The 57,671-nt window shown below is 73.9% G+C and carries 44 protein-coding genes (1 of these 44 cut by a window edge); 29 read left to right on the forward strand and 15 right to left on the reverse strand.

The window, feature by feature from the left end; genetic code table 11:
* Positions 1-168: 168 nt before the first annotated feature.
* From QE401_RS21010 to QE401_RS21025, 4 genes are all read left to right on the forward strand, one after another.
* Positions 169-1,086: a LysR family transcriptional regulator gene (locus tag QE401_RS21010; protein ID WP_307140046.1), complete on the forward strand. Its 918-nt coding sequence runs from the start codon at positions 169-171 to the stop codon at positions 1,084-1,086.
* Between the two features lie 202 nt (positions 1,087-1,288).
* Complete coding sequence (locus tag QE401_RS21015) at positions 1,289-2,680, forward strand: NHLP bacteriocin system secretion protein (RefSeq protein ID WP_307140047.1); 1,392 nt, start codon at positions 1,289-1,291, stop codon at positions 2,678-2,680.
* A complete protein-coding gene (locus tag QE401_RS21020; protein WP_307140048.1) occupies positions 2,677-4,845 on the forward strand; it encodes a cysteine peptidase family C39 domain-containing protein in 2,169 nt (722 codons plus the stop codon). Before QE401_RS21015 ends, QE401_RS21020 begins: the two co-directional genes overlap by 4 nt.
* The gene (locus tag QE401_RS21025; RefSeq protein WP_307140049.1) at positions 4,842-7,646 is read left to right on the forward strand and encodes an ATP-binding cassette domain-containing protein; all 2,805 of its coding nucleotides are present in this window, start codon (positions 4,842-4,844) and stop codon (positions 7,644-7,646) included. The genes QE401_RS21020 and QE401_RS21025 overlap by 4 nt, the downstream gene beginning before the upstream one ends.
* Before the next feature lie 28 nt (positions 7,647-7,674).
* On the opposite strand, the gene QE401_RS21030 is transcribed toward QE401_RS21025, so the two are convergent.
* A complete protein-coding gene (locus tag QE401_RS21030) occupies positions 7,675-8,112 on the reverse strand; it encodes a hypothetical protein (protein WP_307140050.1) in 438 nt (145 codons plus the stop codon).
* A 97-nt stretch (positions 8,113-8,209) separates the two neighbouring features.
* A complete protein-coding gene (locus QE401_RS21035) occupies positions 8,210-8,917 on the reverse strand; it encodes a hypothetical protein (RefSeq protein ID WP_307140051.1) in 708 nt (235 codons plus the stop codon).
* Between the two features lie 232 nt (positions 8,918-9,149).
* Between QE401_RS21035 and QE401_RS21040 the strand changes: the two genes are divergently transcribed.
* The 4 genes from QE401_RS21040 to QE401_RS21055 all read left to right on the forward strand — a co-directional run bounded on the left by QE401_RS21040 (position 9,150) and on the right by QE401_RS21055 (position 14,095).
* Entirely contained in the window at positions 9,150-10,115 is a 966-nt protein-coding gene (locus QE401_RS21040) for a LysR family transcriptional regulator (protein WP_307140052.1), read from the forward strand.
* Between the two features lie 232 nt (positions 10,116-10,347).
* Positions 10,348-10,890, forward strand: a complete 543-nt coding sequence (locus tag QE401_RS21045; protein WP_307140053.1) for a 2Fe-2S iron-sulfur cluster-binding protein — start codon at positions 10,348-10,350, stop codon at positions 10,888-10,890.
* Positions 10,887-11,876 (forward strand): FAD binding domain-containing protein, encoded by a 990-nt coding sequence (locus QE401_RS21050; RefSeq protein WP_307140054.1) that lies wholly within the window; start codon positions 10,887-10,889, stop codon positions 11,874-11,876. Before QE401_RS21045 ends, QE401_RS21050 begins: the two co-directional genes overlap by 4 nt.
* Positions 11,873-14,095 (forward strand): xanthine dehydrogenase family protein molybdopterin-binding subunit, encoded by a 2,223-nt coding sequence (locus tag QE401_RS21055; protein ID WP_307140055.1) that lies wholly within the window; start codon positions 11,873-11,875, stop codon positions 14,093-14,095. Before QE401_RS21050 ends, QE401_RS21055 begins: the two co-directional genes overlap by 4 nt.
* A 45-nt stretch (positions 14,096-14,140) precedes the next feature.
* On the opposite strand, the gene bdcA is transcribed toward QE401_RS21055, so the two are convergent.
* Entirely contained in the window at positions 14,141-14,854 is a 714-nt protein-coding gene (bdcA, locus tag QE401_RS21060) for an SDR family oxidoreductase (RefSeq protein ID WP_307140056.1), read from the reverse strand.
* 75 nt (positions 14,855-14,929) lie between these two features.
* On the opposite strand from bdcA, the gene QE401_RS21065 reads away from it, so the two are divergent.
* Entirely contained in the window at positions 14,930-15,523 is a 594-nt protein-coding gene (locus QE401_RS21065) for a TetR/AcrR family transcriptional regulator (RefSeq protein ID WP_307140057.1), read from the forward strand.
* 15 nt (positions 15,524-15,538) lie between these two features.
* Here the strand turns inward: QE401_RS21065 and QE401_RS21070 are convergent, their stop codons facing one another.
* Together QE401_RS21070 and QE401_RS21075 are read right to left on the reverse strand one after the other, a co-directional pair.
* The gene (locus QE401_RS21070; RefSeq protein WP_307140058.1) at positions 15,539-16,957 is read right to left on the reverse strand and encodes a sensor histidine kinase; all 1,419 of its coding nucleotides are present in this window, start codon (positions 16,955-16,957) and stop codon (positions 15,539-15,541) included.
* Positions 16,954-17,667: a response regulator gene (locus QE401_RS21075; RefSeq protein WP_307140059.1), complete on the reverse strand. Its 714-nt coding sequence runs from the start codon at positions 17,665-17,667 to the stop codon at positions 16,954-16,956. Before QE401_RS21075 ends, QE401_RS21070 begins: the two co-directional genes overlap by 4 nt.
* Positions 17,668-17,825: 158 nt before the next feature.
* On the opposite strand from QE401_RS21075, the gene QE401_RS21080 reads away from it, so the two are divergent.
* Positions 17,826-18,701, forward strand: coding sequence for a MipA/OmpV family protein (locus QE401_RS21080; protein WP_307140060.1), 876 nt, complete (start codon positions 17,826-17,828; stop codon positions 18,699-18,701).
* A gap of 18 nt (positions 18,702-18,719) precedes the next feature.
* Positions 18,720-19,622, forward strand: coding sequence for an aldo/keto reductase (locus QE401_RS21085; protein ID WP_307140061.1), 903 nt, complete (start codon positions 18,720-18,722; stop codon positions 19,620-19,622).
* A gap of 23 nt (positions 19,623-19,645) precedes the next feature.
* On the opposite strand, the gene QE401_RS21090 is transcribed toward QE401_RS21085, so the two are convergent.
* The 3 genes from QE401_RS21090 to QE401_RS21100 are packed head-to-tail and all read right to left on the reverse strand — an operon-like array spanning position 19,646 to position 23,282.
* A complete protein-coding gene (locus QE401_RS21090; RefSeq protein WP_307140062.1) occupies positions 19,646-21,823 on the reverse strand; it encodes a xanthine dehydrogenase family protein molybdopterin-binding subunit in 2,178 nt (725 codons plus the stop codon).
* Positions 21,820-22,812, reverse strand: coding sequence for an FAD binding domain-containing protein (locus QE401_RS21095; protein WP_307140063.1), 993 nt, complete (start codon positions 22,810-22,812; stop codon positions 21,820-21,822). The genes QE401_RS21090 and QE401_RS21095 overlap by 4 nt, the downstream gene beginning before the upstream one ends.
* Positions 22,813-22,814: 2 nt before the next feature.
* On the reverse strand, positions 22,815-23,282 hold the full coding sequence (locus QE401_RS21100) for a 2Fe-2S iron-sulfur cluster-binding protein (protein WP_475638111.1): 468 nt from the start codon (positions 23,280-23,282) through the stop codon (positions 22,815-22,817).
* A 314-nt stretch (positions 23,283-23,596) separates the two neighbouring features.
* Here QE401_RS21100 and QE401_RS21105 point away from each other — a divergent pair, with 314 nt between their 5' ends.
* A complete protein-coding gene (locus tag QE401_RS21105) occupies positions 23,597-24,490 on the forward strand; it encodes a LysR family transcriptional regulator (protein WP_307140064.1) in 894 nt (297 codons plus the stop codon).
* Positions 24,491-24,498: 8 nt separating this feature from the next.
* Here QE401_RS21105 and QE401_RS21110 read toward each other — a convergent pair whose 3' ends face one another.
* Positions 24,499-25,434: a LysR family transcriptional regulator gene (locus tag QE401_RS21110; protein WP_307140065.1), complete on the reverse strand. Its 936-nt coding sequence runs from the start codon at positions 25,432-25,434 to the stop codon at positions 24,499-24,501.
* 130 nt (positions 25,435-25,564) lie between these two features.
* Here QE401_RS21110 and QE401_RS21115 point away from each other — a divergent pair, with 130 nt between their 5' ends.
* From QE401_RS21115 to ggt, 5 genes are read left to right on the forward strand one after another with little or no spacing between them, the layout of a single operon-like run.
* On the forward strand, positions 25,565-27,385 hold the full coding sequence (locus QE401_RS21115) for a CocE/NonD family hydrolase (RefSeq protein WP_307140066.1): 1,821 nt from the start codon (positions 25,565-25,567) through the stop codon (positions 27,383-27,385).
* 21 nt (positions 27,386-27,406) lie between these two features.
* On the forward strand, positions 27,407-29,002 hold the full coding sequence (locus QE401_RS21120) for an ABC transporter substrate-binding protein (RefSeq protein ID WP_307140067.1): 1,596 nt from the start codon (positions 27,407-27,409) through the stop codon (positions 29,000-29,002).
* A 2-nt stretch (positions 29,003-29,004) separates the two neighbouring features.
* A complete protein-coding gene (locus tag QE401_RS21125) occupies positions 29,005-29,505 on the forward strand; it encodes a GAF domain-containing protein (protein ID WP_307140068.1) in 501 nt (166 codons plus the stop codon).
* Positions 29,506-29,557: 52 nt separating this feature from the next.
* Complete coding sequence (locus tag QE401_RS21130) at positions 29,558-30,541, forward strand: Bug family tripartite tricarboxylate transporter substrate binding protein (protein ID WP_307140069.1); 984 nt, start codon at positions 29,558-29,560, stop codon at positions 30,539-30,541.
* Positions 30,542-30,579: 38 nt separating this feature from the next.
* The gene (gene ggt, locus QE401_RS21135; protein ID WP_307140070.1) at positions 30,580-32,187 is read left to right on the forward strand and encodes a gamma-glutamyltransferase; all 1,608 of its coding nucleotides are present in this window, start codon (positions 30,580-30,582) and stop codon (positions 32,185-32,187) included.
* 19 nt (positions 32,188-32,206) lie between these two features.
* On the opposite strand, the gene pepT is transcribed toward ggt, so the two are convergent.
* Positions 32,207-33,460: a peptidase T gene (gene pepT, locus QE401_RS21140; RefSeq protein WP_307140071.1), complete on the reverse strand. Its 1,254-nt coding sequence runs from the start codon at positions 33,458-33,460 to the stop codon at positions 32,207-32,209.
* 327 nt (positions 33,461-33,787) lie between these two features.
* Here pepT and QE401_RS21145 point away from each other — a divergent pair, with 327 nt between their 5' ends.
* Genes QE401_RS21145 through QE401_RS21165 form a run of 5 tightly spaced genes read left to right on the forward strand, consistent with a single transcriptional unit; the run spans position 33,788 to position 39,228 of the window.
* Complete coding sequence (locus QE401_RS21145) at positions 33,788-36,046, forward strand: TonB-dependent receptor (protein WP_307140072.1); 2,259 nt, start codon at positions 33,788-33,790, stop codon at positions 36,044-36,046.
* Entirely contained in the window at positions 36,046-36,342 is a 297-nt protein-coding gene (locus QE401_RS21150) for a DUF3649 domain-containing protein (protein ID WP_307140073.1), read from the forward strand. The genes QE401_RS21145 and QE401_RS21150 overlap by 1 nt, the downstream gene beginning before the upstream one ends.
* On the forward strand, positions 36,339-37,919 hold the full coding sequence (locus QE401_RS21155; RefSeq protein ID WP_307140074.1) for a PepSY-associated TM helix domain-containing protein: 1,581 nt from the start codon (positions 36,339-36,341) through the stop codon (positions 37,917-37,919). The genes QE401_RS21150 and QE401_RS21155 overlap by 4 nt, the downstream gene beginning before the upstream one ends.
* Positions 37,916-38,221 carry a DUF3325 family protein gene (locus tag QE401_RS21160; protein WP_307140075.1) on the forward strand — a complete coding sequence of 102 codons (306 nt, stop codon included), beginning with the start codon at positions 37,916-37,918 and terminating at the stop codon, positions 38,219-38,221. Before QE401_RS21155 ends, QE401_RS21160 begins: the two co-directional genes overlap by 4 nt.
* 5 nt (positions 38,222-38,226) lie before the next feature.
* Positions 38,227-39,228 carry an ABC transporter substrate-binding protein gene (locus QE401_RS21165; RefSeq protein WP_307140076.1) on the forward strand — a complete coding sequence of 334 codons (1,002 nt, stop codon included), beginning with the start codon at positions 38,227-38,229 and terminating at the stop codon, positions 39,226-39,228.
* Positions 39,229-39,379: 151 nt separating this feature from the next.
* On the opposite strand, the gene QE401_RS21170 is transcribed toward QE401_RS21165, so the two are convergent.
* Positions 39,380-40,387, reverse strand: coding sequence for an MBL fold metallo-hydrolase (locus QE401_RS21170; RefSeq protein WP_307140077.1), 1,008 nt, complete (start codon positions 40,385-40,387; stop codon positions 39,380-39,382).
* A gap of 200 nt (positions 40,388-40,587) precedes the next feature.
* Here QE401_RS21170 and QE401_RS21175 point away from each other — a divergent pair, with 200 nt between their 5' ends.
* A complete protein-coding gene (locus QE401_RS21175) occupies positions 40,588-41,934 on the forward strand; it encodes a tetratricopeptide repeat protein (RefSeq protein WP_307140078.1) in 1,347 nt (448 codons plus the stop codon).
* A gap of 6 nt (positions 41,935-41,940) precedes the next feature.
* Here the strand turns inward: QE401_RS21175 and QE401_RS21180 are convergent, their stop codons facing one another.
* The 4 genes from QE401_RS21180 to QE401_RS21195 form a co-directional block, all read right to left on the reverse strand.
* Positions 41,941-43,176 carry a class I SAM-dependent RNA methyltransferase gene (locus QE401_RS21180; RefSeq protein WP_307140079.1) on the reverse strand — a complete coding sequence of 412 codons (1,236 nt, stop codon included), beginning with the start codon at positions 43,174-43,176 and terminating at the stop codon, positions 41,941-41,943.
* A 119-nt stretch (positions 43,177-43,295) separates the two neighbouring features.
* Positions 43,296-44,177, reverse strand: a complete 882-nt coding sequence (locus tag QE401_RS21185) for a dienelactone hydrolase family protein (protein ID WP_307140080.1) — start codon at positions 44,175-44,177, stop codon at positions 43,296-43,298.
* A 132-nt stretch (positions 44,178-44,309) separates the two neighbouring features.
* Positions 44,310-45,503, reverse strand: coding sequence for an acyl-CoA dehydrogenase (locus QE401_RS21190; protein WP_307140081.1), 1,194 nt, complete (start codon positions 45,501-45,503; stop codon positions 44,310-44,312).
* A gap of 220 nt (positions 45,504-45,723) precedes the next feature.
* Positions 45,724-47,475 (reverse strand): DEAD/DEAH box helicase, encoded by a 1,752-nt coding sequence (locus tag QE401_RS21195; RefSeq protein ID WP_307140282.1) that lies wholly within the window; start codon positions 47,473-47,475, stop codon positions 45,724-45,726.
* 333 nt (positions 47,476-47,808) lie between these two features.
* On the opposite strand from QE401_RS21195, the gene QE401_RS21200 reads away from it, so the two are divergent.
* The 6 genes from QE401_RS21200 to bcsA all read left to right on the forward strand — a co-directional run.
* Positions 47,809-48,528 carry an alpha/beta fold hydrolase gene (locus QE401_RS21200; protein WP_307140082.1) on the forward strand — a complete coding sequence of 240 codons (720 nt, stop codon included), beginning with the start codon at positions 47,809-47,811 and terminating at the stop codon, positions 48,526-48,528.
* Between the two features lie 109 nt (positions 48,529-48,637).
* On the forward strand, positions 48,638-48,988 hold the full coding sequence (locus QE401_RS21205; protein WP_307140083.1) for a hypothetical protein: 351 nt from the start codon (positions 48,638-48,640) through the stop codon (positions 48,986-48,988).
* Positions 48,989-49,120: 132 nt separating this feature from the next.
* A complete protein-coding gene (locus QE401_RS21210; protein ID WP_307140084.1) occupies positions 49,121-50,227 on the forward strand; it encodes a family 8 glycosyl hydrolase in 1,107 nt (368 codons plus the stop codon).
* Between the two features lie 106 nt (positions 50,228-50,333).
* Positions 50,334-51,908, forward strand: a complete 1,575-nt coding sequence (locus QE401_RS21215) for a hypothetical protein (protein ID WP_307140085.1) — start codon at positions 50,334-50,336, stop codon at positions 51,906-51,908.
* Between the two features lie 9 nt (positions 51,909-51,917).
* Entirely contained in the window at positions 51,918-52,775 is an 858-nt protein-coding gene (gene bcsQ / locus QE401_RS21220) for a cellulose biosynthesis protein BcsQ (protein WP_307140086.1), read from the forward strand.
* A 3-nt stretch (positions 52,776-52,778) separates the two neighbouring features.
* A protein-coding gene (bcsA, locus tag QE401_RS21225) for a UDP-forming cellulose synthase catalytic subunit (protein ID WP_307140087.1) crosses the window boundary here: on the forward strand, positions 52,779-57,671 show its 5' portion. The gene runs 21 nt beyond the window's last position; the window shows 4,893 of its 4,914 coding nt (coding positions 1-4,893); it begins with the start codon at positions 52,779-52,781; its stop codon lies off the right edge, out of view.

Here is a 57,671-nt window from a genome sequence, read left to right on the forward strand (position 1 = left end):
CGACAAGGGGCCGGCCCGGCGGGGGCCGGGGCCGGCCCGGCCACCGCCTTCACGGGAGCGTCATGCCCCGGCGGCAGGCCGATTTCGTTCGCCGTCGTTAATTAGCCAGCTTTCCCTTGATCAGAAGGACTTTGTAGATTGGCTTTCCATACCTCGGAGGCATGACCCGTGGAGCTGCGGCATCTGCGCTACTTCGTCGCCATCGCCGAGACGGGCAGCCTGACGGTCGCTGCGGAGACGCGGCTGCATACCGCGCAGCCCTCGCTCAGCCGGCAGCTGCGCGACCTGGAGCACGAGGTCGGCGTGCCGCTCTTCACCCGCAGCGCGCGGGGCATCGCGCTGACGCCGGCGGGGCGCGCCTTCCTCGACCATGCGCGGCTGGCGCTCGGCCAGGCGGCGGAGGCGGTGGCCGCCGCGCGCCGCGCCGCCAGGCCGCCCAAGACCAGCTTCTCGGTCGGCTTCCTGACCGGGCAGGAGGTGGAGTGGCTGCCGCATGTGACGCATGTCCTGCGCAGCCAGCTCAAGGAGATCGATTTCCGCGTCACCAGCGATTTCTCGCCCGATGTCGCGCGGGCCGTGCAGCGCGGCGAGATCGATCTCGGCTTCTCCCGCATCGAGCCGCAGCCGGATGTGCGCTACCGGGTCATCGCGCATGAGCCGATCCTGGCCATCCTGCCGCGCGAGCATCCGCTGGCGGCGCGCGACGAGATCGACCCGCGCGAGCTCGATCCCGCCGCCTTCATCGGCTATTCCGACACGCCGCATGTGCTGCGCGGCATCGTCGACCGCTATCTGCAGGAGCGCGGCATCCGCGTCTCGCCCAGCCATGTGCTGGACGGCTTCGCCACCGGCATCTCGCTGGTGGCCTCGACCGGCGGCGTCACCCTGCTGCCCGCCTATGTCGAGCGGCTGCTGCCCTGGTCGGTGGTCAGCCGCAGGCTGCGCGGCAACGCGCCGGTGATCGAGATCGCCGCCGGCTACCGGGCGGACAATCCCTCGCCGGTGCTGCGCAGCTTCCTCGACCGTATCGAGGAGCTGATCGCCTCCCACGCCGCCATGCCGGGGCCGCCCGGGCCGCGCGGCTGAGGCGCCCCGCCGGCGTGTCGCCGCGGCCACGCCGCGCCCCCCGCTGCGGCGGCGCCGGGCTGCGGGCTGGCGCCGCGCGCGCGGCCGGCTAAGATCGGCGGCGCAACATCGGCGGCGGGCGGTCCCGGCGCGGCGGCGGGAGAGCGGGCGTGACCAGAACGGGATGCAGCGCCGGCCCCGCGGCCACAGGCGGGGCGCCGGCATGACGCCCGAAGCCCCCGCCGCCGCGCCCCCCGCCGCCCCCTCTTCCGCCCCGTCCCCGCCGCAGGCCCCGGCACCCTCCGCCCCGCCGCTCTTCCGCAGCGCGGCGCTGGAGGGCGGCCTGTCCAGCCAGGAGCTGGATGGCGCCCTGGCGGTGGTGCGCCCCTGGCATCGCCGCGCCGGCCTGCTGCTGCTGGCGGCGCTGCTGGGCGGGCTGGGCTGGGCCGCGCTGGTGCAGGTGCCGGTGAAGGTGCAGGGCCGCGGCATCCTGCTGGCCCCGGCCGGGGTCACCGACATCTTCGCCGCCGGCGAGGGCCGCGTGGCGTCGCTGCTGGTGGCGCCGGGCGATGCGGTGCGGGCGGGCCAGCTGGTGGCGCTGATCGACCAGAGCGATGTCCGGCTGCAGCTGGCCGCCGCCGAGGGCACGCTGCGCGACGCCATCGCCGCGCGCGACGAGCTGCTGCAATTCCACGCCCGCGACGCCGCCGCCGACCAGGCCTGGCGCCAGGCGCGCGACGCGGCGCTGGGGCAGAGCCTGGAGGCCGCGGCCGAGAGGCTGCGCCTGACCGCCGAGCGCGAGGCGGTGATGCGCGGCCTGGCCGACCGCAACCTGGTCTCGCAGGACCGCGCCCTGGCCTCGCGCGTCGATGTCTACCAGCTGCGCGACAGCATCGAGCAGATGCGCAATGAGCGCCGCTCCCTGGTGCTGGACGCCGCCATCAAGCGCACCCAGCGCGAGCGCGAGGCGCTGACCGCCGAGCAGAAGCTGGCCGAGGCGCGGCGCGCCGTCACCACCCTCTCCGACCGGCTGGCCGGGGAGGGGCGGGTGCTGGCCGCCGATGCCGGGCGGGTGGTGGAGGTGAAGGCGGCGCCGGGCCAGGCGGTCACCCGCGGCACCGCGCTGCTGACCCTGGCGCGGCGCCAGGCGGGCGAGGGCCCCGAGATCCCGCTGGCCATCGCCTATGTCAGCGCCGAGGACGGCAAGAAGCTGCAGCCCGGGATGGCGGCGGAAATCTCCCCCTCCACCACCCGGCGGGAGGAGAATGGCTTCCTGCGCGGCCGCGTCGCCTGGGTGGCCGACAGCGCCTCCAGCAGCGCCGGGCTGCTGCGCACCCTGCAGAACGACCAGCTGGTGCAGGGTTTCGTGCAGAGCCTGGGCACGCCCTTCGAGGTGCGGCTGGAGCTGCTGGCCGATCCGGCCGGGCCGCAGGGCCTGGCCTGGTCCTCCGGCCGCGGCCCCGGCTTCCCGGTGACCAGCGGCACCATGGCCGAGATGGCGGTGACGGTGCGGCGCATGCGGCTGATCACGCTGGCCATCCCGGCGCTGCGCCGCTGGCTGCCGGATGAGGAGGCCCGCACCGCCCCCGGCGCGGGGCCGGAGGCCGCGCGGTGAGGCACCGCACGCCGACCCTGCTGCAGATGGAGGCGACGGAATGCGGCGCCGCCGCGCTCGGCATCGTGCTGGCGCATCACGGGCGCTGGCTGACGCTCGAGGAGCTGCGCCAGCGTTGCGGCGTCTCCCGCGATGGCAGCCGCGCCGCCAACATCGCCCGCGCCGCGCGCGCGCTCGGGCTGGAGGTGCAGGCCTTCCGCGCCGAGCCGGAGGCGCTGGGCGAGGTGGCGCTGCCCGCCATCCTGCATTGGGGCATGGACCATTTCGTGGTGCTGGAGGGGCGGCGCGGCCGGCACTGGTTCATCAACGATCCGGCGCGCGGCCCGCGCCGGGTGGAGGAGGCGGAGTTCGGCCGGCAATTCACCGGCGTGGTGCTGGCGCTGCAGCCGGGGCCGGAATTCCGCCGCGGCGGCGCGCCGCCCTCCGTCTCGCGCGCCCTGGCGGGGCGGCTGGACGGCGCCTGGCCCGGCTTCGCCCTGCTGCTCGGCCTCAGCCTGCTGCTGCTGCTGCCGGGGCTGCTGCTGCCGGCGGCGGCGCAGCTCTTCATCGACCAGGTGCTGGTGGCGCGGCTGCAGGACTGGCTGCTGCCGCTGCTCGGCGGCATGGTGGCGCTGGCGCTGCTGATGGCCGGGCTCACCCGGCTGCAGCTCAGCCTGCTGCTGCGGCTGGAGACGCGGCTGGCGGTACAGGGCTCCGGCCGCTTCCTGGAGCGGCTGCTGCGCCTGCCGCTCGGCTTCTACGCGCAGCGCCATCCGGGCGATGTCGCCACCCGGGTGCTGCTGAACAACCGCCTCGCCATCCTGCTGGCCGGGGAGCTGGGGCGCGCCCTGCTGGCGCTGGTCGGCGCCCTGGTCTACCTGGCCGCCATGCTGGCCTATGCGCCGGATCTGGCGGCGGTGGTGGCCGGGCTCGCCGCGCTGAACCTGCTGGCGCTGCAGCTTTCCGCCCGGGCGCTGGCCGATGACAATCACCGCCTGCTCTCCGAGACGGCGCTGGGCCAGGGCGAGGCGCGGCAGGGGCTGCAGCTGCTTGAGGCCTATCGCGCCAAGGGGGCGGAGGCGCTGCTGCTGCGCCGGCTGGTGGCGCGGCAGGCGCGGGTGCTGGGGCTGCGCCAGGGCCTGGCGCTGCGCCGCGCGGTGGTGGAGGCGCTGCCCGCGGCGCTGGCCGTGCTGGCCGCCGGCGCCGTGCTGGTGCTGGGCGGCCAGCGCGTCATGGCCGGGCAGATGAGCGTCGGCGCCCTCGTCGCCTTCCAGGGGCTGATGGCCGGCTTCGCCGGGCCGCTGGCGCAGCTCACCCAGCTCGGCGCGCAGTTCCAGGATGCGCGCGCCTACCTCGCCATGCTGGACGACACGCTGCGCCACCCCCTGGCCGAGGAATTCTCGCCGGTGGCGGAGGCGGCGCCGCTGGCGGCGCCGGCCCTGGCGGCCGCCCCCGTCACGGGCCGGCTGCGCGGCGCGCTGGAGCTGCGCCGGGTCAGCTTCGGCCATGCCCGGCTGGGCCCGCCGCTGCTGCGCGACATCTCCTTCCGGCTGCCGCCGGGGGCGCGGCTCGGCCTGGCCGGCGGCTCGGGCTCGGGCAAGTCGACGCTGGGCGGGCTGATCGCCGGGCTGCACACCCCGTGGTCGGGCGAGGTGCTGGTGGATGGTAGGCCGCTCGCCGCCTGGCCGCGCGCGCGGCTGCGCGGCGACCTGGCCCTGGTCGACCAGAATGTCGTGCTGTTCGAGGGCAGCGTGCGCGACAATCTGACGCTGTGGGACCCGACCCTGTCGGAGGAGCGGCTGCAGGCCGCCTGCCACGACGCCGCCATCCACCTGCCGATCCTGCAGCGCGGCGGCTATGGCAGCCCCGTCGCCGAGGATGGGCGCGACCTCTCGGGCGGCCAGCGCGCCCGGCTGGAGCTGGCCCGCGCCCTGGCGATGGAGCCGCGCATCCTGGTGCTGGACGAGGCCACCGCCGCGCTGGATGCGGTGACCGAGGCCGAGGTGCTGGCCAATCTGCGCCGCCGCGGCTGCACCCTGGTGATGATCGCGCACCGCGCCTCGGCGCTGCGCGATTGCGACGAGGTGCTGGTGCTGGAGCAGGGCGCGGTCATCGAGCGCGGCGCGCCGGCGGCGCTGCTGCGCCAGGGCGGCGCCTTCGCCCGGCTGCTGGCGGAGGCGGCGTGAGCGAAGCGCCGGGCGATGCGCCGGACGGGCTGATCCGCCTGGAGCCGGGCCAGAGGCTGGTGCTGGACGCGCCGCTGCTGCTGCTGAAGGGCGAGGTGCAAATCTTCGCCCAGCTGCGGGAGGCGGGGGAGGGGCCGCGCTGGGCCTTTGGCGGCCTCGGCCCCGGCGCCCTGCTGCTGGGCGCGCCCGAGGAGCGGGAGGCGCTGTTCGCGACCGGCGAGGCCGAGCTGCTGCCGGCCGGATCCATCCCGCCCGAGGCCGCCCTGGCCTGGGCGGCGCTGCTGGCCACCGGGCTCGGGCGGCTGCTGGGGCCGCGGCCGGCGCTGCAGGCGCTGCTGCGGCCGGGCCAGAGCCGCGCCTTGCCGGATGGCGCCGGCTTCGCCCTGGCCGAGCCGGGCTGGCTGTCCTGCGAGGGCGGCGCCGCCAGCCTCTACGGGCTGGTCCCGCTGCCGGACGGGCTGCCGCTGCCGCCACAGGCCTGGGCCAGCCTGGAGGGCGCCGCGCTGGTCGCGGTGCGGCCCGCCGGCACCGCCGATCTCGCCGCGCTGCGGGCGCTGACGGCCAACGCGCTGGAGGCGCTGCCGCTGATCCGCGGCCTGGCCGAGGTGGATGCGCGCAACCGCGAGCGCCTGCGCGCCGCGCGCGAGGCGGCCGAGGCGCATGCGACGGCCGAGCGCCTAGCCGGCATCCTGGGCAATCCGCCGCCGCCGCCGCCCGTCCAGGCCGATGATTCGCTGTTCCGCGTGATGCAGGCGGTGGCCGCGGCGCAGGGCGCGCGGCTCTCCCGCCCGGCCGCGCAGCGCGAGGCCGATCTGGACCGGCTGCCCGAGGCGGAGGAGATCGCCCGCGCCTCCGACCTGCGGCTGCTGCCGGTGCGGCTGCCGCCCGGCTGGTGGCGGCGCGATCTCGGCCCGCTGCTCGGGCGCGACGCGCGGGGGCAGCCGGTGGCGCTGCTGCCGGGACAGCGCGGCTACCGGCTGCGCGACGGGGCGGGGGCGGAGCGGCGGGTGGATGCGGCGCTGGCCGCCGGCCTCGCGCCCCAGGCGGGCGCCCTGCTGGCGCCGCTGCCGGGCACGCCGCTGGGCCTGGCCGCGCTGCTGCGCTTCAGCCTGCAGGGCAGCTCCGGCGATGCGGCGGTGATCCTGCTGGCGATGCTGGCCGGGGCGCTGCTCGGCCAGCTGATGCCGCTGGCCACCAGCCTGGCCTTCGCCCTGCTGGTGCCGGCCGGGCTGTCGGGCGCGCTGGCGCAGCTCGGCCTGGCCATGGCGGTGCTGGCCGGGCTGCTCTACGCCGCGCGGCTGACCGCCGAGGCGACGCGCCAGCGGGTGGAGGCGCGCGCCGGGGCGCGGCTCGGCGCCGCGCTGTGGGACCGCATCCTGCGCCTGCCGCTGCCGGTGCTGCGGCGCTACGCCACCGGCGATCTGGCGGCGCGCACCGGCGGCGCCATCGCCCTGCCGGCGGCGCTGCGCGGCCTGGCGGCCAGCGGCGGCGGCGCGCTCGCCATGCTGCTGAGCAGCGCCGCGATGATGCTGTGGTACGCCCCGGCGGCGGGGGCGGCGGCGCTTGGCTGGTCGCTGCTCGGCCTGCTGCTGGCCGGCTTCGCCGCCTGGCGGCAGGAGCGCGCCTTCGCCGATGGCGAGGCGCTGGAGGGGCTGGCCGACAGCCTGGTGCTGCAATATGTCCAGGGCGTCGCCAAGCTGCGCGTGGCGGCGGCCGAGAGCCGCGCCTTCCGCCGCTGGGCCGACCGCTTCGCGGCGCTGCGCGGGCGCAGCGTGCGGGCCCGCGCCGTGGGCTACTGGCACGATGCCTGGCTGGCGGCCAGCCCGGTGCTGCTGGCCGCCCTGGCCTATTGGCTGCTGGCGCCGCAGCACGACCCGGCCAGGCCGGCGGTGCCGCCCATGCCGCTGTCGCAGGTGATGGGTTTCCTCAGCGCGATGGGGCTGCATGTGGCGGCCGCCGCCCAGCTGGCGCAGGGGCTGCTGGCGCTCGGCATGCAGCTGCCCGGCTGGCGCTATGCCAGGCCGCTGCTGGAGCCGGTGCCGGAGCGCGCCGCGGGCGGCGCCGATCCGGGGCGGCTCTCCGGCGCGCTGGACCTGGTCGGGCTGCATTTCGCCTATCCGGGCGGGCCGCCGGTGCTGCGCGGCGTCCAGGCCCGCATCGCGCCGGGCGAGTTCGTCGCCATCACCGGCCTGTCGGGCGGCGGCAAGAGCACGCTGCTGCGGCTGGCGCTGGGGCTGGAGCGGCCGCAGGCCGGCGCCATCCTGTTCGACGGGCAGGAGCTGGGCGGGCTGGACCCGGTGCTGCTGCGCCGCCAGATCGGCACCGTGCTGCAGGGGGAGAAGCTGCCGGCGGGCACCATCCTGGAGGCGGTGCGCGGCCTGTCCGGCGCCGGCGAGGCCGAGATCTGGCAGGCGCTGCGCGACGCCGCCATCGCCGAGGAGGTGGCCGCCATGCCGATGCGGCTGCACACGCTGATCACCGATGGCAGCCGCACCCTCTCCGGCGGCCAGGTGCAGCGGCTGCTGCTGGCGCGCGCCCTGGCGCAGCGCCCGGCGCTGCTGCTGCTGGACGAGGCGACCAGCGCGCTGGATGGCGCGACCGAGGCGGCGGTGACCGCGGCGCTGGACCGGCTGGCGGTGACGCGGCTGGTGGTGGCGCACCGCCTGCCCACCATCCGCCGCGCCGACCGCATCCTGGTGCTGGACCAGGGGCGGGTGGTCGAGGCCGGGAGCTATGACGCATTGCTGGCCGCCGGGCGCGGCTTCGCCCGGCTGGTGGCGGCCTCCGGCGCGCCGGGCTGAGCCGGCGGCGATCCGCGGCCGCGCGGCCTCAGCCCGTGGACTTGCCCGTCTGGTCCGGGCCCGGCGCGCCGCCATGGCCGCCGCCGCCGCCGGCCAGGCCCGCCGGCTTGCCCATGCCGGCCATGCCGGCCATGCCGGCGGCGAGGCTGGTCGCGCCCCCCACCACCTGCGAGACCATCGCCGCGATCGCGCCGGACATCATGCTTTCCGCCTGCGACTGCAGCTCGCCGGCCTGCTGCTGCAATTGCTGCTGCTGGGCGCTCTGCGACGCCTGCCGGTCCTGCAGGGCCTGGTCCCGCTGCTGCTGCGCCTGCTCCGTCATGAGCTGGCCGAGCGTCGCGAAGAGGTCGGCCGCGTCGCCGCCCGGGATCTGCGGCATTGTCGGGCCGGAGGCCTGGCCGGTGCCGCCATGCACCTGCTCGAGGGCATCCTCCGGAAGCGGCTGGAGCGCGGCGTTGCGGGTCATGGCGTGCCTCGTCGCTGGAGGGGAGTGGGGCACTGCCCGGCGCCGGGGGCGGCGGCGACCGGCCGGCAATGCCCGTGGCGGGCCCCGGCCCGCGGCCTCAGCCGCGATGCTTGCCGGTGGCCTCTGTCGCGGACCCGCCGAGGCCGATGGAGGTGCCGCCCACGGTGACTGTCGCGGTCGGGCTCCCCGTGCCCTGGCCGGTGAAGAGCGGCAGCGCCGACTGGAACATGTGGATCATCTCCGGCTGGCTCAGATGGCCATCCTGCATCGCCTCGGAGAAGCTGTGCAGGAAGTCGTAGGGGCCCGGCTCCTGGCCGTGCTGCAGCAGCATCTGCTGCACCTGCGGCTGTTCCAGCACCGGCTGCAGATAGCCCCACAGGGTCTCCAGGCTCTGCTGGGCCACGGTCATGAGCGAGGCCGTATTGCCGCCCGGCATCTGCGGGGCGGCGACCTGCACGGCCGCGAAAAACTGGACGATGGCGCCGAGCTGCTCGAAGGCCATCCCGATCTTGTCGGCGACCGAGCCGGAGCCGTGCTTGTCCATCGCCTCCTGCATCTTGGCCGCCATCTCGTTCATCTTGTCCTGCTTCTCCTCGATGGAGGATTGCATGGCCGACTGGGCGTGCGTGATCTGCTGATCCTGGGAGTCCGCATTGTCCTGCCGCAGCGCCAGCAGCTGCGACACCAGATCCGCATCGTCGCCGGGCTGCCCGCTCGTCCCCGGCAGCGCGATCTTCCCGGCGCCGCCATGCACCAGCTCGAGGGCGTCCTCCGGAAGGGGGTGGAGCGCGGTGTCGGGGGTCATGGCCTGACTTTCGGAGCGAGGGTGGTGCGAAGCCGGAATGGTTCCCGCCTGTGTCGCATGCCTGACGCCGCCATGCCCGCGCCGAGTGGGTCATCACGCTGACGTGAAGCGCTGCCATGGCGGTTGGCGGAGGGCGGAGCCGGGGTGGCAGGGGCCGCGCGCCGGCGCATTGGCCCGCCCGCGCCGCGCATTGTAGGCTGGGCCATCTCCACCCTCCGCGGCAGGCCTCGCCATGTTCGATGGGCGCATCATCAGCGGCATCACGGTCTTCGTCGCGGTGGCGGAGGCGGGCGGCTATGCGCGCGCCTCGCAGCATCTCGGCCTGTCGCGCTCGGGCGTCGGCAAGGCGGTGGGCCGGCTGGAGGAGCGCACCGGGCTGCGGCTGTTCGACCGCACCAGCCGCGCGCTGAAGCTGACCGATGAGGGGCGCGCCTTCCTGGAGGAGGTGCGGCCGCTGCTGGACCGGCTGGGCCAGGCGGCGCGCCCGGCGCGGCCGGACGAGCTGCGCGGCCGGCTGCGGGTGACCTGCGACGCCGCCTTCGGCACCTATCTGCTGATGCCGAGCCTGCCCGAGCTGGTCGCGCGCCACCCGCGGCTGAAGGTGGAGCTGCTGATCCGCGACCGCACCGACAATCTGCTGGCCGAGGGCGTCGACATCGCCGTGCGCTTCGGCGAGCCCGAGGCGCGCGACCTGCACAAGCGGCTGCTGTTCCGCAGCCGCGTCGTCACCTGCGCCACCCCGGCCTATGTCGCGCGGCACGGCCTGCCCGACCGGCCGGAGGCGCTGCTCGACGGCCATCAATGCCTGCGCCTGCTGGATGACGTCACCGGCCGGCCGCATGGCTGGAGCTTCCTGAACGAGGCGGGCGAGCCGCAGCGCATCGCCGCCGAGGGCAGCGTCACGGTCAATGACGCGCCCTCGCTGATGGCCGGCATCCAGAGCGGCTTCGGCATCGGCCGGGCGCTGGATTTCATGGTGGAGGCGGAGCTGCGCGCCGGCAGGCTGGTCGAGCTGCTGCCAGATTGGAACCACGCCACCTGGCCGGCCTACATGTATCTGCCGGCCCGCGCGCATCGCTCCGCCGGGCTCGAGGCCTTCAAGGCCTTCATCCTGTCGCGGCCCTTCGCCAACGCCGCGGCGATATCGGCGCCGCTGATGCCGCTCCCCGCGGCGGCCGCGCCGGCGCGGCAAGGCTGAGGCGCGGCCGCTTCCCGCACGCCGCGGACCTCCCGGCGCCGCTCCGGCGCGGCGCGCTTGTCGCCAAATCCTCCCCGCTGCACCGACAGCTTGGCGCTCAACGCGGCGCCGCTCCGGTCGTTACCAGCGGCGCGCCCTGCGGTTTCGGACAGGGCGGCTGACAGAATCGCGGGAAGCGGGTGCGCCGCAGGGCGCCGGGACCCGGGACCGCGCCAGCGATCAGGAGGGTGTCATGAACTGGACGGAAGCCGATCAGACCCTGGAGACGAGGCTGGAGGTGAATGGCGAGGCGCGGCTGCTGCGCCTCGACCTGCGCGTCACGCTGCTGGACGCGCTGCGCGAGCATCTGCGGCTGACCGGCACCAAGAAGGGCTGCGACCACGGGCAATGCGGCGCCTGCACCGTGCTGGTGAATGGCCGCCGCCTGAACAGCTGCCTGACCCTGGTGGCGATGCATGATGGCGACCGCATCACCACCATCGAGGGGCTCGGCAGCCCCGAGGCGCTGCACCCGCTGCAGGCCGCCTTCATCGAGAGGGACGGCTTCCAGTGCGGCTATTGCACGCCGGGCCAGATCTGCTCGGCCATCGGCATGCTGGACGAGATCCGCGCCGGCTGGCCGAGCCATGTCTCCGCCTCGCTGGAGGGGGCCGCCACGCCGGAGCCGGCGGAGATCCGCGAGCGGATGAGCGGCAATCTCTGCCGCTGCTCGGCCTATCCCAACATCGTCGAGGCGATCGGCGACTACGCCGCCGGGACGGAGAAGAACTCGTGATCGGCTTCGGTTATGCCCGCGCCGCCAGCGTCGAGCAGGCGCTGCACGCCGCCGCGGAGCGGCCTGAGGCGCGCTTCATCGCCGGCGGCACCAATCTGCTCGACCTGATGAAGCTCGGCATCGAGGCGCCGACCCAGCTGGTGGACATCAACCGGCTCGGCCTGCCCGCGGTGGAGGAGACGGCGGAGGGGGGCTTGCGCATTGGCGCGCTGCTCAGCAATGCCGAGCTGGCCGCGCATCCGCTGGTGCGCGCCCGCTACGCGGTGCTGTCGCGCGCCATCCTGGCCGGCGCCTCCGGCCAGCTGCGCAACAAGGCGACCACGGCGGGCAATCTGCTGCAGCGGACGCGCTGCTATTATTTCTACGACACCGCCAGCCCCTGCAACAAACGCCAGCCGGGCAGCGGCTGCGCGGCGCAGGGCGGCTTCAACCGCATCATGGCGATCCTCGGCACTTCCGAGCACTGCATCGCCAGCCATCCTTCCGACATGGCGGTGGCGATGCGCGCGCTGGACGCGGTGGTGGAAACCATCCGGCCGGGCGGCGAGCGGCGCGAGCTGACCCTGGACGACCTCTACCGCCTGCCGGGCGACACGCCGCAGCGCGAGCACAACCTTGAACCGGGTGAGCTGATCCTCTCGGTGCGCCTGCCGCCGGCGCCGCCCGGGCGCCAGCTCTACCGCAAGGTGCGCGACCGCGCCTCCTATGCCTTCGCGCTTGTCTCGGTCGCCGGCATCGTCGCCGTGGCGGAGGGGCGCATCGCCTCGGCGCGGCTGGCCTTCGGTGGCATCGGCGCCATGCCCTGGCGCAACCGGGAGGCCGAGGCGGCGCTGACCGGCGCCGAGCCCGGCCCGGCCCTGTTCGACCGCGTGGCCGACATCGTGCTGCAGGGCGCGCGCGGCCAGGGCGGCAATGACTTCAAGATCCCGCTGCTGCGGCGGACGCTGTCCGCCTGCCTGGCGCAACTGACGGAGGCCTCGGCATGAGCGCCGGACGGATCGTGATGGATGCGCCGGTCGGGCACAGCCTGCTCGACGATGTCGCCAACCCGCAGACCGGGCGCGCGCTGGGCCGCATCGAGGGCCGGCTGAAGGTCGCCGGCGCCGCGCGCTACGCCGCCGAGCATTTCTTCCCCGGTCTTGCGCATGGCGTGCTGGTGCAGGCGCCCTTCGGCGCCGGGCGGGTGACGCGGCTCGACACCGCGGCGGCGCTGGCCATGCCCGGCGTGCTGGCGGTGATCGATGATGACCGCCTGCTGCGCATCCCGGGCGATTTCGCCAGCAGCGAGGCGCCGCCGCAGGGGGTGGAGGAGGTGGTGCATTTCCGCCAGCCCATCGCCCTTGTCGTCGCCGAGAGCTACGAGGCGGCGCGCGCCGGCGCCCAGGCCATGCGGGTGGAATTCGCGGCGGCCGGGGGCGTCTTCGATTTCGAAAGCGCGCGGCACGCGGCCGAGCATCCGGAGAATGATCTCGGCGGGCTGTTCGCCATCCACACCGAGCAGGGCGATCTGGAGGCCGGGCTGCGCGACGCCGCCGCGACCATCGACACGGTCTGGACCACGCCGAGCCAGAGCCACGCGGCGATGGAGCCGCACGCCTCGGTCGCGGTGTGGGAAGGGGAGCGGGTGACGGTCTACGGCTCCTACCAATCGCCGATCGTCACGCGCAACCAGCTCGCCGCCAGCCTGCGCATCGCGCCGGAACAGGCGCGCGTGGTCTCGCCCTATGTCGGTGGCGGCTTCGGCGGCAAGCTCGGCGTGATGCCGGAGGCGGTGGCGGCCGCCATCGCGGCGCAGCGCCTCGGCCGGCCGGTCAAGATCGTCATGGCGCGGCAGCAGGTCTTCGACATCACCGGCCGCCGGCCGGAGACCTGGCAGCGCATCCGCCTCGGCGCCGATCGCGAGGGGCGGCTCTCCGCCATCGCGCATGAGACGGTGACCAGCCAGATGGAGGGCGAGATCTTCTTCGAGCCCGCCGGCATCGCCACGCATTTCCTCTACGCCGCGCCGAACCGCATGGTCGACCACAGGGTGGCGCGGATGAACAAGGTGGTCGGCGTCTCGATGCGCGCACCGGGCGAGGCGGTCGGCATGCTGGCGCTGGAATGCGCCCTCGACGAGTTGGCGGAGACGCTCGGCCTCGACCCGGTGGCGCTGCGCCTGCGCAACGAGCCGGAGCGCAACCCGGAAACCGGCGCGCCCTTCTCCAGCCGCGCCTTGGCGCAATGCCTGCGCCAGGGGGCGGAGCGCTTCGGCTGGGCCGCGCGCAACACGAAACCCGGCGGGCGGCGCGAGGGGGAGTGGCTGATCGGCCATGGCATGGCCGCCGCGGCGCGCGGCAATCTGCTTGGCCCCAGCAGCGCGCGGGTCGGCATCGGCGCCGATGGCCGCGTGACGGTGGCGACCGAGATGACCGATATCGGCACCGGCACCTACACCATCCTGGCGCAGATCGCCGCCGATCTGCTCGGCACCCGGGTGGAGCAGGTCGAGGTGCGGCTGGGCGACACGAATGATCCGGCCAGCGCCGGCTCCGGCGGGTCCTGGGGCGCGGCCAGTTCCGGCAGCGCCGTCTACGCCGCCTGCGCGGCGCTGCGCCAGAAGCTGGCCGCCGCCGCCGGCTGCGACCCGGCCGCGATGCGCCTGGCCGATGGCATGCTGGAGGCGCCGGGCCTCAGCCGGCCGATCGCGCAGCTGGTGGGCAATGGCATGGAGGCGGAAGGCGCGGTCGAGCCCGGCCAGGCCAACCAGGATTTCCACCAGGCCTCCTATGGCGCGCATTTCTGCGAAATGCGGGTCAATGCCGTCACCGGCGAGACGCGGGTCACCCGCTGGACCAGCGTGCTGGCGGCGGGCCGCATCCTGAACCGCAGGACGGCGCTGTCCCAGGCCACGGGCGGCATCATCTTCGGCATTGGCGGCGCGCTGACCGAGGATCTCGTGCACGACCCGCGCAGCGGCAAGATCGTCAATCGCGATCTCGGCGAATACCATTTGCCGGCGCATGCCGACATCCCGCCGCTCGACGTGGTGTTCCTGGAGGAGCGCGACCACGCCGCCAACCCGCTGCTGTCGAAGGGCATCGGCGAGCTCGGCATCAGCGGCGCCGGGGCGGCGGTGGCGAATGCCATCTACAACGCCACCGGGATCCGCGTGCGCGACTACCCGATCACGCTGGACCGGCTGCTGCCCTTCCTGCCGGGCTGACGGGCTGCCCCCGCCGCGTGCTGCGCGGCGGGGGCGCTTCGGTGGTCAGGCGCCGAAGCCGCCATCGATGGTGTGCATGGCGCCGGTGACGAAGCCGGCCTCCGGCCCGGCCAGCCAGGCGACCATGCCGGCCACGTCCTCCGGCTTGCCATGCCGCTTCAGCGCCATCAGCGGATGCACCAGATCCTTCAGCGGCCCGTCGGCGGGGTTCATGTCGGTGTCGATCGGGCCCGGCTGGACGATGTTCACGGTGATGCCGCGCGGGCCGAAATCATGCGCCAGGCCGCGCGCCATGCTCTGCAGCGCCGATTTGCTCATGGCGTAGGCGGAGAGGCCGGGGAAGGGCACGCGGTCGCCATTGACCGAGCCGATGACCAGGATGCGCCCGCCATCCGGCATGCGCCGCGCCGCCTCCACCGCGGCATGGTAGGGGGCGGTGACATTGATGCGCACCAGCCGGTCGACCTCGTCCGGATCCTGCTCCAGCGGGTCGCCGAAGATGGCGACGCCGGCATTGACCACCAGCACGTCGAGCGGGCCGCTGTCGCGCACCCGGGCGATCACCGCGTCGCGGTCGGCGCTGTCGGTGCGCGCGGCGCTGGCGCCGGTCTCGGCGGCCAGCTTCTCCGCCGCCTCCTGCGAGCCGGAATAGGTGAAGGCGACCTTGGCGCCCTCGGCGGCGAAGCGCCGCACGATCGCCGCGCCGATGCCGCGGCTGCCGCCGAGGACGAGAACGGATTTGCCCTGGAAATCGGCCATGCGGCCCTCCTTGAGATGAAACGTAGTGGGTGCTACATAAATGCTCCGGAGGCCCCGTCAAGGCATTTTGTATCGATGACTACAAATTCCCCGCGGCCGCGTGGCCGCCCCCGCCGCTTCGACCCCGAGGCGGCCCTCGTCACCGCCCAGCGGCTGTTCCATGAGCGCGGCTATGATGCGGTGAGCGTCGCCGACCTCACCGCCGCGCTGGGCATCAACCCGCCCAGCTTCTACGCCGCCTTCGGCAGCAAGGCGGCGCTCTATGCCCGCACCCTGTGCCGCTACGGCGCGGTCGAGGGGCTGCCGCTCTCGGAGATCCTGCGCCCCGGCCGGCCGGTGGCGGAGGGGCTGGCCGCGCTGCTGGAGGAGGCGGCGCGCCGCTATGCCGGCGGCAGCGCCGCCGCCGGCTGCCTGGTGATCGAGGGCATGCGCTGCAACGATGCCGAGGCGCGCCAGGCCGCGCGCAGCCTGAGCAGCGCCTCGCTGGAGCGGATCAGGGGCTTCATCGCCGCCGCGCATCCGGCGCTGGCCGAGGCGCTGACCGATTACGTCGCCACGGTGATGACCGGGCTGTCCGCCCTGGCGCGGGAGGGGCATGCGCCGGAGCGCCTGCTGGCCACCGCCCGGCTGGCCGCCCAGGCCATCGCCGCGGCGCTGCCGCCGGATTAGCGGCGCGGGCGGCGCTCAGCCGGGCGGCAGGGTTTCCGGCTGGGCCGGCAGGGTGACGTGCACCTCCAGCCCGCCGCCGGGCCGGTTGGCCAGCCTCACCTCGCCGCCATGCGCGCGGATGATGCTGCGCGCCGAGGTCAGGCCGAGCCCCACCCCGCCGCTGGCCCGGTTGCGCGAGCTCTCCATCCGGTAATAGGGGGCGAAGACCTGCTCCAGCGCCTCCTGCGGCAGGCCGGGGCCGGCATCGCGCACCAGGATCTCGGCGCGCCCCGCCTCCAGCCGCAGCAGGATCTCGGGCGGGGTCGCGTATTTCACCGCATTCTCGACCAGGTTGACGAAGGCGCGGCGCAGCGCGTGCGGCCGGCCGTGATGCGGGCCATGGTCGGGCCCGGCATAGGGGATGGCGATGCCCTGGTCGCCATAATCGTCGATGATGGATTTCAGCAGCTCCGGCAGGTCGAAGCGGGTGAAGGGCTCCTGCCCGGCATCGTCGCGGAAGAAGGCCAGCGCCGAATCCACCATGCCCTGCATCTCGTCGACATTGCGGAACAGGCGGCCCTGCTGCGGCTCCTCGACGAATTCGGCGATCAGCCGCATGCGCGTCAGCGGCGTGCGCAGATCATGCGAGATCGCCGCCAGCATCACCGTGCGGTCCTGCACGAAGCGGCCGATGCGCGCCTGCATGGCGTTGAAGGCCTCGATGGTCTGGCGCAGCTCGGCCGGGCCGGTGGGGGGGATGGGCGGCGCCTGCGGGTCGGTGCCGAAGCGGCGCACCGCCGCGGCCAGCCGCTCGATCGGCCCCGCCAGGCTGCGCGCGGTCAGCGTCGCCAGCAGCAGCACCGAGGCCAGGGCGAAGAGGAAGCGCACCACCTTGCGCAGCCAGGGTGTCGGCCCCCAGCGCCATTCCGGCACGGTGAACATCAGCCAGGAGCGGTCCGCCAGCTGCACGCCCATGAAATAGGTCTTGTCCTCCGCCGGCGGCCCGACGTCGAAGCGCGCCCCGGCCATTTCCTCGCTGTCGGAATCGAAGAAGATGATGTTGCGCTCATCGCCGAGCAGGGCGCGCAGCATCGGCCGCGCCTGCCAAAAATTGCGCCGCAGCCGCTCGGTCAGCGGCAGCGGCGTGTCGCCCGGATACCAGGCGAGGCGGTATTCCGGCGTGGCGGCGGCCGCCGCCGCCTGCGGTCGCGAGTCGGGCGGCAGCGCCTCGATGATGCGCACCGCCGCCGCCGCGCCGTGCAGCAGCCCGGTCTCCGGCACCGAGGGGCGGCCCCACACCCCGGCGAAATTGACGAAGAGCAGGTTCATCCCCAGCGTGGCGGCGAAGGCCAGCAGGATGGTCATGGCGAAGCGCCGGGCCAGGGTGTCGCCCAGCCAGCAGCTCAGCCACGCGATCCGCGCCGCCCCCGCGCCCAGCGCGGCCCTGCCCCTCACAGCCGCACCACGGCGGCCATCAGGATGTAGCCGCCATTGCGCACGGTGCGGATCAGCTCCGGCGTCTTCGGGTCGGCCTCCAGCTTGCGGCGCAGCCGGCTGATCTGCACATCGATGCTGCGGTCGAAGGCGGCGTAGCTTTCGCCGCGCGTCAGGTCCATCAGCATGTCGCGCGTCAGCACGCGCTGCGGATGCTCGGCGAAGGCCAGCAGCAGGTCGAACTCGCCGGCCGAGAGGAAGACCAGCGTGTTGTCCTGCGCCCGCAGCTCCCGCCGCGCGATGTCGAGCCGCCAGCGGCCGAAGCCCAGCACCGGCCGCGCCGCCTGGGCCGGCTGCGGCGCCGTGGCGCGGCGCAGCACCGCCTTGATGCGCGCCAGCAGCTCGCGCGCGCTGAAGGGCTTGGTCAGATAGTCATCGGCGCCGATCTCCAGCCCCACGACCCGGTCGGTGTGCTCGCTCATCGCCGTCAGCATGATCACCGGCACGCCGGATTGCGCGCGCAGCCTGCGGCACAGGTCGAAGCCGTTCTCCCCCTGCAGCATGACGTCGAGGATGACGACGCTGACCGGCTCGGCCTCCAGCCGCGCGAACATCTCCTCGCCGCGCCGGGCCACGCTCACGCTGCAGGAATGGTTCTGCAGGAACTGGGTCAGCAGCGACAGGATGTCCTCGTCATCATCGACGATCAGCACATGCGGCATCGGCGTCATGCCATCCTTCTACCGCGCAGCTCCGCCGCGCGTATGACCGGTCCTTGGCGGAAATGTATCATGGCTGCAACAAGGTGACGGTGCCGCCACAAGCGCCACATCAAGGCGCAAAACCGCCTGGCTAGGGTCGCTCCGCAGGAACAGGAGCATCCCCCGCCGTGTCGTTCAGCCTCCGCGCCATCCTCGCCGCCCGATGGGCACCCCCGCTGCTGGCGGCCCCGCTGCTGGCCCAACCCGCTTTGGCCCAGCCCGCCTTGACCCAGCCGGTCCAGGGCCCGCTCGCCATCGCCCCCGCCGCCCGCCCGGCGCCGGCCCCCGACCCGGTCACCGGCTGGACCGGCTTCCTCGGGATCGGCCCCGCCTTCGCGCCGGAATATGCCGGGGCGGAGACCAGCCAGTTTGCCCCCTTCGTCATGGGCGAGCTGTCGCATGGCCCGTATTTCCTGCAGCTGCGCGGCCTCGGCCTGCGCGCCAATCTGCTGCCCTCGCGCCGGCTGGTGGCCGGGCCGGTGCTGCGCCTGGCGCCCGGGCGCGACGATGATGTCGACAATGACCGCGTGGCGCGGCTGGACGAGATCGACCCGGTGCTGGAGGCGGGCGGCTTCGTCGCGCTGCGGCTCGGCGGCGATGCGCGCGGCCAGGGGCAGGTGGAGCTGTCGCTGACCGCCACCGGATCGTCCAATGGCGCCCAGGTCTCGGCCGGCCTGTCCTACGCCGCGCTGCGCGGGGCGCGCTATTTCGTCAATCTCGACACCGAGCTGAGCTATGCCGATGGCGACTACACCCGCACCCATTTCGGCGTGACGCGGGCCGAGGCGCTGCGCTCCGGCCTGCCGGAATACCGCCCCGCGGCGGGGCTGCGCGATGCCGGGCTGGGGCTGACCGCCGGCTACCAGCTGACCGACCATTGGGGGCTGACCGGCCGGCTCTCCTATTCCTACCTGCTGGGCGACGCGGCCGACAGCCCGATCGTCCGGCTGGAGGGCAACCGCAACCAGCTGCGCGGCGGCCTCGCCGTCACCTACCGGTTCTGAGCGGCGGGGGGCGGGGCCGTGCCGGCGACCGCGCTGCCGCGCCGCGCCCTGGGCCAGACCGGGCTGGTGGTCGGCGCCTGCGGCCTCAGCCTCGGCGCCGTGCCGGATCGCCGCCAGGCGCTGCGCCTGCTGCGGCAGGCGCGGGAGGGCGGCGTCACCCTGTTCGAGGCCGGCACGCCCGAGGCCGAGGCGCTGCTGGGCGAGGCGCTGCGGGGCGAGGCGCTGCACGGCGAGGCCGCGCCGCCGGTGCTGGCGGCGCGCCTGCCGCCGCCAGGGCCGCGCGCCGCCGGGTTGCGCGGCGCGGTCGAGGGCGCGCTGCGCCGGCTGCGCACCGATTGCCTGGACCTCGCCCAGCTGCCGCTGCCGGCGCCGGGCGAGGCCACCGAGGCGGCGCTGGCGCTGCTCACCACCCTGATATGGGAGGGCAAGCTGCGCGCCTTCGGTGTGCTGGAGCCGCAGCCTTCCCTCCTCGTCGAGGCGCATTGGCGGGCCGAGGGGCGTGGCCTGGCCCGGCCGGGCAGCGCCCGCGCCCTCTACGCCCCGCTCGCCCGCGGCGCCGAGCGCGACCTGCTGCCGAGCTGCCGGCGCCACGGAATGGGCGTGCTGGCGCGCGGCCCGGCCCGCCCCATGGACGCGCCGCAGCAGGCCGGGCTGCAGCGCCTGGCGGCGGCGGCGGGGCTGACGCCGGCGCAGCTCGCCCTGGCCTTCACCCTCGCGCATCCGGCGGTGACGGCGGCGCTGGTCGCGCCAGCCGGCGCGGCGGCCCTGGAGCAGGCGCTGCACGCCGCGCGGCTGGTGCCGGAGCCGGAGCTGCTGGACGGCCTCGACCAGCTGCTGCCGCCGGGCAGCGACGCGCTGCCGCCGGAGGCGCCGCCCGCCCCGACGCGCCGCCGCCCCGGCGAGGGGCGCGCGGCGGCCTGACGGCCAGCCCGGGTGCCCGCCGGCTACAGCAGGTGCTCCACCCGGATCGGCAATTCCCGCACCCTGCGCCCGGTGGCGTGGAACACCGCATTGCCGATGGCGGCGGCGACGCCGACCATCGCCACCTCGCCCAGGCCCTTCACGCCGGCGCCGTTCAGCCGCGGATCGGGGCGGTCGACGAAGCCGACCTCGATGGCGCCGATATCGGCGGCCACCGGCACGACATATTCGGCCAGATCGTTGTTCAGCACGCCGCCATAGCGCGGGTCGATCTCCGCCGCCTCGCGCAGCGCCGCGCCGATGCCCCAGACCACGGCGCCGCGCACCTGGCTTTCCGCCGTGCGCGGGCTGACCACGCGGCCGCAATCGATGACGCTGACGACACGCGGCACGCGGATGCGCCGCGTCGTCGGCTCCACCCGCACCTCGACGAAATGCGCGGCGTGGCTGAAGCTGACGAAGTCCGGATATTCCGGCCCGGCCGCGGCGGGCAGCCCGCTGGTCAGCCGGCCGAACACCGCATCCGGCTGGCCCGGCGCCTGGGCGCGCGCCTCCACCTCGATCTGCGGCCGGCGCAGCCGGGCCAGGCGCTGGTGCAGATTGCCGCGCAGGGTGCGGCCCTGGCGCAGCTCCTCCATCCGGTCGCGCAGCGCCAGCGCGGCGCGGCGCACCGCGGGCAGGCTGCTGGCGCTGCCCCAGGAGCCGGCGGTCAGGTGCTGCGGCGCCGCCTCGGTCTCGCCGATGCGGATCTCCACCCGCTCCGGATCGATGTCGAGATAGGCGACCAGCATGGCCAGGATGGCGGTGCGCATCCCCTGGCCCATCTCATGCCCGCTGACGGCGAGATGCGTGCTGCCATCGGCGCGCACCCGCAGCCGGGCGATGGCCGGCGAGATGGCGGCCTTGTAGGCGCCGCAGGCGACGCCCCAGCCGACCCGCTGCCCGGCCGCGTCGCGCATCGCGCCGGGCCTCGGGTCGCGGCGCGCCCAGCCGAAGCGCTCCGCCCCCTGGCGCAGGCATTCGGCCAGGAAGCGGGAGGAGAAGGGCCGCCCCGTCACCGGGTCCCGCGCCGCGTCATGCGCCAGGCGGAATTCCAGCGGGTCGCGGCCCAGCGCATGCGCCAGCTCGTCCACCGCGCTCTCGAAGGCGAAGGAGGCCGGTTGCTCGAAGGGCGCGCGCATATAGCCGGGCGATTGCACATCGGTGCGCACCAGCCGCTCGGCGCTGCGGTAGTTCGGGATGTCGTAGAGCCGCGAGGTGATCTCGCTGAACAGCGCCGGCAGCGTGTCGGCGCGGCTGTTCTGCATGTCGGCCTCGTAGAGCGCGGCCGTCATGCGCCCTTGCGCATCGGCGCCGAGGCGGATGCGGTGGCGGCTGGCGGGGCGGAAGCTCGCCGTGTGGAAGAGCTGGGCGCGCGGCATCACCAGCTTCACCGGCCGGCCCAGCGCCATGGCGGCGCGCGCCACCAGCACGGTCTGCGCCTGCAGCGAGTTCTTCTGGCCGAAGCCGCCGCCGAGATAGGCGCTCTCCACCCGCACCTGCGCCGGGTCGAGGCCGAGCGCGGCGGCGACACCGAACTTCACCGCGCCGGCATTCTGCGAGCCCTCATGCAGGGTCAGCACGCCGTCGCGCCAATCGGCGAGGGTGGCGATCAGCTCCATCGGGTTCTGGAACTGCGCCGGATGGCTGTACTCGGCCTCCACCACATGGGCGGCGGCGGCCAGCGCCGCGGGCGCGTCGCCCACATCGTAGCTCTGCCGCGGCGGCGTCGCCTCGGCGCCGGGGGCGTCCGGCAGGGCGGCGAAGGGCTCGGCCTCGCAGCGCGGCTGCACCAGCCGGGCGGCCTCGGCGGCGATTTCCGGCGTCTCGGCCACCACCAGCGCCACCGGCTCGCCATGATGCACCAGCCGGTCGGACAGCATGGGCTGGTGGCTCTGGAAGCCGCGCCCGCCGCCCATCAGGTAGCCGGCGGAGGTGACGCCGGCGAAATCGCGCCAGCTCAGCACCGCCAGCACGCCGGGCAGGGCGCGCGCCGCCGCGTCGTCGAGGCCGAGCAGCCGGCCGCGCACGATGGGGGAGGGCACGGTCATCGCATGCGCCAGGCGTGGCAGCGGCAGATCGGCGGCGAAGCGGGTGGCGCCGCGCACCTTGTCGGCGGCCTCCAGGCGCGGGCGGTCGGGGAAGGACGGGGTGTCGCTCATCGGGCGGGGCTCCGTGCGGCGGCGATCATCAGCGCGTCGGCCACGGTCTCCGCGCCCAGCGCCAGCTTGAACTGGTTGTGCCGGCCCGGCCGGGCCTCGGCGAAGGCGGCGCGGCCGGCCTCGAGGGCCAGCGCGCGGTCCAGGCGGCGGCCGGCCAGCACCGCCTCGGCCTGCGGCACGCGCCAGGGGCGGGTGGCGACGCCGCCCAGCGCGATTCGCGCCTGGCGCACCACCCCGCCCTCCAGCGCCAGCGCCACGGCGGCGGAGACCAGGGCGAAGGCATAGGATTCGCGGTCGCGGATCTTGTGATAGGTCGAGGCGGCGCCATGCGGCCCGAGCGGCACGCGGATCCGCAGGATCATCTCGCCCGGCCGCAGCGTATGCTCCTGCTGCGGCGTGTCGCCGGGCAGGCGGTGCAGCTCGGCCACCGCCAGGCTGCGCGGGCCCTCGGGGCCCAGCAGGTCGAGCGTGGCGTCGAGCGCCACCAGCGCCACCGCCCAGTCGCCGGGATAGACGGCGATGCAGGCCTCGCTGCCGCCGAACAGCGCATGGCCGCGATCCAGCCCCTCCCGCGCGGCGCAGCCGCTGCCGGGATTGCGCTTGTTGCAGGCGTAATGCGCGCCATTGCGGAAATAGGGGCAGCGCGTCCGCTGCAGCAGATTGCCGCCCAGGCTCGCCATGTTGCGCAGCTGCTGCGACGCCGCCTTGGCCAGCGCCTCCGCCAGCACCGGGCAGCGGCGCAGGATCTCGGGGTGGTGCGACGCGTCGCTCATCCGCGCCAGGGCGCCGAAGGTGATCTCGTTCTCGCCGATCTCGATGCCATCCAGCCCGGGCATGCCGGAGATGTCGAGCAGCGCATCCGGCGTCTCGATGCCGAGCTTCATCAGGTCGTAGATTGTGGTGCCGCCGGCCAGGATCCGGGCGCCGCCGGCGAGGGCGGCGGGTACCGCCTCCACCGCGCCGGCGCGGGCGTAATCGAAGGGGCGCATGCTCAGCCCTCCCGCATCTTGGGGGCGGCGTCGCGGATCGCCGCCAGGATGCCGGCATAGGCGCCGCAGCGGCAGAGATTGCCGCTCATCGCCTCGCGGATCTGCTCGTCGCTGCCGGCCTGGCCTTCGCGGACACAGGCGATGGCGGCCATGATCTGGCCCGGCGTGCAATAGCCGCATTGCAGCGCGTCATGGTCGATGAAGGCCTGCTGCATCGGGTGCAGCCGGCCCTCGGGCGCGATGCCCTCGATGGTCAGCACCGCGCGCCCCTCCACCTGCGCCGCCAGCGTCAGGCAGGATGCGACGCGCCTGCCATCGACATGCACGGTGCAGGCGCCGCACTGGCCATGGTCGCAGCCCTTCTTGGCGCCGGTCAGGTGCAACCGCTCGCGCAGCAGGTCGAGCAGCGAACTGCGCGGATCCACCGGCAGCGACACCGCCTGGCCATTCACCCGCAGCGACAGCGGCAGGCTGGCGCCGGGGGGCGGCGCCGCGGCCGCGGGGGGCGCCGCGGGGGTGGCGGTCTGCGCCGCGGCGGGCAGGGCGGAGAGGGCGGCCAGGGCGGCGCCGCAGCGCGCCAGGCCGCGTCGCGTGGCCTCGGGCGACGCGGCGTGTGGGTCGGGGGCGTCATCCATCGCGAATTCGGTCACCGGCAGGTCCTTTCCATCGCGGGCGAGGCCGGGGGAGGCCGCCTCGGCCTGGCGAGGGAAAGCTATTCACGCCGGTGGGGAAGAATAATCCCGCCATGCTTGACATGTCCGTTCGGGAAGCGCGAACAATCCGCATGGACCGGCTGGATGTGATGCGGCTGCTGACCCGCATCGTCGAGACAGGCAGCTTCAGCGCGGCGGCCCGCGACCAGGGCCTGCCGCGCTCCACCGCGACCGAGGCGATCCAGCAGCTGGAGGCGCGGCTGGGCGTGCGGCTGCTGAACCGCACCACGCGCCATGTCTCGCCGACGCGGGAGGGCGAGGCCTATTACCATCGCTGCCTGTCGATCCTGGCCGAGGTCGAGGATGCCGAGGGCAATCTGGCCGCAAGCCAGCCGCGCGGCCTGCTGCGCATCGATGTGCATGGCCGCATGTTCCGCAGCCTGATCCTGCCCGCCCTGCCCGAGTTCCTGGCACGGCATCCGGGCCTCGAGCTGCGCATCGGCGAGGGCGACCGGCTGGTCGACCTGGTGCGGGAGGGGGTGGATTGCGTGGTCCGCGCCGGCGTGCCGGCGGAAAGCGGCATGATCCTCCGCCGCCTGGGCCAGCTGCCGGAGGCGACGGGCGCCAGCCCCGACTACCTGGCCCGCCACGGCGTGCCGCGCACGCCCGACGAGCTGGAGGGGCACCAGATGGTGGGGTTCGTCTCCTCGGCCAGCGGCGAGGTGATGGCGCTCGACTTCCACCAGGGCGGGCGGCTGCGCGAGGTGATGCTGCCCAGCCGCATCACCGTCACCGGCTCCGACACCAGCCTGGCGCTGGCGCGGCTGGGCTATGGGCTGGTGCAGGCGCCGCGCTACGGCATGGAGGCGGATTTCGCCGCCGGCACGCTGGTCGAGGTGCTGCCGGATTTCCCGCCCTCCTCGATCCCGGTCTCCGCCCTCTATCCGCAGAGCCGCCAGCTCTCGCCCCGGGTGCGGGTCTTCGTCGACTGGCTGGTGCAGATCTTCCGCCCCTTCCGCGACTGAGCGGGCGCTCAGCCCGCGCCCTGGCGGCGGCGCAGCCCGCGCAGCAGGAGCTCCGCCTCATGCCGCGCGCTGCGGGCGACCAGCGCGGCGAAATCCTCGACCAGCGCCGAGCGCGGCTGCCAGGTCGGGAAGAACACGCCATAGGGCAGCGGGATGGCGGGGGCGAAGGCGCGGATGACCATCTGCGGCGCCGGGGAGGAGCGGGCAACGAAGGGATCGGCCAGCGCGACGCCGAGGCCGAGCGCCGCCATCTGGCAGACCACCACGCCATTCGAGGCCTCGAACCGTGCCCGGGGCGTCACCCCGGCCTCGCGGCAATGCTGCTCCAGCCCCTGGCGCAGCAGGGAGCGCGGATGCGTCACCACCATGTCGTGGCCGGGGAGGTCCGTCACCGTCACCACTGGCCGGGCCGCCAGCGGATGGTCGCGCCGCATCACCGCCACCGCCTCCACCTCGCAGAGCGGCTCCACCTTCAGCCCGGCATGCGCCAGCGGCAGCACGGTGACGCCCATGTCGAAATGCTCCTGCTCCAGCACCGTCTCGGCATCCAGGCGGATGCGGGTGTCGATGGTGGCGGAGAAATCCGGCACCCGGGCGGCCATGGCGCGCAGCGCCTGGCCCAGCACGAAGCTCGCCACCTGCGGCGCGGTCAACAGGCGGAGATGGTTGTCCTTCTTGCCCTGGCGGATGCCGCTGGCCAGCCGCGCCAGCCCGTCATGCCCGGCCAGCACGCGCTCGGCCTGCTGCCAGAAGCGGAAGCCCTCGGCGGTCAGCGCCAGGCGGCGATTCTCGCGGCTGAACAGGGCGAAGCCCAGCTCCTGCTCCAGCGCCGCCAGCAGCCGCCCGACCTGGGGCTGGGTCCGCCCCAGCCGCGCCGCCGCCTGGGAGACCGAGCCGCCCTCGACAAAGGCGCGCAGCGCCTCGAGTGACCGCAGATTGTGCACAATCGCCCCCTGACCCTGTGCGGAAACCGCATGATCTGCACGGTATAATGCATTTGACGCATCGGGCACGCTTGGGCATCGGTGACGCAACCATGACAGCGGCCGAGGGGCCGGCAGCGAGGGTGCGAGCATGTCCGACAGTGATCACGGCAGTGCCGCCTGGCACGTCACCCCTTCGGCCTATGAAGCCGCGCGCGAGGCTGCCCATGCCCTGCCGGCCGCGCCCGAATCCCGCTACCTGGCGATGCGCGATGGCTGCCGCATCGCCATCGATGTCTGGCGGCCCGAGGGCGCCAAGGGCCCGGTGCCCGCCATCCTGATCCTCACCCCCTATTACCGCCGCTTCGCGGTGGCGCCGGGCAGCGCGGCGGACGCCATCCCCAATGCCGGCAAGTTCGTGCGCCATCTGGTGCCGCGCGGCTATGCGGTGGTGGTGGTGGATGTGCGCGGCACCGGTGCCTCTTTCGGCACGCGCGACAGTTTCCGCTCGCCGAAGGAGCGCGAGGACAGCCGCGAGATCGCCGATTGGATCGTCGCGCAGCCCTGGTCGGACGGGCAGATCGGCGCCACCGGCATCTCCTATCCGGGTGCTGCCTCCGACTTCCTGGCCAGCACCGGCCACCCCGCGGTGAAGGCCATCGCGCCGCTGTTTGCCGTCTGGGACACCTATGCCGACAACTACTATCCCGGCGGCATCCTGCTGAAGCAGCTGGCCAAGAGCTATGACGATTTGATGGTCGCCATGGACCATGACCGGCGCGACCTGCTGCGCAACTATGTCTACTACGCCAACCCCGATCTGCGCGGCCCGCATCCGGTGGACGAGGATGCGGATGGCAGCCTGCTCGCCGCCGCGCTGCGCGAGCATCTGGGCAATTTCCGCCAGCCGGATTTCATGGGCGAGTTCCGCTTCCGCGAGGAGCCGCTGCCTTATGATCCCTCCTTCAGCTCCGCCTCCTTCAGCCCCTATTCGGTGAGCGAGGGCATCCGCCCGGATGTCGCGGTGCTGGCGGTCTCCGGCTGGATGGATGGCGCGGGCTACGCCAATGGCGCCATTTCCCGCTATCTGACGCTGCGCGGGAACAAGGTGCATCTGCTGCTCGGCCCCTGGGATCATGGGGCGCGCTGCAATGTCTCCCCCTGGCGGCGGGAGCAGACATCCGAATTCGCGCTGCTCGGCGCGCTGCTGCGCTTCTTCGACCATTACCTGCTGGGCCGCGACACCGGGCTCGAAGCCGAGCAGCCGGTGCATTATTTCAGCCTGCACGCGGAGGAATGGCGCGGCGCCGCATCCTGGCCGCCGGTCGAGACCGTGCAGCGCCTGCATCTGGGCGAGGCCATGCTGGACGCGGTGGCGGGCGAGGCGGGGCACGAAAGGATCAACGCCGATTTCGCCTGGGGCAGCGGCAGCGGCACGCGCTATGAGCGCATCGCCGGCATCAACAGCACCACCTACTACGCCGATTGGCCGCAGCGGGAGGCGCAGCTGGCCGGCTGGTCCTCGGCCCCGCTGGCGCAGGATATGGAGCTGACCGGGCATGGCCTGGCCGATCTCTGGCTCAGCGCCGACACGCCGGATGCCGCGCTCTTCGTCTATCTCTCCGAGGTCGAGGCGGATGGCACGGTGCGCTACGTCACCGAAGGCCTGCTGCGCGCGCTGCACCGCAAGGAAAGCCCGGCGCCCCCGCAGTACCGCACCAGCTGGCCCTTCCGCTCCTTCCGGCGGGAGGATGCGGCGCCGCTGGTGCCGGGCCAGGTGGAGCGCATCCGCGTGCCCCTGCTGCCGGTCTCCTGGGTGTTCCGCGCCGGTTCGCGCATCCGCCTCTCCATCGCCGGCATGGATGCCGACCATTGCGTGCAGGTGCCGCATGGCCGCCCGCCGGAACTGCGCCTGCTGCGCGGTGGCGACCGGGGCTCGGCCCTGGAACTGCCGCTGCGGCCGGCGCGCTGAATTCACAACAAGGAAACGCCCATGCAACGCCGCCAGTTCCTGGCCGCCACCGGCCTGCTCGCCACCACCGGCTGGGGGGCGCTGGCGCCGCGCCCGGCCCGCGCTCAAACCGCGACGCTGCGCATCGGCCTGGGCGGCGCCTTCACCACGGTGGACCCGCATTTCTACCACGCGGTGCCGAACCACACCGTCGCCATGCACATGTTCGAGCGGCTGATCAACCGCGCCCCCGATGGGCGCCTGATCCCCGGCCTGGCGACGGAGTGGCGGCTGCTCTCCGACACGCTGTGGGAGTTCAAGCTGCGCCCCGGCGTGAAATTCCATGATGGCGGCGACTTCACCGCCGACGACGTGGTCTTCACCTTCGAGCGCGCCCGCGACGTGCCGAACAGCCCGGGCGGCTTCGGCGGCTTTCTCCGCGCCGTGCAGCGGGTCGAGGTGATCGACCCGCTGACCATCCGCCTGCACACGCCGGTGCCGGCGCCGGATCTCGGGCCGAACCTCACCTATGTCGGCATCGTCTCCCGCCGTGTGGGCGAGGGCGCGACCACCGCCGACTACAATTCCGGCAAGGCGGCGATCGGCACCGGCCCGTACAAATTCGCGTCCTACACGCCCGGCAGCCGCGTCGATCTGGCGCGCAACGAGCTGTGGTGGGGCGAGAGGCAGGGCTGGGAGAGTGTCTCCCTGCGCCTCATCACCAACCCGGCCGGCCGCACCGCCGCGCTGCTCTCGGGCGATGTCGATCTGATCGACACCCCCTCCGTCACCGACCTGCCGCGGCTGCGCGAGGATTCTCGCGTCAATGTCGCCGCCATCCCCGGCATCCGCCTGCTCTATCTGACGCCCGATCTGTCGCGCGAGGGCGAGAGCCCCTTCGTCACCGACAGGAGCGGCAAGCCGCTGCCCAAGAACCCGTTCCGTGATCTGCGGGTGCGCCAGGCGCTGTCGCTGGCGCTGCAGCGCGACGCGCTGGGCGAGCGGGTGATGCTCGGCACCGGCGCGGCGACCGGCCAGTGGATGCCGCCCGGCGCCTATTCCTACGCGCCGAACCTGGCGCCGCCGAAGCCCGACCCGGAGCGGGCCCGCCGCCTGCTGGCCGAGGCCGGCTTCCCGGAGGGCTTCAACCTCACGCTCCACACGCCGAATGACCGCTACCCCAATGATGCGCGGCTGGCCCAGGCCATCGCCCAGATGTGGACGCGCATCGGCGTGCAGACCACGGTCGAGGCGATGCCCTGGAGCACCTATGCCGCGCGCGGCGGCCGCCAGGAATTCTCCATGGGGCTGTGGGGCTGGGGCAGCGCCACTTTCGAGGGCGGCTACATGCTCAGCCAGTGCATGGCCAGCTATGACAAGGAGCGCAGCCTGGGCCTGTACAATTACGGCCGCTACAGCAGCCCCGAGCTGGATGCGCTGATCATCCGCGCCACCTCCACCGTCGAGGATGCGGCGCGCGAGGCGCTGCTGATCGAGGCGACGGAGAAGGCGATGGCGGATGTGCCGCTGATCCCGCTGCTGATGCTGCAGAACATCTGGGCGGTGCGGAAGGGTGTGACGCTCTCGCCGCGCTCGGATGAGCGGACGCTCGCCATGGACGCGAAGGCGGAGGGCTGAGCATGGCGCAGCATTCCGATCCGCTGCCGCATCTGGCCCGCCTGGCGCTCGCCCAGGCGGAGGAGGGCCAGCCGCATTCCAGCTTCGCCGCGCTGGACGCGGCGCTGGCGGCGGTGGTCGGCCACCGGCTCTGCACCATCCAGATCCATTATCCGGGTGGCGAGGCGGAGCGTGTCTATTCCAACGTGCCGCAGCATTACGCCGTGGGCGGGCGCAAGCGCGCCTCCGACGCGCCGCGCATGCGCGAGCTGATGCAGCATGGCCGCCCGATCCTGATCCGGACCGAGGCCGAGCTGCGCGCCAGCTACCCGGACCATGCCGGCGCCAGCGCGCTGGGCTGCGGCAGCGCCATGAACACGCCGGTGCGCTGGCAGGGCCGCACGCTGGGCCAGGTGAACCTGATGCATCAGGAAGGCTGGTACGGCGAGGCCGACCTGCCGCTGGTGCGCTGCTTCGCGCAATATCTGGTGCCCGCCTTCCTCGCCTTGGCCGAGGCCGGCTGACACCGCCCAACCACCACCCAGGCGCCGCGCGCCCGTCTTGGAGAGCATGAGCATGTTCGCTGGACTTCCCCGCCGCCGCCTGCTGCAGGGCGCCGCCCTGCTGGCGCTGCCCGCCGGCCCGGCCATGGCCCAGGCGCCCTGGCCGCAGGCCCGCGCCATCAATGTGGTGGTCCCCTTCGGCGCCGGCGGCGCCACCGACATCGCCGCCCGCGTCATCGCCCAGGAGATGCAGGCGAGCCTCGGCCAGAGCCTGGTGCTGGAGAACAGGGGCGGCGCCGGTTCTACCCTCGGCACCGGTTATGCGGCGCGGCAGGCGCCGGATGGCTACACGCTGCTGATCACCACGATCAGCGGGCTGGCGATCGGCCAGACCCTGTATCGCGGCCGCATCCAGTATGATGCCGACACCTCCTTCGCCCATATCGCCATCATGATGGGCACGCCCTATCTGCTGTGTGTCGATCCGCGCCTGCCGATCCGCAGCCTGGCCGACTATGTCGCCGCCTCGCAGAGCCGGGTGATGGATTACGGCACCTCGGGCGTCGGAGGCGTCGCGCATCTGATCGGGCTGCGGCTGGCGCGCGCCACCGGCGCGAAGCTGGAGCATGTGCCCTATCGCGGCTCCACCCAGGCGATCACCGATGTCATGGCGGGTGTCGTGCCCTCGGTGATGGACAGCCTGACGGCCACCAGCGCGCATCTGCGCTCCGGCGCGCTGCGGGCGCTGGCGACCTCGGCGCCTGAGCGCTCGCCCGATTTCCCGGATGTTCCGACCTTCCGCGAACTCGGCTATCCGGATGTGGTGGCCGATGGCTGGGCGGGCCTCGCGGCACCGGCCGGCACGCCGCGCCCGGTGCTGGAGAAGCTGGCCGAGGCGGTGCGCAAGGCGCAGGACAGCCCCAATGTGCAGCGCCGCTTCGCCGAGACCTCGACCACGGCGGGGCGGCTCTATCTGGACGCGGCGCAGGATTTCGTGCGCCGTGAGGTGGCGAGCTGGAAGCCGGTGATCGAGGCCTCCGGCATCACGCCGGACTGAGCGGCGGCGGAACGGGCAAGGAAGCGGGGAGAGAGCGGATGCGCGGCATCGTGGTGGCGGCCCAGCCGGAAGCGGCGGAAGCGGGCGTCGAAATCCTGCGGCAGGGCGGCAATGCGGTGGACGCCGCCATTGCCTGCGCCTTCAGCCAGGGCGTGGTGGACCCGCAGATGTGCGGCATCGGCGGCTTCGGCGCCATGCAGATCTGTATGCCGAAGCAGGGCGTGCACAGCGTGCTGGAATTCTTCGCCCGCGCGCCGCTCTCCGCCACGCCGGAGATGTGGGCGGACAAGTTCATCGGCCAGTCGCGCGACGGTTTCGTCTTCCTGCTCGACGACCAGAGCAACGATATCGGCTATGGCTCGGTCGGCACGCCAGGCAATGTGGCGGGCTATACCGAGGCGCTGTCGCGCTTCGGCACCATGAAGCTGCGGGACGTGATGGCGCCGGCCATCGCGCAGTCGCGCCGCGGCGTGATGGTGCGGCCCTATGTCCACTATTACTGGGCGCTGGACCACGGCAATGACGGCCAGGTCAATGTCGAGGACAAGCTGCGCTTCAGCGAGACCGGGCGGCAGGTCTATTTCCGCCCCGATGGCAGGCTGAAGCGCCCGGGCGACATTCTGCGCAACCCGGAGATGACGCGCACGCTGGAGCGCATCGCCGAAGGCGGCGCCGATTCCTTCTATCGCGGCGACATCGCGCGCGAGATCGCGGCCGACATGGCGGCGCGCGGCGGCGGCATCACGCTGGAGGACCTCGCCGCCTATCGGGTGCGGGAGAAATCGCCCTGCTGGGGCGAATATCGCGGGCTGCGCGTGGCCTCCAACCCGCCGCCGGCGGGCGGCGGCTCGCTGATCGAGCTGCTGCACATCCTGGCGCAATTCGATCTCGGCGCGCTGGAGCACAACAGCGTCGAGCATCTGCGCATCCTGGCGGAAGCCATGAAATGGATGACCATCGACAAGGACGCCCATATGGGCGACCCGGATTTCGTCGATGTGCCGATGGAGCGGCTGCTCTCCGCCGCGCATGCCAGGGCGCTGGCGGTGCGTATCCGCGCGGGCGAGAAGGCCGCGGTGCCGCGCGCCGAGGAGCCGCGCGACCCGCCCGACACCACCGTGGTCTGCGTCGTCGATGCGGCGGGCAATGCGGTGTCGATGACGCACACGCTGGGCATCCCCTCCGGTGTCATCACCCCGGGGCTCGGCTTCATGTACAATGGCTGCATGAGCGGCTTCGACCCGCGCCCGGGCCGTGCCGCCTCCATCGCTCCGGGGAAGAGCCGCGCCAGCGCCATGGCGCCGACCCTGCTCTTCGAGGGCGACGCGCCCTGCATGGTGCTGGCCGCCCCGGGCGGCACCTATATCGTGCCGGCGCTCGCCCAGGCGATCAGCAATGTCGTCGATTTCGGCATGAGCATGGCGGAGGCTGTGGCGGCGCCGCGCATCGTCGCGCTGAGCGACACGATCGATGTCGCCAACCGCATCCCGCACGGCACCACCGATGCCCTGGCGGCGCTGGGCTATCCGATCGCGCGCTCCTATCAGAGCTATGCCTTCGGCGCCCCGCATGGGCTGGCGCTGCGCGACGGCGCCTGGCAGGGCGGCGCCGACCCGCAGCGCGACGGCATGGCGATGCGGGCCTGAATAGGGCGCGGCGGGCGGATCAGCCCGCCGCGCTGTTCCGCGGCTCGGCGGCCAGCGCGCAGAGCCGCTCGGTCAGGCGATAGGAATCGACGAAGGAGCCGACCGGCAGGAATTCATCGCGCGAGTGGAAATTGTGGGCGCCGGTGAAGTAGTTCGGCGTCGGCACACCGCGCGCCGACAGCGCCGAGCCATCCGTGCCGCCGCGCATGGCGATCACCTTGGGCGTGATGCCCATCTGCCCCATCGCCTGCACGATCAGATCGACGCAGTGCCGGTCATTGCCCAGCGCGGCGTCGATATTCTGGTAGCTGTCCTCGATCTTCACCTCGATCTTCGCGCGCGGGTGGCGGGCGCGCAGACGCTCCACCGCCTCGGCCACATAGGCCTTGCGCTCGGCGAAGCGGGCCCCGTCATGGTCGCGGATCGACATCTGCAGCCGCGCGCTGCCCTGGTTGCCGGAAATGCCGTTGCACCACCAATAGCCCTCGCGCCCCTCGGTGTGCTCGGGCGTCTGCAGCGGGTCGAACAGCCCCACCAGCTCGGTGGCGATCAGGATCGGGTTCACCAGCACGCCCTTGGCGGTCATCGGATGGGCGGTGACGCCGGTGATGTCGACGGTGACGCCGGCGGCGTTGAAGGTCTCATAGACCAGCTCGCCGCGCTCGCAGCAATCGATGGTGTAGGCGAAGGCGACGGGGAAACGCGCCAGCTCCATCACCTTGGCGCCGCGCAGCCCGATCTCCTCATCGGGCACGAAGGCCAGGATGATGTCGCCGCGCGGCGCATCGCTGTGCCGCAGCCGGTCCGCCAGGGTCATCAGCACGGCGATCGCCGCCTTGTTGTCGGCGCCCAGCACGCTGGTGCCGTCGCTGACAAGGATCTCCTGGCCGCGATAGGGCAGGATCTCGGGATGCTCGGCGACCCGCAGCCAGATATCCTGTTCGCGGTTCAGCGGCAGGTCCTCGCCCTCGAAGCGCAGGCGCTGCGGCTTCACCACGGGCGAGAGGCCGACATCCACCGTGTCCAGATGCGCCACGAAGCCGATGCAGGGGGCGTCGGCCCGGTTGCCGGGCAGCCGCGCCGTCAGCACGCTGTGCGCGTCGAGATGGATATCGGCCAGGCCCAGCGCCGCCAGCTCCTCTCGCAGCAGCTCCGCCAGGCGGCGCTGGCCCTGGGTGCTGGGCACGCTGGTCGCCGCCGCGTCGCTCTGGCTCTCCACCGAGAGGTAGCGGAAGAAGCGCTCGATCAGCTGCTCGGCAAGGGCATCGGCCATGGCAAGGCTCCGGGAATCAGGGGCGGGGCGGGCCGGCGCCGGGGCACGGACCGCGACAGGGGCGGTATCATCGCCCCGCCCGGGCCCCGGCGCCAAGGGGGCGGCCGATCTGAAGATCGGGCGCAGCCCCGCTGGGACCGGTCCTAAATGCGGTGCGATGCAAAATGCCGCTCCGGCCTCCCTTGCCGGTAACGATGCATTTCAGTTAATGAAAATCACTCGCATTTGCACGCCTGGGGTGGGCGCCATGCGGCCGCCCGGTGCAGCCCTGCCGGCGGCGCGCCGGGTGCCGGTGCTTCCCCGGGCCGGAACAAGGATCGACGCCCGATGTCCCCGACCCACGGCCAGGAAGCCCCCGACCGCGCGCCCCAGGCGAGCCGTCCGGATGGCGGGGACAGCCCGGCCCGCGCCGCCAGCATCGCCAGCGCCACCGTGACCCTGGCCGGCGCCGTGCTGGCGGCCGGCCTGAGCGTGGCGCCCGCCGCGCAGGCCCAGACGGCCCAGAGCGCGGCCCCGGCCCAGGCCGAGCCGGCCTCCGGCGTGGTGGCGCTGCCCAATCTGCAGGTCACCGGCTCCTCCAGCCCGCAGCCCGGCCTGCCGCCGGCGCTGCCGGGCGGGCAGGTGGCCCGTGGCGGCTCGCTCGGCCTGCTCGGCACCGGCGACATCATGGCGACGCCGTTCAGCACCAACAATTTCACCTCGCAGCTGATCGAGGACCAGCAGGCGCGCACCGCCGCCGACACGCTGATCAACGATGCCTCGGTGCGGCTGACCACCGGCAGCAACGGCTTCGACGACACCTTCCAGATCCGCGGCTATGGTGTCTCCGCCTCGGATGTCGGGCTGAACGGGCTGTACGGGCTGGTGCCCTCCAACCGCGTGCCGGGGCAGATGATCGAGCGGATCGAGCTGCTGAAGGGCCCGGGCGCGCTGATCAACGGCATCGCGCCGGGCGGCAGCATCGGCGGCGGCATCAACATCGTCACCAAGCGCGCCGGCGATGAGCCGCTGACCCGCCTGACCACCACCTATATCGGCAGCGAGAATTTCGGCCTGCATGCCGATATCGCCCGCCGCTATGGCGAGAACCGCGAATGGGGCATCCGCTTCAACGGGCTGCTGCGCGATGGCGAAGGCTCGATCGATGGCGGCAATATCCGCACCGGCCTCGGCACGCTCGGCCTCGACTATCGCGGCGAGCGGCTGCGCTGGAATGCCGATTTCATCTATCTGCGCGACGACACCGACAATTTCCGCCCGCAGATCGCCATCCAGCCCAGTGCCACGGCGATCCCGAAGCCGCCCGATGCGCGCAGCAACTGGTTTCCCGGCACCACGCTGCGCCAGCAGGACACCACGCTCGCCACCCGCGTCGAGTATGACCTGACCGAGTCGCTCACCGCCTATGTCGGCTTCGGCTATCGCGAGGGCTGGAACGAGCAGGACTTCCCCAATGCCAATCCGGGCGCGCGCGCCAATGGCGATTTCACCGTCCGCAACTCCTTCTACGATTCCTACACCGAGACCTATAGCGGCACGGCCGGCGCGCGCTGGCGCTTCAACACCGGCCCCGTCGGCCACACGCTGAATGTCGGCTTCACCGGCTTCCAGCAGGAGGCCGGCAATGCCTACATCACCTCCGCCGGCACCGTGGCCTCCAACATCTACCGCCCCTCGCCGCTGCCGCGCGTCACCGCGCTGCGCACCGATCCGCAGCGCGCCTCGGACACGCGGCTGACCAGCTTCGCGGTGGCCGACACGCTGTCCTTCGCCGATGACCGGCTGCTGGTCACGCTCGGCGTGCGCGAGCAGAATGTGCTGGTCGACAGCTACAACACCGCCAATGGCGCGCGCACCAGCCGCTACGATGCCAGCGCCACCACGCCGCTGGCCGGCGTGGTGTTCCGCGTGCTCGACAATGTCTCGCTCTATGCCAATTACGCGCAAGGCCTGACCCGCGGCACCATCGTCGGCGCCGGCTATGTCAACACCGGCGCGGTGCTGGCGCCCTTCAAGTCCGAGCAGTACGAGGCTGGCGTGAAGGTGGAGTGGGGCGGGCTGACCACCACCGCCGCGGTGTTCCAGCTGACCCGGCCGAACCAGGTCACCACCACGGCCAATGAGCTGGCCTATGATGGCGAGCAGCGCAACCGCGGCATCGAGCTGATGGCCTTCGGCGAGCTGATGCCCGGCCTGCGCGGCCTGGTCGGCGCCACGCTGATGGAGCCCGAGCTGACCCGCACGCAGAACCCGGCCGAGGCCGGCAACAAGGCCGCCGGCGTGCCGGAGCGGCTGTTCTCCGGCGCGCTGGACTGGGATGTGCCGGGCGTGCCGGGTCTCGCCCTGAATGGCCGCGTCATCTACACCTCCGGCTCCTACATGAACGCCGCCAACACGCTGCGCTTCGATGGCTGGACGCGGGTCGATATCGGCGCCCGCTACACCACCGAGATCTCCGGCAAGCCGGTCACCTTCCGCGCCAATCTGGAGAATGTGACGGATGAGCAGTACTGGCTGACCAGCGGCAATTACGTGACCGTGGGCGCGCCGCGCACCGTCATCGTCTCGGCGGCCTTCGACTTCTGATGGTGCGGGGGCACACCGCGCCCCTGCTGCCCCGCCTGCGCCGGGCGGCGCCGGTGGCGTCGCGCATCCTGGCCGCGCTGTTCGGCGGCTATGGGCTGGCGGCGCTCTCCAGCCTGGCCGCGCTGGCCCTGCCCGCCAGCCGGCCGCAGGCGGTTCTCACCGGCATGCTGTTGAGTTTTCTGTTCTACGCGGCGGCGGTGCTGTGGTGCTTCGCCGCCCGCAGCGCCAGGCGCGCCTGGGCCGGGCTGGCGCTGGTGGCGGCGCCGCTGGGCCTCGCCGCCTGGTGGGCGGCATGACCACGCCCCCGGCCCCTCCGCGCCGCAGCCTGCGCCAGAGCATGTCCGGCCTGCACATCTGGGCCGGGCTGCTGTTCGGCTGGCTGCTCTACGCCATGTTCCTCACCGGCACGGTGGCGTATTTCAAGGACGAGCTCTCGCTCTGGATGCGGCCCGAGCTGCCGGCGGCGGCCACGGCCCCCGACCAGGCGCTGGCGGCGCAGCGCGTGGCCGAGGCGCTGGGGCGGATGGCGCCCGGCGCCAGCCAGTGGAGCCTGCGGCTGCCGGATGCGCGCAACCCGGATGTCGACGCCTTCTGGCGCGGCGGCGGCGCCCCGGGCGAGCGCCGCTTCGGCGCCGCGCGCTTCGAGGCCGCGACCGGCGCGCCGATCGCGGCGCGGGAGACGCAGGGCGGCGAGTTCTTCCTGCGCTTCCACTTCCAGTTCCACTACATGCCGGTGCTGTGGGGCCGCTGGCTGGCCGGCGCGGCGGCGATGCTGATGCTGGTCGCCATCCTCAGCGGCGTCATCACGCACAAGAAGATCTTCGTCGACTTCTTCACCTTCCGCTGGGGCAAGGGGCAGCGCGCCTGGCTGGACGCGCACAATGCGCTGTCGGTCTTCGGCCTGCCCTTCCATCTGATGATCACCTATACCGGGCTGGTCACGCTGATGGCGCTCTACATGCCCTGGGGCGAGCGCGCCGGCCTGCGCAGCGCCGCCGAGCGGCAGGAATTGTCCACCCAGCTCAGCGCCTTCCTCCGGCCCGGCCGGCCCGCCGGCGAGGCGGTGAAGCTGGCGCCGGTCGACGCCATGGTGCGGCAGGCCGAGGCGCGCTGGGGCCAGGGCCAGGCCGGGCGCGTCACCATCACCCTGCCGGGCGATGCCGCCTCCCGCGTCGCGGTGTCGCGCGGCGAGGCCGGGCGCGTCTCGATGAGCCCGCAATACCTGGAATTCTCCGGCGCGACCGGCGCGCTGCTCTCGGTGCGCGACAGTGTCGGCGCGGCGGCCGAGGCGCGCGGTGTGCTCTACGCCCTGCATCTCGGCCGCTTCAGCGACACCGCGACGCGCTGGCTGTATTTCCTGGTCAGCCTGGCGGGCACCGCCATGGTCGGCACCGGGCTGGTGCTCTGGGCGGTGAAGCGCCGGGCGAAGCTGGCCGAGGGCGCGCGCCCGCCGCTCGGGCTGCGGCTGGTGGAGCGGCTGAACATCCCCGGCATCGCCGGGCTGTCCATCGCCATGGCGGGCTTCCTCTGGGCCAACCGGCTGCTGCCCGCCAATCTGCCCGGCCGCGCCGTGTGGGAGGTGGATCTCTTCTTCATCCTGTGGGGCCTCACGCTGCTGCACGCGGTGCTGCGCCCCGTCCGCCGCGCCTGGCTGGAGCAGCTCTGGCTGGCCGCCGCGCTGCTGGCGCTGCTGCCGCTGCTGAGTGCCGCCACCACCGGCCGGCCGCTCTGGCACAGCCTGGCGCGGGGCGACTGGGTCTTCGCCGGGCTGGAGCTGACCTGCTGGGCGCTGGCGGCGCTGCATGCGGCGCTGGCCCTTGGCCTGGCGCGGCATCGTGGCCGGGCGCGCCGCGCCGTGGCGGCCACCGCATGAGCCATGCCCTGGCCCTGCTGCTCTGCCTGGCGGGGTTCGCGGCGCTCGCCGCCGCCAGCGAGGCGCCGCAGCGGGCCGTGCTGCGCCGGATCCTGCCCCGCGCCACCCGCCTGGCGCTGCGCGGCCTGGGCGCTTCCCTGCTGCTGCTGGCGCTCGGCCAGCTGGTGGCGGGGCGGGGCTGGGGGCTCGGGCTGGTGGTGTGGAGCGGCCATCTGAGCCTCGCCGCCGGGCTCACCTATCTGTCGCTGATCGGCTGGGCGCGCCGCGCCCGGCCCGACCCCTCCCGCCCTGGCCGAGGATGACCGCCATGCCGAACACTCCCCGCCCGATCTCCCGCCGCCTGGCGCTGGCGGCGCTCGCCGGCGGGCTCGCCACGCCGGCGCTGGCCCAGGGCGGTGTCCGCATCCGCCATGCCGAGGGCGAGATTTTTCTTCCAGATGTGCCGCGGCGGATCGTCTCGCTGGGCTTCCGGGCGCATGATTCGGTGCTGGCACTGGGGGTCACGCCGGTGGCGATCCGGCACTGGTTCGGCGACCAGCCGGGCGGGCTATGGCCCTGGGCGAGGCCGCTGGTGCAGGGGGCGGCGCCGCTTCTGCTGCCGCGCGAGGTGTCGCTGGAAAGCGTCGCGGTGCTGCAGCCGGACCTGATCATCGGCATCGGCGGTGGCCTGACCTCGGAGCAGTATGTGGCGCTGTCGCGTGTCGCCCCGGTGCTGATGCAGCCCGAGGGCCAGCCGGCCTACAGCACCGATTGGGATGTGATGCTGCAGAGCATCGGCCTGGCGCTGGGCCGGCAGGACCGGGCGGCCGAGCTGGTGGCCGGGCTGCGCGGCCGCTTCGCCGCAATGCGGGCGCGGCATCCCGGCTGGGCCGGCCGCACCGCCACGGCGGCGTATAATTTCGGCGGCGAGACCGGGGTGTTCATGCCGGGCGACAGCCGCGGCCAGTTCCTGGCCGAGCTGGGCTTCACCCCGCCCGAGGCGTTGACGCGGCTGAGCCGCGCGAGGGGCTTCTACGCGCCGCTCTCGCCCGAGGATCTGTCGCCGCTGGAGGCCGATCTGCTGCTCTGGGTGTCCTCGACCGAGCCGGTGCCGGACATCGCCCATCTGCCGCTGCGCCGTTTCCTGCGCGCCTATCGCGAGGGGCGGGAGGTGGTGGCCGGCCCGCTGATCGCCGCCGCCCTGTCCTTCGGCAGCGTGCTGTCGCTGCCCTATGCGCTGGAGGTGCTGGAGGGCGAGATGGTGCTGGCGCTGGATGGCGACCCGGCGACGCGGGTGCCGTCGGCCGCGAAGGCGGGGCTGGCCCCCTGATGGCGGGGTCCGGGGGGACCCTGTCCCCCCGGCGGCGGGGGTCTGGGGGAGGCGGAGCCTCCCCCAGGTGAAAGGCGCGGTCTGGGGGAAGCGGAGCCTCCCCCAGGTGAAAGGCGCGGTCTGGGGGAGGCGGAGCCTCCCCCAGGGATGCTCAGACCGCCCCGGTCCAGATCGCCGGCACGAAGCGATAGCCTTCGCCTTCCTTCACCACATAGCCATTGGCGGGGAAGGGGAAGTGGTAGCCGATGCAGCGCAGCCGGTCGGTCGCCACCTGGTCGAAGACGCGGCGCCGGGTCGCTTCCGCCATCTCGGCATCCATGTCGAACACCAGGTGCCAGCCGGGATGGGCCAGGTTCAGCTCGGGGCGGTTGGTGATGTCGCCCAGCACCATCACCTGGTCGCTGCCATCGGCGATCAGGTAGCTGGTATGGCCCGGCGTGTGGCCATGGGTGGCGATGGAGCGGATGCCGGGCACCACCTCCGCCCCCGGGGCGATGCGGCGCAGCTTCGCCTGGTAGGGGGTGAAGCGGCGGCGCACCGCGGCGAAGGCGCCGCGCATCGCCTCCGGCGCGCGGCTGGCCTGGCCCTCATCGGTCCAGAAGGCCCATTCCGGCTCGGGCACCACCACCTCGGCATTGGGGAAGGCGGGGCGGCCTTCGGCGTCGGTCAGGCCGCTGATGTGGTCGGCGTGGAAATGCGTCATGACGATCAGCGTCACCTGCTCCGGCGCCAGGCCGGCGGCGCGCAGATTGGCCGGGATGCTGCCGGCGGTGGCGCCGAGCTGCCCGCCCGTGCCGGTGTCGAACAGCACCAGGCCTGAGGGCGTCTCCAGCACCGTCACGGTGTAGGGGATGTCGAGATGCTGGGTGGGCATGAAGGCGCCCTGCAGCGCCGCCTCCACCGCCGCGCTGTCGGCGTTGCGGATGAAGCCCTGGGTCGGGTTGGGGCGGCGGCCGAAACCGTCATGCACCACCGTCACCACCCGGCTGCCGACGCGGAAGCGGTAGAAGCCCGGCGCCTGGGTGGCGGTGCCGCCGGCCCCGGCGGTGGCGGCGGGCGCCGCCTGCGCCAGGGCGTCGCCCAGCCCCAGCCGCAGGATGGCGGGCGCCATCACCAGGGCGCCGGCGGCGGTCAGCAGGCTGCGTCGGTCGAGTTCCATCTCTCACCCCTTTTGCGCGGCCGGGCCGCGTCGTGCTGGCGGCCCCTGCCGCGTCCTGCAGAGGGTGGGAGGAAAGCGCGCCGGATCAAGGTTTGCGGAGCGCCGGCGGCTGTGCATTCCGTCGCCCGGCGAATGTGTTACCTCAAGGTAAGCTTTTCGTTATCGAAGCGTCATCTTCGCCATTTCCGTTGGGACCCTCTGTGACCCTCTCGCCTCCGCCGACCCATCTGCTGGCCGAGTCCGGCCGCCTGTCGGCGCTGTACCAGCCGCGCGGCAGCGGGGCGCTGGTGATCTCGCTGGCGCCGCGCCAGGCGGAGCGGCGCATCTGGGGAGAGGATTTCCTGGCCCGGCTCGGTGTCTCGGTGCTGGGGCTGGTGGACCAGGGCGCCGCCTGGTACCCGCAGGCGGAGATGGCGCGGCTGCTGCCGGCGCTGCGCGAGGTGCTGGCCGCGCATCGGCGGGTGGTGCTGTATGGCTTCAGCATGGGCGGCTATGCGGCGCTGAAATACGCCGCGGCGCTGCGCGCCGATGCGGTGCTGGCCTTCTCGCCGCAATATTCGGTGCATCCCGACGATGTCGGCGATTTCGATTTCCGCCGCAGCCGGCAGGATTTCGACCCGGCGCTGCATGAGGGCATGCGCATCACCGCCGCGGATCTGTCCGGCCAGGCGCTGCTGTTCCGCGACCCGCTCTTCGCCGAGGATGCGCGCCATGCGGCGCTGATCGCCGAGGCGGCGCCGGTGCGGCTGGTGCCGACCCCGCTCTCCGCCCATGATTCCGTGCGCTTCGCCGCCGAGGCCGGCTGGGTGGAGCCGCTGCTGCGCGCCGCGCTGCAGGAGGCGCCGCCGCGCGGCCTGGCGCCGCGCCCGGTGCCGGAGGCGCTGCTGCGCCGGCATATCCGCCCGCGCCGGCTGCGCAGCCTGCAATACGGGCTGGGCCTGGCCGAGACGCTGGGCGCCAGGCGCGGCGAGGCGGCGGCGCTGGCCGTGCTGCAGCGGGCGGTGGCGGTCGGCAATTCTTCGGCCCGGCTGCGGCTGGAACTGGCGCATCGCCTGCTGGATGCCGGCCGGGTGGCGGAAGCCGAGACGCTGCTGGCCGCCGGCTTCCCGCGCCCGCCCGGCGCGGCGGAGGCGCCGCTGGCCCAGGAATTCCAGGCCCGGCTGGCGCGGCTGCGTGGCGAGTCCCTGCCGGTGCAGCCCGGTGAGGCGGCGCTGTGGCAGGCGGCGCGCGACTTCCTGCGGGGCCGCCTGTTCCCGGGCGAGAGCCTGCTGGTGCCGGAGGGGTTCGGGGCCTTGCCGGAGGGCGCCCTGCCCGCCGCCCCGCAAACGGACAGGTTGCCGGACTGGGCGGTGCTGCGCCATGCCGGGCTGCCGGCGCTGGGGCAGGGCTGGCTGCGCCGCCTGGCGGCGGAGACCGAGCCGGTGCTGGCCGAGCCGGGCTTTTCCATCTGGGCGCGGGTGCCGAGCTTCGGCCTGATCGACCGCCGCGACCACCCTGCGATCCGCCGGCTGCGGCGCGACCTGACGCGGGACTGGGTGCCGGGCTGACCGCCGCTACTTGCCGCGGGCGAAGACCACCACCGCCTCGAGCTGGGCCGACCACAGGAACTGGTCGATCGGCGTCGCCTGCTGCACGCGGAAGCCGGCGGCGTGCAGCAGCTTCGCATCGCGCGCCAGCGCCACCGGGTTGCAGGAGACATAGATGATGCGTGACAGCGTGCTCTTCGCCAGGGCCGGCATCTGCTCGGCCGCGCCGGCGAAGGGCGGGTCCAGCACCAGGGCCGCATGGCCCTCCAGCTCCTTCACCGAGAGCGGCTGGCGCACCAGGTCGCGCTTGACCGCCTGCAGCTTCGCCCCGCTGCGCCGCGCCGCCGCGTCCAGCGCCGCCACCGCCTCCGGCGCGCCCTCATAGGCGATCACGCGGGCCCGCGTGGCGAGCGGGAAGGAGAGGGTGCCAAGACCCGCATGCAGCTCGACGATGCGGGCCTTGCCGGTGAGCTTCGGCAGCCCCGCCAGCACCGCCTCGACGATGGCGGCCTCGCCCGCGGGGGTCGCCTGCAGGAAGGCGCCGGGCGGCGGCGCCACGCTGGCCCCGGCGAAGGCGATGGAGACCGGGCCGAGCTGCGCCAGGGTCTCATTCCCCTGGCCCTTCAGCGGCGCGCCGGCGATGCGCGGGATGCCATGCCGTTCGGCGAAGCCGGCCAGCGTGGTGCGCTCGGCAACCCCTGGCGTGCCATCCAGCCGCAGCAGCAGGTCGGGGCCGCTGTCCAGCAGGTTCAGCACCGCCGAGCCCTCGCGCCGGAAGGCGGGCAGGCCGCGCAGCAGGGCGCGCAGCGGCTCGAACAGCGCGACCAGGGCGGGGGCGAGCACATGGCAGGTGGAGAGATCCTCCACCGCCGTGCCGCCGCGGGCATGGAAGCCCAGCACCACGCTGCCATCCGGCCGCCGCCGCAGGGCGAGATCGGCGCGGCGGCGGGTGGCCGGGGGCGTCACCCGCGCCGGCGCCACCGGCGCGTCCGTGAAGCCGGCGCGGGACAGCGCCTCGGCCAGCCGGGCGCGTTTCCATTCGGCATAGGGGGGGATCGCCCAGTGCTGCAGCACGCAGCCGCCGCAGGGGCCGAAATGCGGGCAGGGGGGCGCGACGCGCTCGGGGCTCGGGGAGAGCACCACCGGGCCATCCGGGCGCACCATCTCGCCGGGCAGGGTGTAGGGCACATAGAGGCGGCCGCCATCCGGCGCGGTGGCGATGCCATCGCCGGCGGCGCCCATCGCCTCGATCGTCACTTGCACCGCGCGGCACCTTTCGGAAACGGCACAAGGGGGGCGAGGCCCCCCTTGCTGCCGGGCGGCAGACCCGTCGCCGCCGCCCAGGCGCCCCAGATGGCGGGGCCAGCCCAGGGCGTCAAGCGTCAGCGCGGGGCCAGCACCCGGTCGAGGAAGGCGCGCACGCGGCGGAAACTGTCCTCCGCCGCCGCCGCGTCATACTGCATGGCATGGCCTTCCGATTCCCGGCGCTGGGTCAGCTGCGGGTTGTCGAAGGCATGCACCACGCCCGGATAGGTCTGCACCGTGAAATCCCGGCCCGGCGGCAGCCGGGCGGCGAAGGCGCGGCAGGCGGCGGCCGGGTTGCTCCAGCTATCGGCCTCGCCGGCCAGGGCCAGCATCGGGGTGGTGCCCTGGCGCTCCGGCTGGCGGCAGGCGCCGTAATAATCCACCACGCCGCGGATCAGCCCGCCGGACTGCGCCTCGAATTCGCGCAGTGCCAGGGTGGCGGCGGTGGCGCCGCCATGCGAGCCGCCCAGCACGCCGATGCGCCCCGCATCCACCCCCGGCACCTGGGCCAGCCAGCGTGCGGCGGCGATGGCGTCGCCGGCGCGGTCGGTGCGGGTGACCAAGGGCTGGCGGTCGGGCGCGCAGACGCTGCGCTGGCCGCGCGGCGCCAGGCTGTCCAGCACCAGGCTGCCATAGCCCCAGCCCAGCAGCCGCCGCGCCCAGAGCAGCTGGTTGCCGCCCACCCCGCCGCAGCCATGCAGCAGGATCACCACCGGATGCGGCCCGGGGCCGGGCGGCAGGGTCAGCAGGCCCGGCAGCGGCACGCTGGCGATGCGGGAGCCCGCGACCGGGACGGGGGGCACCCGCACCGGGCCGGGCCGTGCCTCGGCGGAAGGGGTGGCGGGGGCGTCGTCCGGCGCCGGGCCGGGCGGCGGCGTGGCGCAGGCGGCAAGGCCCAGGGCCAGCAGCAGCAGCGCGGCCGGCAGGGAAGGGCGGGGCAGGCGGGAGGAGAATCGCATCAGGGCCTCGGCGCAGGGCGGCGGGAGGCTAGGCCCGGCCGGATGAAGGCGGCCGGGCGGGCGCGTGACGATGCCGTCAGGCGCGGCCGCGAAGCGGGGGCCGGCGGATCGCGCCGCCGGCACCCCGGTGCGTCAGGCGCCGAAGGCGCTGAGGCCGGTCTGGGCGCGGCCCAGGATCAGCGCATGCACGTCATGCGTGCCCTCATAGGTGTTCACCGCCTCGAGGTTCATGGCGTGGCGGATCACGTGATACTCGTCGGCGATGCCATTGCCGCCGTGCATGTCACGCGCCATGCGGGCGATGTCGAGCGACTTGCCGCAGGAATTGCGCTTGCAGAGCGAGATCATCTCCGGCGTCACGCGATGCTCGTCGAACAGCCGGCCGAGGCGCAGCACGCTCTGCAGGCCGAGCGTGATCTCGGTCTGCATATCGGCCAGCTTCTTCTGGATCAGCTGGGTGTTGGCCAGCGGGCGGCCGAACATCTTGCGCTCCATGGTGTAGGAGCGGGCGGCGTGCCAGCAGAACTCGGCGGCGCCGAGCGCGCCCCAGGCGATGCCGTAGCGGGCGCGGTTGAGGCAGGAGAACGGCCCCTTCAGCCCCTTCACGTCCAGCTTGTTCTCCTCGGGGACGAACACCTCCTCCATCATGATCATGCCGGTGATGGAGGCGCGCAGGCTGAACTTGCCCTCGATCTTCGGCGCGGTCAGGCCCTTCATGCCCTTCTCGAGCACATAGCCGCGCACATCGCCGGCCTCGTCCTTGGCCCAGACGACAAAGACATCGGCGATCGGGGAGTTGGTGATCCAGGTCTTGGAGCCGGAGACCAGGTAGCCGCCATCGACCTTCTTGGCGCGGGTGCGCATCGAGGCGGGGTCGGAGCCGGCATCGGGCTCGGTCAGGCCGAAGCAGCCGACCAGCTCGCCCTTCTGCATGCCCGGCAGCAGCCGGTCCTTCAGCGCGTCGGTGCCATAGGCCCAGATCGGGAACATGGCGAGGGAGGACTGCACCGAGAAGGCGGAGCGGTAGCCGCTGTCGACCCGCTCGACCTCGCGCGCGATCAGCCCGTAGGAGACGTAGTTGACGCCGGCGCAGCCATGGCTGTCGAGGGTGGCGCCGAGGAAGCCCATCTCGCCGAACTCGTTCATGATCTCCCGGTGGAAGATCTCGTGCCGGTTGGCCTCCAGCACGCGCGGGAACAGCTTCTCCTGGCAGTAGTCGCGGGCCGCGTCGCGGATCATCCGCTCATCCTCGGAGAGCTGGTCCTCCAGCAGCAGCGCATCCTCCCAGACGAAGGACGGCTTGGCGGGCGGGGTCACGGCGTTCATGGCGTTTCTCTCCTAGCGGGCGCCCTGCGGGTCGGGCGCCGGCTCAGCGGCTGAGGATCAGGCGCGGAGATTGGCGCGAACGCACCGTTTGGGCAATTTCTGGTCCGCGCGGCGCGGGCCGCGCGGAAAAGCCTGGCCGCACCCGGCATGGGGGGCGGCGCGCGGTGCCGGGGGCACCCCCGGCGAGGCCGGGCAGGGGCAGCGCCCCCGCCCGGCGCCTTCAGGCGGCCTCGGCGCCGTTCTCCGCGGCCCGCGGGGCCGACTCGGCCGGGGCGGTATCGCGCTGCGGGCGGGGGATCGGGATCAGCATGAAGGCCGGGACCTGATCGCCGAAGCCCAGCACCGGCGGGCCCAGATCCTCGCGGTCGCGGCGGCGGTCGTCGCGATAGTCGCGGCGGCGCTCGTCGCGGCCCTGGCGCGGGGCCTCGTCCCGCTCGCGGCGCGGCGATTCATCACGATCGCGGCGCGGCGCTTCGTCCCGGTCACGGCGCGAGGTTTCCTCGCGCGCATGGCGCGGGGCCTCGTCCCGCTCGCGGCGCGGCCGCTCCTCGCGGGCGGGGCGGGGCGCCTCGGCCTCGGCGAAGCGCTCCTCGGCGCCGCGCTCCTCGCGCGGGCGGTCCTTGTTGAGGCCGCGGCGCGCGACCTCCTTGCCCTCGCGGCGGCCTTCCTCGCGCCGGCCTTCCTCGCGGCGGCCATCGCGCTTGCCATCCTTGCCGCGGCCGCCCTTGGCATCGCCGCGGCCACGCCCGCGGCCGCCGCGCGGCGCGCTCGCCGCCTCGGCCAGCTCCTCGGGCGTCACCGGGTCCAGCCCCTCGATCTCGATGCGCGGGATCGGCTTGCCGGTCAGCGCCTCGATCGCCGCGACCAGCTTGACGTCATCGGCGGTGGCGATGGTGTAGGCATTGCCCTCGCGCCCGGCGCGGCCGGTGCGGCCGATGCGGTGGACATAGTCCTCGTCGCGGAAGGGCACGTCGAAATTGTAGACATGGCTGAGGCCGCCAATGTCGATGCCGCGCGCCGCGACGTCGGAGCAGACCAGCAGCTGCAGCTCGCCGGCCTTGAACTTCTCCAGCGTCTGGAAGCGCACCGATTGCGGCAGGTCGCCATGCAGGGCGCCGACCTTGAAGCCGTGCTTGGTCAGGCTCTTGTGCAGGATGTCGACATCGCGCTTGCGGTTGCAGAAGATCAGCGCGTTCTGCACATCCTGGCTGCGGATCAGCCGGCGCAGCGCTCGGCGCTTGTCCTCCGGCTGCACGAAGGCCAGGCCCGCGGTGATGGTGGTCGCGACCGAGGCCGGCGGCGCCACCGTGATCTCCTTCGGGTTCTGCAGGAAGGCATCGGCCAGCTTGCGGATCTCGGGCGCCATGGTGGCGCTGAAGAACAGCGTCTGCCGCAGTGGCGGCAGCAGGCTGACGATGCGCTCGACATCCGGGATGAAGCCCATGTCGAGCATGCGGTCGGCCTCGTCGATGACGAGCACCTTGCAATCGGCCAGCATGACGCGGCCGCGCTCGAACAGGTCGATCAGCCGGCCCGGCGTCGCGATCAGCACATCGACGCCCTTGTCCAGCACGTCGCGCTGGTCGGACATGCTCTCGCCGCCGATCAGCAGGGCGTGGTTGAGCTTCATGTGCTGGCCGTACTTGACGAAGTTCTCGGCCACCTGAAGGGCGAGCTCGCGCGTCGGCTCCAGGATCAGGCTGCGCGGCATGCGCGCCTTGGCGCGCGACCCGGCCAGGATGTCCATCATCGGCAGCACGAAGCTGGCGGTCTTGCCGGTGCCGGTCTGCGCGCAGCCCAGCACGTCGCGCCCCATCAGCACGACCGGGATGGCCTGCTCCTGGATGGGCGTCGGGTGGACATAGCCGGCCTCGGCGACGCCGCGCAGCAGCGCCTCCGACAGGCCCAGATCCTCGAAGACAGGGCGCGGCGGCGCGGCCTCGTCCGGCGCGGAGTCCGCCGGGGGCGTCATGACATCGGAAAGCTCGGTCTCGGCCACGCTGGGCGCGGTCACGTCAGGCTGATCGCTCAAGGGCAGTCGGTTCCTTCGCCGGCTGTGGCGGCGGGAGTGGGGCCGGTCCGCCACGCGAAAGCCGCGCGGCGCGTCTTCCGGCCTGCGAGAGCCGCATATGCGCCGCTTGCACCGGATTGGCAAGGTTTTCCGGCCCGTCCTGCGCCGGGGCCAGGGTTGCGCGGCGCCGCCCCCGCAGGCGCCGCGGCACCTGGCCCGGCCACCGCCCGGTGCCGGGCGGGCGCGGCCGGCGCCGCGGTTGCGGCCCCCGCGGGCGCGGCGTAGCAACGGGGCATGTCCGCCGCCCCGACCCAAGCCACCCGCCCCGCCCTGATCCTGCTGCCCGGCCTGCTCTGCGATGCGCGGCTGTGGCGCGACGCGGTGGAGGGGCTCGGGGATGTGGCGGAGCACCAGGTGGCCGACCTGACGCAGGACGACACGCTGCGCGGCATGGCGCTGCGCGTCCTGGAGACGGCGCCGCCGCGCTTCGCCCTGGCCGGCCTGTCGATGGGCGGCTACGTCGCCTTCGAGATCCTGCGCCTGGCGCCGCAGCGGGTGACGCATCTGGCGCTGTTCGACACCTCCGCCCGGCCGGACAGCGTCGAGGCGGCGCGGCGCCGGCGCGGGCTGATGGCGCTGTCGCGCAGCGGCCAGTTCCGCGGCGTCACGCCCCGCCTGCTGCCCAGCCTGCTGCATCCGGAGGCGGTGGCGGGGCCGCTCGGCCATGAGGTGCGGGCGATGGCCGACCGCGTCGGCCATGACGCCTTCCTGCGGCAGCAGATGGCCATCCTGCACCGGCCGGATTCGCGCCCGCTGCTGCCCGGCATCACCCAGCCCAGCCTGGTCGCGGTGGGTGAGCAGGATGCGCTGACCCCGCCCGAGCTGGCCGAGGAGATGGCCGGGCTGATCCCGGGCGCCGTGCTGGCGCGCATTCCGCACAGCGGCCATCTGCCCACCATGGAGCAGCCGGCCGCCTGCGCCGCGCTGCTGCGCGCCTGGCTGGCGCGCGGCTGAGCGGCCGCGCTTGGGCGATGGCCTGCGGCGACCTATCTGTAAGGGAGCGATGCGCGGCGCCGGCCGGCCGCGCGCCCTGACGCCGACCCCGGCCGGGAGGAGAGGCGCGATGCGACACGCCCTGTGCCGGGCGCTGGCCAGGCTGGCGCTGGCCGCCCCGCTGGCGATTCCCATGGCGATCCCTGCGGCCAGCCCGGCCCGGGCGGAGCTGTGGATCGGCTTCGGTTATGGCTATGGCTCGTTCTACGCGGCGCCGCCCGTCTATGCCTATCCGCCGGCCTATGCCGTTCCGCCGGGGCCGCTCTACGCCACGCCCTATCCGGCGACGGCCCTGCCGCCCGGCCAGCCCTGCTATGCCGGGGCCTATATGTGCCAGACCGAGCGCCCCGCCCTTCCGGGCGAGGCCTGCTCCTGCCCCGCCAAGGGCGGCGAGCGCGCCTGGGGCCGCGTCGGCGGTTGAGCCAGAGTTAACGAGTGCGTCAGCGCCGCCGTCGCGCGGGGCAGGGCTCTGTCACAAAAATGAGCGCAGTCGCGCGGTTCTCGGCGCGGCGCTCTTCACCCTCCGGCAAGCCCGGCGCCGCATGCTGCGGGCATGCGGACCATGTCGCGCCGGCTGCTGCTGGGGGCTGCCGCCCTGCTGCCGGCGCCGCCGCGGGCGGGGCCGGCCTGGGCGGGCACGCCCGGGATCTCGCCTGCCAGCCTGTCCGCCTCCGGCGTGCCGCAGCCGGGCGCGGCGCCGGGGCCGGCGCTGCTCGCCGGCTGGGCGCAGTTCCGCCGCGACTTCCTGCTGCCCGAGGGGCGGGTAATCGACACCGGCAACCGCCAGGTCTCGCATTCCGAGGGGCAGGGCTGGGCGCTGTTCTGCGCCGAGCGCGCCGGTGACCGCGCCGGCTTCGAGCTGATCTGGAACTGGACGCGGCGTGTCCTGGCGCGGCCGCAGGACCGGCTGCTGGCCTGGCGCTATCTGCCCGACCAGCCGGCCGACCCGGTGCCGGACCGCAACAACGCCACCGATGGCGATCTGTTCGCCGCCGCCGCCCTGCTGCTGGCCGGCCAGCGCTGGGGCCAGGCCGCCTATGCCGAGGCCGGCGCCGCCATCGCGCGCGACGTGCTGCGGCTGCTGCTGCGCCAGGTGGCCGGGCAGACGGTGCTGCTGCCCGGGCTGCGCGGCTTCGAGAGCGCCGAGCGCGTGGTGCTGAACCCCTCCTACTACGCCTTCCCGATCCTCGGCGTGCTGGCGCGCGGCGTGCCGGATCCGGCCTGGCTGGCCCTGGCGGCGGATGGGCTGCTGCTGCTGCGCCGCGCCCGCTTCGGCCGCTGGGGCCTGCCGCCGGACTGGCTGCAGATGGAACGCGCCGATGGCGCGCTGAGCCTGCCGGCGCAATGGCCGCCGCGCTTCTCCTATGACGCCATCCGCGTGCCCTTCTACCTGTGCTGGGCCGGGCTGGCGGCGGAGCCGGCGGCGCAGGCGGCGGCGCGTTTCTGGGCTGAGGCCGGGCCGCCCCCGGGCCCGGCCTGGGTGGATCTGCAGAGCGATCGCCCCGGCCCCTATGCCGCCGCGCCCGGGCTTCGCGCGTTGGCAGCCTGGGTGCAGCGCCGGGCGACCGGCCGGACCCCGGAATCGCCGTTGCTCACGAACCCGAGAGACGATTATTATGCGTCCGTCTTAAAATTGCTCCTGGCCGTGGCTGAACCATAAATCGCCACGCTGCATGATTTTAGAGACGTCTTGTCATGAATTCAGAGGTTTCGCGTCCGGGGGCAAGCGGGCATTCTTGGTCCCCGGAAGGGAGTAGAGGCGGCAGATGGGTCAGGATATCGATGTCGCCAGGGTTGTGGCGGCGCTGCGGGCCCCGGGCATCCGCTACCGCTCCTTCGGCAACCAGCCCGTGAGGGCCGAGCCCGACGCCCCGGCGCCCTCGCTGCGCCAGGCCCTGGTGCGGTTCGCCGAATCCGCCGCCGCCGAGCCGGCCGGCGCCACGCCCGAAACCACGCCCGTGCCCGCCGCATCCGAGGCGCCGCCGGCCCCGCTCTTCACCCCCGCCGCGCCATTGGTCGCCCCACTGGCCGCGCCCGCCCCGCTGGCGGCCGCCCCGGCCTCGCCACTGGCGGCGCTGCTGGCGGGCGCCGGGCAGGGCGGCAGCGCGCCGCACCAGGCCGCCCCGGCCGAGGCGCCGCGCGAGACGCCCTTGGCGGGGGTGCTGTCCTCGCTGCTGGCGCCCGGCGCCGCGCCGGCGGCCGCGCCATCGCCCGCGCTGGCCATCCCCCCGGCGCCGGTCGCGGCCATGCCGGCCGCCCTGGCGCAGCCCGTGCCGCCGCCGGCCGCGCCCGCCGCCCCGCCGGCCGCCGGCCTGGCCGCGCTGTTCGGGCAGGCGGCGCAGCCCGCGGCCGCGCCGCCGCAGCCCATGCCCACAGCCGCGCCGGCCCCGGCCCCGCCGCCCGGCTTCGCTGCCCCGGCGCTGCATGCGCTGCCGCCGGCGCCGCCCGCCGCCCCGCCTCTCGCCACGCCGCCCGCCGCCGCGCCGATCGCCGCCCTGCCGGGCTGGGGCCAGGCCGCCCCGGCCGACAGCGCCGCTGCCCCCGCCGGCTATCCGCCGGCCATGGCGCCGCAGCCGCAATTGCCTCCGGTCCCGGCCGCTGGCGGGCTGGGCGGCGCGGCCTCGCTGCTGGCGCTGCTGCAGGCCACCGCCCCGGGCGGGGCGGAGCCCGAGGCGCCGCATCGCGAGCTGCTGGCCCAGCTGCGCCCGGCGCCGATGCCGGCGGCGCCCTCGCTGCTGGCGGCGCTGTCCCCGGCCGCGCATCGCCCGGCACCGACGCCGCGCCCGCTGCCACCGCTGGAGCTCGGCCGGGCGCCCGCCATGCCGATGGGGCTGGCCGCCACCGCGGCGACGCCCTTGGCACCCCCTGTGGTCCCCCCTCTGGCGCCGCCCCCCGCCATGCCCGCCGGCCAGCCGGGCTGGCCGCAGCCGCCCGCCTCCGGGGCTGTGCCGGCCGAGGCCCGCGGGCCCGCGGGCCTGCCTGCCGCCCCGGTCGCCCCCGCCCAGCCCGGCCTGACCGACCTGCTGCGCCGGGTGACGCCGGAGGCGCCGCCCGCCGCCGCCTACCCGCAGCCCGCCCCGGCCCAGCCGGCGCCCGCCTGGCCGCCCCAGCAGGCCGCCGCCCCCTTCGGCGCCACGCCGGGCGCGGCGCAGCCCGCGCCGCTCTTCCCGCCGGCGCAGAGCCATCTCCCGCCGGGACATGCCCAGCCGGGGGCCATCCAGGCGGGACATGTCCAGACGGGGCACATCCAGACGGGGCATGGCCACCCGGGCCATGCCCAGCCGGCCGCCGCGCCGCTGGCCGATCTGCTGCGCGGCCTGCGCCTCTCCGGCCAGGGCTGAGGAACCGGCATGCCGCTGATCCTGTTCGCCTCGCCCAAGGGTGGCGTCGGCAAGACCACGCTGGTCGCCAATGTCGCCGATGCGCTGCGCCGCCAGGGGCGGTCGGTGCTGGCGCTCGACCTCGACCCGCAGAACGCGCTGCGGCTGCATTTCGGCCTGCCGCTGCAGGACGCCGCCGGCTACATGGCGCAGCTGCCGCAGCGCCCGGACTGGCGCACGCAGCAGCGCATGACGCCCTCGGGCGTGGCCCTGCTGCCGCATGGCGCGATCGAGCTGCGCGCCGCGCTGGAACAGGCCCTGGCGCTGGAGCGCGAGCCGGCGCTGCTGGCCGCGCCGCTGCGCGACATGCTGGCCGATCCGCGCCTGCTGGTGCTGGCCGATCTGCCGCCCGGCCCCTCCCACGCGCTCGCCGTGGCGGCGCCACTGGCCTCGGTCATCGTCACCGTGCTGCAGAGCGAGGCGATCAGCGCCGCCATGCTGGGCGAGGTCGAGAGCGGCCGGTTCCTGGGCAGCGGCACCATGGCGGCGATCGTCGCCGGGCGGCTGCAATTCGTGCTGAACGGCGTCGACCTGCACTCCCGCCTGTCGCGCGCCGCGGCCGAGGCGGTGGCGCGGCATCTGGGGCCGCGCCTGCTCGGCGCCGTGACGCGGGATGAGGCGCTGGCCGAGGCGCTGGCGCAGCAGCGCCTGGTGCAGGAGGTGGCGCCGGCCAGCCCGGCGGCCGAGGATCTGCGCCAGATCGCCCGCACGCTGGAGGCGCTGCTGCCGCCCCCGGCCGAGCCGCCGCCCTACGCGACCCATTCCGCCCATCCCTCGGGCCCGCCGGCTTCCGGCCAGGCCTATTCCCCCTTCTGGGGAGGATTCTGACCCATGCCGCCGATGCGCCGCCTGCTGCCTGCCGGGCCGCTGCTCTGGGGTCTGCTGACCCTGGCCGGCGCCACCCTCGGCCTGACCTTCATGGTGGCGCCGCTGGAGGCCGAGCAGCAGGCCTGGCTGGCGCTGGCCGGCTTCCTGGTGTTCCTGATCGTCGGCCGCTCCCGCTCGCGCCCGGCGCTGTTCTTCCTGGTGGCGCTGTCGACGCTGATCTCGCTGCGCTACATCTACTGGCGGGTGACCGAGACGCTCGACTATTCGGGCTTCTTCGCCACCTTCCTCGGCACCGGCCTGGTGCTGGCCGAGATCTACGCCGTCATCGCCCTGCTGCTCTCCTATTTCCAGCAGCTCTGGCCGCTGGAGCGCAAGCCGGTGCCGCTGCCGGCCGACCCGGCGGAATGGCCGGTCGTCGACGTCTTCATCCCGACCTATAACGAGCTGCTGGAGGTGGTGAAGCCCTCGGTCTTCGCGGCGCTCTCGATGGACTGGCCGCGCGACAAGCTGCGCGTGCACATCCTGGATGACGGGCGGCGCGAGGAGTTCCGGCAATTCGCCGCCGAGGCCGGCTGCGGCTACATCATCCGCCCCGACAACAAGGGCGCCAAGGCCGGCAACATCAACCACGCCATGACCAAGACGGATGGCGAATACATCGTCATCTTCGATTGCGACCACGTGGCGACGCGCGCCTTCCTGCAGCTCTCCATCGGCTGGATGATCCGCGACCGCGGCATCGGCATGCTGCAGACGCCGCACCATTTCTACTCGCCCGACCCGTTCGAGCGGAACCTGGCCTCCGGCAAGCGCGTGCCGAATGAGGGGCTGCTGTTCTACGGGCTGGTGCAGCAGGGCAACGACCTGTGGAACGCCACCTTCTTCTGCGGCTCCTGCGCCGTGCTGCGGCGCACCGCGCTGGAGCAGGTGGGCGGCGTGCCGACCCAGACGGTGACCGAGGATTGCCACTGCTCGCTGAAGATGCAGCGCCTAGGCTGGCGCACCGCCTATCTGCGCATCCCGCTGGCCGCCGGCCTGGCGACGGACCGGCTGATCTCGCATATCGGCCAGCGCATGCGCTGGGCGCGCGGCATGATCCAGATCTTCCGGGTGGAGAACCCGCTGCTCGGCCCCGGGCTGAAGCTGTACCAGCGGCTCTGCTACCTGAACGCCCAGTGGCACTTCCTGTTCCCGCTGCCGCGCTTCGTCTTCCTGACCGCGCCGCTGGCCTTCCTGCTGTTCGGGCAGAGCATCATCGCCGCCTCGCCGCTGGCCATCGTCGCCTATGCCGGGCCGCATGTGGTGCATTCGATCGCCACCAACAGCCGGCTGCAGGGCCGGGTGCGGCACAGCTTCTGGTCGGAGATCTATGAGACGGTGCTGGCGCTCTACCTGCTGCCCGTCGTGCTGGCCACGCTGTTCGACCCGACCAAGGGCAAGTTCAACGTCACCGACAAGGGCGGCACGCTGCAGGAGGGCTATTTCGACCTGCGCGCCGTCGCCGCCAACTTCATCCTGGCGGTGTTCCTGGTGCTCGGCCTGCTGTCCGGCATCTACGGCATGGCGGCCAATTCCCCCGCCAGCCAGGAATTCCAGGCCAATCTGCTGAACGCCATCTGGGTGGTGCTGTCGCTGATCACGGTGATGGCCGGGCTCGCCGTCGGCCGCGAGCGGCGCCAGGTGCGCGAGCGCCACCGCGTCAGCGCCCGGCTGCCCAGCGCCGCCATCCTGCCCGATGGCCGCCGGGTGGAGGGGGAGAGCGTCGACCTCTCGCTGGGCGGCGCGCTGCTGACCATGCCGCGCCCCGAGCGCTTCGGCGAGGCCGCGCCGCCGCCGCCGGTCCTCGCCCTGGCCGGCGCCGGCGAGCCGGCCCCGCCGCCCCCCGCCGAGGCGAACCGGCTGCTGCTGGAATTCGACCTCGGCCCCGACCGGGTGCGCATCCCGGCCGAGGTGCTGCGCTGGGAGGGCGAGCGCATGCAGGCCCGCTTCCTGCCGCAGCGCATGATGGATGAAGGCAATATCGTGCGCGCCGTGCTGGGCCGCGCCGATGCCTGGATGGATTGGGACCGCGTGCGGCCGGACCGCCCGATGCGCGCTTTGCTGGAGGTGGCGGTGAGCATCACCGGTCTGTTCCGTGGCGACAGCCAGCTTTCCTTCCGCGGCCGCCGGCGCCGTCGCGAGCAGGCGCGCAGCGCCGCATCGCGCCGCCTGCCGGGCCAGGGCGCCGCGCCCGAGGGGACGGTGGCGGCCACCGGCAAGCCCGGGAGCAAGCGCGGCGCCGCGGCGCGCCGGGCGGCCGCGCTGCTGCTGGCGCTGGGCGGCGGGCTGGCGCTTGGCGCCCCGGCCGCGGCGCAGCGCCTGCAGGCGCCGCCGCCGCCGACGCCGCTGGTGCAGCAGCCGCCCATGGCCGCGCCGGCCGGGCCGCTGCCCAATGCCGCGCTGCTGCCGGTGCAGGCCGTGCCGGCCCAGGCGCCCTCCGCCGCGCCGCCGCCGCTCTTCTCGGCGCCGCAGGGGGGAGCTCCGACCGGGGCTGCGGGGGGCACGCCCTCGCCGCAACCCTTCGCGGCGCCGCCTGCGGCCCCGCCCGGCGCGCCGCCGGGCCTGCCCGACCTGACCCAGCCCCAGGGGGGTCCCCCGGGTGGCCCCCAGGGCGGCTTCCAGGGTGGCTTCCAGGGCGGCGCGCCCTTCGCGGCGCCGGCGCCCGGGGCGGCCCCCGGCAATGGCGCGCCGGCTCCGGGCGGGGCCTTCGGCGCCACCACCGCCAGCGGCGGCGCCTCGCGCGTCGAGAGCCGCACGCTGAAGCAGCTGGGCCTGGCCGGGCCCATGCAGCTGCGCGGCACCTCGGACCTGCAGGGCGTGCTGTTCGGCATCCGCTCGGACGAGGTGGTGACCAGTGCCCGGCTGGTGCTGCAGGGCGCGACCAGCCCGGCGCTGATCCCGGAGCTGAGCCAGATCGCCATCGCGCTGAACGAGCAGTTCGTCGGCACCATCACGCCGGAGCGCGCGCGCCCCTCCTTCGGGCCGATCGAATTCCCGATCAACCCGGTCTTCTTCGCCGACACCAACCGGCTGAATTTCCGCTTCACCGGCCGCTATGCGGTGGAGTGCAACGACCCGCTCTCCGGCCTGCTCTGGTCGACCGTGTCCGACCTCTCCACCGTGCATCTGACGCTGGAGAAGCTGCCCCTGGCGCGCGACCTGGCGCGGCTGCCCGAGCCCTTCTTCGATCCGCGCCTGCGCAACGAGCCGCTGACCCTGCCGGTCGTCATGGCGGATGCCGCCGGCAACGACCTGGTGCGGGCGGCGGCCATCGCCACCTCCTGGTTCGCGGTGCAGGCGGATTACCGCGGCGCCTCCTTCCCGGTCAGCGCCAGCGTGCCGCAGCGCGGCAACGCCATGGTGCTGGTGGCCGGCAATGACAGCGTGCCCGGCGTCACCCTGCCGCGCTTCGAGGGGCCGACGCTGGCCGTGGTGCCGAACCCGGCCGATCCCTCCGCCTCGCTGCTGGTGGTGGGCGGCCGCACCGGGGCCGAGGCCGCCGCCGCCGCCCAGGCGCTGGCGGTCGGCCGCCAGGCGCTGTCGGGCGAGCTGGCGGTGGTCACCGCGCCGGACATGCCGGCGCGCGCCGAATACGACGCGCCGCGCTGGATCCGCACCGACCGCCCCGTGCGCTTCGGCGAGCTGGTCGACCCGTCGGAGCTGCAGAGCTACGGCTTCGCCCCCGGCGCCATCGCCATCCCCTTCCGCACCGCGCCCGATCTCTACACCTGGCGCGAGCGCTCCCTGCCGGTCGATATCCGCTTCCGCGCGCCGCCCGGGCCGGTGACCGATGTCGCCGTGTCGCGGCTCGATGCCTCGCTGAACAACATCTATCTGCGCTCCTTCCCGCTGCGCGAGGTGGAGCCGAGCTGGCCCTGGAGCTGGGTGGCGCGCAACACCGGCCTCGGCGCCCCGCCGGAGCGCGGCGAGGGCGCGCTGGGCCTGCCGCCCTATCTGGTGTTCGGCCAGAACGAGCTGCAGCTGCGCTTCGACATGCGGCCGCTGAACCGCGGCGACTGCATCTCGATCCCCGGCGACATCCGCGCCTCGGTCGATCCGGACAGCACCATCGACCTGTCGCGCGGCTACCGCTTCACCGAGCTGCCGAATCTCGCGCATTTCGCCGGCGCCGGTTACCCCTTCACCCGGCTGGCCGATTTCTCCACCTCCGCCCTGGTGATGCCGGAGCGGGCCAACACGCTGGAGCTGTCGGCCGCCTTCACCCTGCTCGGCCGGCTGGCCGCCAGCGTCGGCCATCCGGCGACGCGCATCGCCGTGGTGCGCCCGGCGGGGCTGGCCGAGGTCGCGGATCGCGAGCTGATGGTGATCGGCGCGCTGGGGCGGCAGCCGGCGCTGGCCCAGCTGCTCGGCAGCCGCAGCCCGCTGCAGATCGAGGGCAACCGCGTCTCGGTGGCGCTGCCCGGGGCGCTGGAGAATTTCCGCAACCTGTTCCTGACCGATGACCGCATGCTGGACCGCGAGCGGCTGGAGGCGGTGCTGGCCAATCCGGGCGAATCGACCGGCATGCTGATCGGCTTCGAGAGCCCGCTGAAGGGCGGTCGCTCGGTGGTGGCGCTGACCGGCACCACGCCGCAGGGCATGGACGCCATGGTCACCGCGCTGCGCGACCCGGAGATGCTGCCGCGCATCCAGGGCGATCTGGCGCTGCTCTCGGGCGGGCGGCTCACCGCCTACAAGATCGGCAGCAACTACACGGTGGGTTTCCTGCCGCCGCATCTCTGGCCGCAATACTGGCTGGGCAGGAGGCCCGATCTCCTGCTAGCCCTGGCGATGGTGGCGGCGCTCTGCCTGGCCGTGCCGGCCTATTGGCTGCTGCGCCGCCGCGCCGCTCAACGC

The sequence above is a fragment of the Pseudoroseomonas cervicalis genome (assembly GCF_030818485.1).
Taxonomy (GTDB): Bacteria; Pseudomonadota; Alphaproteobacteria; order Acetobacterales; family Acetobacteraceae; genus Pseudoroseomonas; species Pseudoroseomonas cervicalis_A.

Bases quoted from the DNA above. Each gene is read 5' to 3' on its own strand.
- QE401_RS21125 (WP_307140068.1), top strand. From the start codon at position 29,005: ATGGCGCAGCATTCCGATCCGCTGCCGCATCTGGCCCGCCTGGCGCTC.
- QE401_RS21155 (WP_307140074.1), top strand. From the start codon at position 36,339: ATGACCACGCCCCCGGCCCCTCCGCGCCGCAGCCTGCGCCAGAGCATG.
- QE401_RS21015 (WP_307140047.1), top strand. From the start codon at position 1,289: ATGACGCCCGAAGCCCCCGCCGCCGCGCCCCCCGCCGCCCCCTCTTCC.
- QE401_RS21160 (WP_307140075.1), top strand. From the start codon at position 37,916: ATGAGCCATGCCCTGGCCCTGCTGCTCTGCCTGGCGGGGTTCGCGGCG.
- QE401_RS21090 (WP_307140062.1), bottom strand. From the start codon at position 21,823: ATGAGCGACACCCCGTCCTTCCCCGACCGCCCGCGCCTGGAGGCCGCC.
- QE401_RS21130 (WP_307140069.1), top strand. From the start codon at position 29,558: ATGTTCGCTGGACTTCCCCGCCGCCGCCTGCTGCAGGGCGCCGCCCTG.
- QE401_RS21075 (WP_307140059.1), bottom strand. From the start codon at position 17,667: ATGACGCCGATGCCGCATGTGCTGATCGTCGATGATGACGAGGACATC.
- QE401_RS21190 (WP_307140081.1), bottom strand. From the start codon at position 45,503: ATGAACGCCGTGACCCCGCCCGCCAAGCCGTCCTTCGTCTGGGAGGAT.
- bdcA (WP_307140056.1), bottom strand. From the start codon at position 14,854: ATGGCCGATTTCCAGGGCAAATCCGTTCTCGTCCTCGGCGGCAGCCGC.
- ggt (WP_307140070.1), top strand. From the start codon at position 30,580: ATGCGCGGCATCGTGGTGGCGGCCCAGCCGGAAGCGGCGGAAGCGGGC.
- QE401_RS21170 (WP_307140077.1), bottom strand. From the start codon at position 40,387: ATGGAACTCGACCGACGCAGCCTGCTGACCGCCGCCGGCGCCCTGGTG.
- QE401_RS21145 (WP_307140072.1), top strand. From the start codon at position 33,788: ATGTCCCCGACCCACGGCCAGGAAGCCCCCGACCGCGCGCCCCAGGCG.
- QE401_RS21105 (WP_307140064.1), top strand. From the start codon at position 23,597: ATGGACCGGCTGGATGTGATGCGGCTGCTGACCCGCATCGTCGAGACA.
- QE401_RS21055 (WP_307140055.1), top strand. From the start codon at position 11,873: ATGAGCGCCGGACGGATCGTGATGGATGCGCCGGTCGGGCACAGCCTG.
- bcsQ (WP_307140086.1), top strand. From the start codon at position 51,918: ATGCCGCTGATCCTGTTCGCCTCGCCCAAGGGTGGCGTCGGCAAGACC.
- QE401_RS21045 (WP_307140053.1), top strand. From the start codon at position 10,348: ATGAACTGGACGGAAGCCGATCAGACCCTGGAGACGAGGCTGGAGGTG.
- pepT (WP_307140071.1), bottom strand. From the start codon at position 33,460: ATGGCCGATGCCCTTGCCGAGCAGCTGATCGAGCGCTTCTTCCGCTAC.
- QE401_RS21195 (WP_307140282.1), bottom strand. From the start codon at position 47,475: ATGACGCCCCCGGCGGACTCCGCGCCGGACGAGGCCGCGCCGCCGCGC.
- QE401_RS21030 (WP_307140050.1), bottom strand. From the start codon at position 8,112: ATGACCCGCAACGCCGCGCTCCAGCCGCTTCCGGAGGATGCCCTCGAG.
- QE401_RS21205 (WP_307140083.1), top strand. From the start codon at position 48,638: ATGCGACACGCCCTGTGCCGGGCGCTGGCCAGGCTGGCGCTGGCCGCC.
- QE401_RS21165 (WP_307140076.1), top strand. From the start codon at position 38,227: ATGCCGAACACTCCCCGCCCGATCTCCCGCCGCCTGGCGCTGGCGGCG.
- QE401_RS21150 (WP_307140073.1), top strand. From the start codon at position 36,046: ATGGTGCGGGGGCACACCGCGCCCCTGCTGCCCCGCCTGCGCCGGGCG.
- QE401_RS21215 (WP_307140085.1), top strand. From the start codon at position 50,334: ATGGGTCAGGATATCGATGTCGCCAGGGTTGTGGCGGCGCTGCGGGCC.
- QE401_RS21210 (WP_307140084.1), top strand. From the start codon at position 49,121: ATGCGGACCATGTCGCGCCGGCTGCTGCTGGGGGCTGCCGCCCTGCTG.
- QE401_RS21065 (WP_307140057.1), top strand. From the start codon at position 14,930: ATGACTACAAATTCCCCGCGGCCGCGTGGCCGCCCCCGCCGCTTCGAC.
- QE401_RS21185 (WP_307140080.1), bottom strand. From the start codon at position 44,177: ATGCGATTCTCCTCCCGCCTGCCCCGCCCTTCCCTGCCGGCCGCGCTG.
- QE401_RS21035 (WP_307140051.1), bottom strand. From the start codon at position 8,917: ATGACCCCCGACACCGCGCTCCACCCCCTTCCGGAGGACGCCCTCGAG.
- QE401_RS21115 (WP_307140066.1), top strand. From the start codon at position 25,565: ATGTCCGACAGTGATCACGGCAGTGCCGCCTGGCACGTCACCCCTTCG.
- QE401_RS21200 (WP_307140082.1), top strand. From the start codon at position 47,809: ATGTCCGCCGCCCCGACCCAAGCCACCCGCCCCGCCCTGATCCTGCTG.
- QE401_RS21095 (WP_307140063.1), bottom strand. From the start codon at position 22,812: ATGCGCCCCTTCGATTACGCCCGCGCCGGCGCGGTGGAGGCGGTACCC.
- QE401_RS21040 (WP_307140052.1), top strand. From the start codon at position 9,150: ATGTTCGATGGGCGCATCATCAGCGGCATCACGGTCTTCGTCGCGGTG.
- QE401_RS21120 (WP_307140067.1), top strand. From the start codon at position 27,407: ATGCAACGCCGCCAGTTCCTGGCCGCCACCGGCCTGCTCGCCACCACC.